This is a genomic window from Micromonospora sp. WMMD975 (genome assembly GCF_029581215.1).
Classification (GTDB): domain Bacteria; phylum Actinomycetota; class Actinomycetes; order Mycobacteriales; family Micromonosporaceae; genus Micromonospora.
Window position 1 is genome coordinate 1,675,515 of sequence record NZ_CP120739.1, and the last position, 57,671, is coordinate 1,733,185.

Annotated in this window: 48 protein-coding genes (2 of these 48 cut by a window edge); 19 read left to right on the top strand and 29 right to left on the bottom strand. The window is 73.2% G+C overall.

Going from position 1 to position 57,671, the window contains the following annotated elements:
• The 13 genes from O7613_RS07345 to O7613_RS07405 form a co-directional block, all read left to right on the top strand.
• On the top strand, positions 1-242 hold the 3' portion of the coding sequence (locus O7613_RS07345; protein WP_281583522.1) for a BMC domain-containing protein. It extends 85 nt beyond the left edge of the window; the window shows 242 of its 327 coding nt (coding positions 86-327); its start codon lies beyond the left edge, outside the window; its stop codon occupies positions 240-242.
• On the top strand, positions 242-508 hold the full coding sequence (locus O7613_RS07350; protein WP_281583521.1) for a EutN/CcmL family microcompartment protein: 267 nt from the start codon (positions 242-244) through the stop codon (positions 506-508). Before O7613_RS07345 ends, O7613_RS07350 begins: the two co-directional genes overlap by 1 nt.
• A gap of 15 nt (positions 509-523) precedes the next feature.
• Positions 524-2,035, top strand: coding sequence for a 2-hydroxymuconic semialdehyde dehydrogenase (locus O7613_RS07355; protein ID WP_281583520.1), 1,512 nt, complete (start codon positions 524-526; stop codon positions 2,033-2,035).
• The gene (locus tag O7613_RS07360; RefSeq protein WP_282292914.1) at positions 2,032-2,826 is read left to right on the top strand and encodes a fumarylacetoacetate hydrolase family protein; all 795 of its coding nucleotides are present in this window, start codon (positions 2,032-2,034) and stop codon (positions 2,824-2,826) included. The genes O7613_RS07355 and O7613_RS07360 overlap by 4 nt, the downstream gene beginning before the upstream one ends.
• Entirely contained in the window at positions 2,823-3,758 is a 936-nt protein-coding gene (locus tag O7613_RS07365; RefSeq protein ID WP_281583518.1) for an acetaldehyde dehydrogenase (acetylating), read from the top strand. The genes O7613_RS07360 and O7613_RS07365 overlap by 4 nt, the downstream gene beginning before the upstream one ends.
• Entirely contained in the window at positions 3,755-4,783 is a 1,029-nt protein-coding gene (gene dmpG, locus O7613_RS07370; RefSeq protein WP_281583517.1) for a 4-hydroxy-2-oxovalerate aldolase, read from the top strand. The genes O7613_RS07365 and dmpG overlap by 4 nt, the downstream gene beginning before the upstream one ends.
• Entirely contained in the window at positions 4,780-5,511 is a 732-nt protein-coding gene (locus O7613_RS07375) for a 4-oxalocrotonate decarboxylase (protein ID WP_282292915.1), read from the top strand. The genes dmpG and O7613_RS07375 overlap by 4 nt, the downstream gene beginning before the upstream one ends.
• Positions 5,508-5,945, top strand: coding sequence for a RidA family protein (locus O7613_RS07380; protein WP_282292916.1), 438 nt, complete (start codon positions 5,508-5,510; stop codon positions 5,943-5,945). The genes O7613_RS07375 and O7613_RS07380 overlap by 4 nt, the downstream gene beginning before the upstream one ends.
• A 118-nt stretch (positions 5,946-6,063) precedes the next feature.
• The gene (locus O7613_RS07385; protein WP_282292917.1) at positions 6,064-7,518 is read left to right on the top strand and encodes a family 43 glycosylhydrolase; all 1,455 of its coding nucleotides are present in this window, start codon (positions 6,064-6,066) and stop codon (positions 7,516-7,518) included.
• A 42-nt stretch (positions 7,519-7,560) separates the two neighbouring features.
• Positions 7,561-9,051: a family 43 glycosylhydrolase gene (locus tag O7613_RS07390; protein WP_282292919.1), complete on the top strand. Its 1,491-nt coding sequence runs from the start codon at positions 7,561-7,563 to the stop codon at positions 9,049-9,051.
• A 127-nt stretch (positions 9,052-9,178) separates the two neighbouring features.
• Positions 9,179-10,678: a phosphoesterase gene (locus O7613_RS07395; protein ID WP_282292921.1), complete on the top strand. Its 1,500-nt coding sequence runs from the start codon at positions 9,179-9,181 to the stop codon at positions 10,676-10,678.
• 145 nt (positions 10,679-10,823) lie between these two features.
• Complete coding sequence (locus O7613_RS07400) at positions 10,824-13,004, top strand: hypothetical protein (protein WP_282292922.1); 2,181 nt, start codon at positions 10,824-10,826, stop codon at positions 13,002-13,004.
• A 144-nt stretch (positions 13,005-13,148) separates the two neighbouring features.
• A complete protein-coding gene (locus tag O7613_RS07405) occupies positions 13,149-13,829 on the top strand; it encodes a hemerythrin domain-containing protein (protein ID WP_282292923.1) in 681 nt (226 codons plus the stop codon).
• Between the two features lie 18 nt (positions 13,830-13,847).
• On the opposite strand, the gene O7613_RS07410 is transcribed toward O7613_RS07405, so the two are convergent.
• Together O7613_RS07410 and O7613_RS07415 are read right to left on the bottom strand one after the other, a co-directional pair.
• The gene (locus O7613_RS07410; protein WP_282292924.1) at positions 13,848-17,153 is read right to left on the bottom strand and encodes a BTAD domain-containing putative transcriptional regulator; all 3,306 of its coding nucleotides are present in this window, start codon (positions 17,151-17,153) and stop codon (positions 13,848-13,850) included.
• 87 nt (positions 17,154-17,240) lie between these two features.
• A complete protein-coding gene (locus O7613_RS07415; protein WP_282292925.1) occupies positions 17,241-18,032 on the bottom strand; it encodes a hypothetical protein in 792 nt (263 codons plus the stop codon).
• Positions 18,033-18,177: 145 nt separating this feature from the next.
• On the opposite strand from O7613_RS07415, the gene O7613_RS07420 reads away from it, so the two are divergent.
• Positions 18,178-18,948: an SDR family NAD(P)-dependent oxidoreductase gene (locus tag O7613_RS07420; protein ID WP_282292926.1), complete on the top strand. Its 771-nt coding sequence runs from the start codon at positions 18,178-18,180 to the stop codon at positions 18,946-18,948.
• A 34-nt stretch (positions 18,949-18,982) separates the two neighbouring features.
• Here the strand turns inward: O7613_RS07420 and O7613_RS07425 are convergent, their stop codons facing one another.
• The 11 genes from O7613_RS07425 to O7613_RS07475 form a co-directional block, all read right to left on the bottom strand.
• Complete coding sequence (locus O7613_RS07425) at positions 18,983-20,182, bottom strand: membrane dipeptidase (RefSeq protein WP_282292927.1); 1,200 nt, start codon at positions 20,180-20,182, stop codon at positions 18,983-18,985.
• Positions 20,167-21,003: an alpha/beta hydrolase gene (locus tag O7613_RS07430; RefSeq protein ID WP_282292928.1), complete on the bottom strand. Its 837-nt coding sequence runs from the start codon at positions 21,001-21,003 to the stop codon at positions 20,167-20,169. The genes O7613_RS07425 and O7613_RS07430 overlap by 16 nt, the downstream gene beginning before the upstream one ends.
• The gene (locus O7613_RS07435) at positions 21,000-22,184 is read right to left on the bottom strand and encodes a M20 family metallopeptidase (protein ID WP_281583504.1); all 1,185 of its coding nucleotides are present in this window, start codon (positions 22,182-22,184) and stop codon (positions 21,000-21,002) included. Before O7613_RS07435 ends, O7613_RS07430 begins: the two co-directional genes overlap by 4 nt.
• On the bottom strand, positions 22,181-22,921 hold the full coding sequence (locus O7613_RS07440) for an SDR family oxidoreductase (protein WP_281583503.1): 741 nt from the start codon (positions 22,919-22,921) through the stop codon (positions 22,181-22,183). The genes O7613_RS07435 and O7613_RS07440 overlap by 4 nt, the downstream gene beginning before the upstream one ends.
• On the bottom strand, positions 22,918-23,595 hold the full coding sequence (locus tag O7613_RS07445) for a cysteine hydrolase (protein ID WP_282292930.1): 678 nt from the start codon (positions 23,593-23,595) through the stop codon (positions 22,918-22,920). The genes O7613_RS07440 and O7613_RS07445 overlap by 4 nt, the downstream gene beginning before the upstream one ends.
• A gap of 12 nt (positions 23,596-23,607) precedes the next feature.
• The gene (locus tag O7613_RS07450; RefSeq protein ID WP_281583501.1) at positions 23,608-24,573 is read right to left on the bottom strand and encodes an amidohydrolase family protein; all 966 of its coding nucleotides are present in this window, start codon (positions 24,571-24,573) and stop codon (positions 23,608-23,610) included.
• Between the two features lie 2 nt (positions 24,574-24,575).
• Positions 24,576-26,306, bottom strand: coding sequence for a CocE/NonD family hydrolase (locus O7613_RS07455; protein WP_282292931.1), 1,731 nt, complete (start codon positions 26,304-26,306; stop codon positions 24,576-24,578).
• Positions 26,307-26,314: 8 nt separating this feature from the next.
• Entirely contained in the window at positions 26,315-27,352 is a 1,038-nt protein-coding gene (locus O7613_RS07460) for an ABC transporter substrate-binding protein (protein WP_282292932.1), read from the bottom strand.
• A gap of 82 nt (positions 27,353-27,434) precedes the next feature.
• On the bottom strand, positions 27,435-28,223 hold the full coding sequence (locus O7613_RS07465; RefSeq protein ID WP_282292933.1) for an ABC transporter ATP-binding protein: 789 nt from the start codon (positions 28,221-28,223) through the stop codon (positions 27,435-27,437).
• The gene (locus O7613_RS07470) at positions 28,220-29,080 is read right to left on the bottom strand and encodes an ABC transporter permease (protein ID WP_282292934.1); all 861 of its coding nucleotides are present in this window, start codon (positions 29,078-29,080) and stop codon (positions 28,220-28,222) included. The genes O7613_RS07465 and O7613_RS07470 overlap by 4 nt, the downstream gene beginning before the upstream one ends.
• Before the next feature lie 308 nt (positions 29,081-29,388).
• Positions 29,389-30,057 carry a GntR family transcriptional regulator gene (locus tag O7613_RS07475; RefSeq protein WP_282292936.1) on the bottom strand — a complete coding sequence of 223 codons (669 nt, stop codon included), beginning with the start codon at positions 30,055-30,057 and terminating at the stop codon, positions 29,389-29,391.
• A gap of 299 nt (positions 30,058-30,356) precedes the next feature.
• Here O7613_RS07475 and O7613_RS07480 point away from each other — a divergent pair, with 299 nt between their 5' ends.
• Positions 30,357-32,312: a TetM/TetW/TetO/TetS family tetracycline resistance ribosomal protection protein gene (locus tag O7613_RS07480; protein WP_282292938.1), complete on the top strand. Its 1,956-nt coding sequence runs from the start codon at positions 30,357-30,359 to the stop codon at positions 32,310-32,312.
• Positions 32,313-32,334: 22 nt separating this feature from the next.
• Here O7613_RS07480 and O7613_RS07485 read toward each other — a convergent pair whose 3' ends face one another.
• The 11 genes from O7613_RS07485 to O7613_RS07535 form a co-directional block, all read right to left on the bottom strand.
• On the bottom strand, positions 32,335-34,017 hold the full coding sequence (locus O7613_RS07485) for an NACHT domain-containing protein (RefSeq protein ID WP_282292940.1): 1,683 nt from the start codon (positions 34,015-34,017) through the stop codon (positions 32,335-32,337).
• Positions 34,014-35,459: a VWA domain-containing protein gene (locus tag O7613_RS07490; RefSeq protein ID WP_282292941.1), complete on the bottom strand. Its 1,446-nt coding sequence runs from the start codon at positions 35,457-35,459 to the stop codon at positions 34,014-34,016. The genes O7613_RS07485 and O7613_RS07490 overlap by 4 nt, the downstream gene beginning before the upstream one ends.
• 37 nt (positions 35,460-35,496) lie before the next feature.
• The gene (locus tag O7613_RS07495; protein ID WP_282292942.1) at positions 35,497-37,647 is read right to left on the bottom strand and encodes a serine/threonine-protein kinase; all 2,151 of its coding nucleotides are present in this window, start codon (positions 37,645-37,647) and stop codon (positions 35,497-35,499) included.
• The gene (locus O7613_RS07500) at positions 37,644-38,504 is read right to left on the bottom strand and encodes a hypothetical protein (RefSeq protein ID WP_281583491.1); all 861 of its coding nucleotides are present in this window, start codon (positions 38,502-38,504) and stop codon (positions 37,644-37,646) included. Before O7613_RS07500 ends, O7613_RS07495 begins: the two co-directional genes overlap by 4 nt.
• 12 nt (positions 38,505-38,516) lie before the next feature.
• Positions 38,517-39,596: a transporter substrate-binding domain-containing protein gene (locus O7613_RS07505; RefSeq protein ID WP_282292943.1), complete on the bottom strand. Its 1,080-nt coding sequence runs from the start codon at positions 39,594-39,596 to the stop codon at positions 38,517-38,519.
• A 20-nt stretch (positions 39,597-39,616) separates the two neighbouring features.
• Positions 39,617-40,936, bottom strand: coding sequence for a hypothetical protein (locus tag O7613_RS07510; protein ID WP_282292945.1), 1,320 nt, complete (start codon positions 40,934-40,936; stop codon positions 39,617-39,619).
• 157 nt (positions 40,937-41,093) lie between these two features.
• A complete protein-coding gene (locus O7613_RS07515) occupies positions 41,094-42,590 on the bottom strand; it encodes a long-chain fatty acid--CoA ligase (protein WP_282294504.1) in 1,497 nt (498 codons plus the stop codon).
• 55 nt (positions 42,591-42,645) lie between these two features.
• Positions 42,646-43,887, bottom strand: a complete 1,242-nt coding sequence (gene hemA, locus O7613_RS07520; RefSeq protein WP_281583488.1) for a 5-aminolevulinate synthase — start codon at positions 43,885-43,887, stop codon at positions 42,646-42,648.
• A 75-nt stretch (positions 43,888-43,962) separates the two neighbouring features.
• A complete protein-coding gene (locus tag O7613_RS07525; RefSeq protein ID WP_282292946.1) occupies positions 43,963-45,543 on the bottom strand; it encodes an AMP-binding protein in 1,581 nt (526 codons plus the stop codon).
• Positions 45,544-45,643: 100 nt separating this feature from the next.
• Positions 45,644-46,174, bottom strand: coding sequence for a hypothetical protein (locus tag O7613_RS07530; RefSeq protein ID WP_281583486.1), 531 nt, complete (start codon positions 46,172-46,174; stop codon positions 45,644-45,646).
• 213 nt (positions 46,175-46,387) lie between these two features.
• Positions 46,388-46,921, bottom strand: coding sequence for a hypothetical protein (locus O7613_RS07535; RefSeq protein ID WP_281583485.1), 534 nt, complete (start codon positions 46,919-46,921; stop codon positions 46,388-46,390).
• A 250-nt stretch (positions 46,922-47,171) separates the two neighbouring features.
• Between O7613_RS07535 and O7613_RS07540 the strand changes: the two genes are divergently transcribed.
• Positions 47,172-47,471 (top strand): hypothetical protein, encoded by a 300-nt coding sequence (locus O7613_RS07540; RefSeq protein WP_282292948.1) that lies wholly within the window; start codon positions 47,172-47,174, stop codon positions 47,469-47,471.
• 38 nt (positions 47,472-47,509) lie between these two features.
• Here O7613_RS07540 and O7613_RS07545 read toward each other — a convergent pair whose 3' ends face one another.
• The 3 genes from O7613_RS07545 to O7613_RS07555 form a co-directional block, all read right to left on the bottom strand.
• Positions 47,510-48,286, bottom strand: a complete 777-nt coding sequence (locus tag O7613_RS07545) for an ABC transporter permease subunit (protein ID WP_282292950.1) — start codon at positions 48,284-48,286, stop codon at positions 47,510-47,512.
• Positions 48,283-49,215, bottom strand: coding sequence for an ATP-binding cassette domain-containing protein (locus tag O7613_RS07550; protein WP_281583482.1), 933 nt, complete (start codon positions 49,213-49,215; stop codon positions 48,283-48,285). Before O7613_RS07550 ends, O7613_RS07545 begins: the two co-directional genes overlap by 4 nt.
• Positions 49,216-49,284: 69 nt before the next feature.
• Positions 49,285-49,941 carry a TetR/AcrR family transcriptional regulator C-terminal domain-containing protein gene (locus O7613_RS07555; protein WP_282292953.1) on the bottom strand — a complete coding sequence of 219 codons (657 nt, stop codon included), beginning with the start codon at positions 49,939-49,941 and terminating at the stop codon, positions 49,285-49,287.
• Positions 49,942-50,187: 246 nt separating this feature from the next.
• On the opposite strand from O7613_RS07555, the gene O7613_RS07560 reads away from it, so the two are divergent.
• The 3 genes from O7613_RS07560 to O7613_RS07570 all read left to right on the top strand — a co-directional run bounded on the left by O7613_RS07560 (position 50,188) and on the right by O7613_RS07570 (position 56,234).
• Complete coding sequence (locus tag O7613_RS07560; protein WP_281583480.1) at positions 50,188-51,699, top strand: MDR family MFS transporter; 1,512 nt, start codon at positions 50,188-50,190, stop codon at positions 51,697-51,699.
• A 162-nt stretch (positions 51,700-51,861) separates the two neighbouring features.
• Complete coding sequence (locus O7613_RS07565; protein WP_282292955.1) at positions 51,862-54,687, top strand: LuxR family transcriptional regulator; 2,826 nt, start codon at positions 51,862-51,864, stop codon at positions 54,685-54,687.
• Positions 54,688-54,818: 131 nt separating this feature from the next.
• Positions 54,819-56,234, top strand: a complete 1,416-nt coding sequence (locus tag O7613_RS07570) for an FAD-dependent monooxygenase (RefSeq protein WP_282292957.1) — start codon at positions 54,819-54,821, stop codon at positions 56,232-56,234.
• 68 nt (positions 56,235-56,302) lie between these two features.
• Here O7613_RS07570 and O7613_RS07575 read toward each other — a convergent pair whose 3' ends face one another.
• Both O7613_RS07575 and O7613_RS07580 read right to left on the bottom strand, forming a co-directional pair.
• Positions 56,303-57,349, bottom strand: coding sequence for an alpha/beta hydrolase (locus O7613_RS07575; protein WP_281583477.1), 1,047 nt, complete (start codon positions 57,347-57,349; stop codon positions 56,303-56,305).
• On the bottom strand, positions 57,342-57,671 hold the 3' portion of the coding sequence (locus O7613_RS07580; protein ID WP_281583476.1) for a 2-oxo acid dehydrogenase subunit E2. 405 nt of this gene lie beyond the right edge of the window; the window shows 330 of its 735 coding nt (coding positions 406-735); the start codon falls outside the window, past its right edge; its stop codon occupies positions 57,342-57,344. Before O7613_RS07580 ends, O7613_RS07575 begins: the two co-directional genes overlap by 8 nt.

Genomic DNA, 57,671 nt, shown 5'->3' on the forward strand with positions numbered 1-57,671 from the left:
CCGACGTCAGGTGTGTCGGCGTCGAACGGGTCACCAGCGGCTACCTCGCCGCCGCCGTACGTGGCACCCTCGCCGCCGTCCGGCAGGCCGTCTCGGCCGGCGAGGCCGCCGTCAAGGCCCACGGCGAGCTGCGCAGCTCGCAGATCTACCCCAAGCCGCACCCGACCACCGCGGCGCTGCTGGACGGCCCGGAGACCGCCCGGATCCGCGAGGTCATGGCCGCCCTGCGCGGAGAAGGCTGATGGTGCTCGGCGAGGTCGTCGGCAAGGTGTGGGCGGACCGCATCCTGACCCCGCTCCAGGGCCGGCGGCTCGTCCTGGTCCGGGTCCGGCCCGACGGCCCCGACCTGGTCGCCGTCGATCCGCTGAACGTCGGTGTCGGCACCACCGTCCTGGTCGTCACCGACGAGGCAGCCGCCGCGGTGGCCGGTGAGACCACTGTCGACGCCGCGGTCGTCGCCCTGATCGCCGACCCCGACGCCACCGACTCCGCGCCCACCACCGCCTGACGAGAGGTGCCCCTGATGACCGACGGGCTCTGGTCCCCGAGCCTGCTCGCCGGCCGGCCGGCCGGCGAGCCGACCGTGCTGCCGAACTTCGTCGACGGCGAGTTCGACACGTCCGGCGCGCGCTTCCCCAAGGTCTCGCCGGTCACCGGCGACACCATCCGCCACGTCGCCGAGGCCGACGAGTCCACCGTGGACGCGGCGGTGGCCGCGGCGCGGTCGGCGGTGCGCGGGCCGTGGGGCCGGATGGGTGAGCGGGACCGCGCCGCGGTCCTGTACCGGGTCGCCGACGAACTGGAGCGCCGGTTCGAGGACCTGGTGGCGGCCGAGGTCGGTGACACCGGCAAGTCGATCTCGCAGGCCCGGACCCTCGACATCCCACGCGGCGCGGCCAACTTCCGGGCCTTCGCCGAGATCGTGGCGACCGCGCCGACGGAGTCGTTCACCACCGCCACGCCGACCGGCGGGCGGGCGCTCAACTACGCGGTGCGCAAGCCGGTCGGGGTGGTCGCGGTGATCGTGCCGTGGAACCTGCCGCTGCTGCTGCTGACGTGGAAGGTCGCGCCGGCGCTCGCCTGCGGCAACGCGGTGGTGGTGAAGCCGTCGGAGGAGACGCCGTCGTCGGCCACGCTACTGGCCGAGGTGATGGCGGCGGCGGGCGTGCCCGACGGTGTCTTCAACGTGGTGCACGGGTTCGGGCCGGGCTCGGCCGGGGAGTTCCTCACCCGGCACCCGGGGGTGGACGCGATCACGTTCACCGGCGAGTCGGCCACCGGCGGGGCGATCATGCGGGCTGCGGCCGACGGGGTGAAGGCCGTGTCGTTCGAGCTGGGGGGCAAGAACGCCGGCCTGGTCTTCGCGGACGCGGACCTCGACGCCGCGGTCGAGGGCTCGGTCCGGTCGTCGTTCACCAACGGCGGTCAGGTCTGCCTGTGCACCGAGCGGCTGTTCGTGCAACGGCAGGTGTTCGACGAGTTCACCGCGCGGTTGGCGAAGCGGGCCGACGAGTTGACGTTCGGCTGGCCGGCCGACGAGGCCACGGTGAACATGCCGCTGATTTCGCACCAGCACCGGGAGAAGGTGCTCGGCTACTACGACCTGGCCCGCGCCGACGGCGCGACGGTGCTCGCCGGTGGCGGCGTACCCCGGTTCGACGACGCCCGCGACGGCGGCGCCTACGTCAAGCCGACGGTGTTGACCGGTCTGGCCCCCACCGCCCGGATCAACCGGGAGGAGGTCTTCGGCCCGGTGTGCCACGTGACGCCGTTCGACGACGAGGACGAGGCGTTCGCCCTGGCCAACGACAGCGAGTACGGGCTGGCCGGCACCGTCTGGACCCGGGACGTGGGCCGGGCGCACCGGGCCGGCGCCCGGCTGGAGGCCGGGATCGTGTGGGTGAACACGTGGTTCCTGCGGGATCTGCGCACCCCGTTCGGCGGGGTGAAGGCGTCAGGTGTCGGCCGGGAGGGCGGCGTCCACTCGCTGAACTTCTACTCCGAACTGACGAACGTCTGCGTGGACCTGTCATGAGCGACGTGGTTCGGGCCGCGGCGCTGCTCCGCGCCGCCCACGAGACCGGGCAGCCGGTCGCGCCGCTGCGCGGCGACCTGCTGCCGGTCGGTGACGTCGACGCGGCGTACCGGGTGCAGCGGGCGCAGGTCGCCGACTGGGAGGCCGCCGGCCGGCGGCGGGTCGGCGCGAAGATCGGCCTGACGTCGCGGGCGGTGCAGGAGGCGTTCGGCGTCCACCAGCCGGACTTCGGGGTGCTGTACGCGGACATGGCGGTCCCGGACGGCGACGAGATCGACCTCGGCCGGCTGGTGCAGCCCCGGGTGGAGGCCGAGGTGGCGTTCGTGCTCGGCGCGGACCTGCCCTTCGAGCAGCCGACCACCGCTGACGTGATCCGGGCGACCGACCACGTCCTGCCGGCGATCGAGGTCGTGGACTCCCGGATCGCGGACTGGGACATCTCGATCGTGGACACGGTCGCCGACAACGCCTCCTCGGGCCTGTTCGTCCTCGGCAACCAGCCGCGCGCGCTGTCGCAGGTCGACCTCCGGCTGGCCGGGATGGTGCTCGAACACGCGGGGGAGCCGGTGTCGGTCGGCGCCGGGGCGGCCTGTCTCGGCCATCCCGTGCACGCGGTCGTGTGGTTGGCCCGGAAGCTGGCCGCCGCGGGCAGTCCGCTCGTCGCCGGTGACGTGGTGCTGTCCGGGGCGCTCGGCCCGATGGTGCCGGTCACCGCCGGCGCGGCGTACGAGGCACGTATCTCCGGTCTGGGTTCGGTCCGGGTCTGTTTCGGTGTGGGGGTGGGGCAGTGAGCACGGGTGTGGCGGTGATCGGGTCGGGGAACATCGGCACCGATCTGATGATCAAGGTGTTGCGGTTGTCGGAGTCGCTGCGGATGGTGGCGATGGTCGGGGTCGACCCCGCTTCCGACGGCCTCGCGCGGGCCCGCCGGCTCGGGGTGGCCACCACCGCCGACGGGATCGACGGGCTGCTGGCGATGCCGGAGTTCGCCGACGTGGCGGTGGTGTTCGACGCGACGTCGGCCGGAGCCCACCGCCGGCACGCCGCGCTGCTGCGCGAGCACGGCCGGCTGGTGGTCGACCTGACCCCGGCCGCGGTCGGCCCGTACGTGGTGCCGCCGGTCAACCTGGACGAGCACCTGGACGAGCCGAACGTGAACATGGTGACCTGCGGCGGCCAGGCGACCGTACCCGTCGTCGCTGCCGTCGGCCGGGTGACACCCGTGCGGTACGCGGAGATCGTCGCATCGATCGCGTCGCGCTCGGCGGGCCCGGGCACCCGGGCGAACATCGACGAGTTCACCGAGACCACGGCGCGGGCGATCGAGGTCGTCGGCGGCGCCCGCGCCGGCAAGGCGATCATCGTGCTGAACCCGGCGGAACCGCCGTTGCTGATGCGGGACACCGTCTACTGCCTGTGCCCCGACCCGGACGTCGACCGGGCGGCCGTCGCGGCGTCGGTCGAGGCGATGGTCGCCGACGTCGCCGGGTACGTGCCCGGCTACCGGCTCAAGCAGCAGGTGCAGTTCGACCCCGTGGACACCTACGTGCCGGCGCTCGGCGGCCGGTTCACCGGGGTGCAGGTGTCGGTGTTCCTGGAGGTGTCCGGGGCCGGGCACTACCTGCCGGCGTACGCCGGCAACCTGGACATCATGACGTCGGCCGCGTTGCGGACGGCGGAGCGGATGGTCGCACGACGCGCCGAGCGGGAGGTACCGGCATGACCGGGCTGTACATCCAGGACGTGACGCTGCGGGACGGCATGCACGCGGTGCGGCACCGGTTCACCGTCGACCAGGTCCGGTCGATCACCGCCGCGCTCGACGCGGCCGGAGTCGCGGCGATCGAGGTCGCGCACGGCGACGGGCTGGCCGGTTCGAGCGTGAACTACGGGCACGGGGCCGCCTCCGACGCGGACTGGATCGCGGCGGCGGCGGAGGCGGTCACCACCGCCCGGCTGACCACGCTCCTGCTGCCCGGCATCGGCACGATCGCCGACCTCAGGGCCGCCCGCGACCTCGGCGTGACGAGCGTGCGGATCGCCACGCACTGCACCGAGGCGGACATCTCCGCGCAGCACATCGGGTGGGCGCGCGACAACGGCATGGACGTGTCCGGGTTCCTGATGATGTCGCACATGAACGAGCCGGCGGCCCTGGCCGAGCAGGCGAAGCTGATGGAGTCCTACGGCGCGCACTGCGTCTACGTCACCGACTCCGGCGGCCGGCTGCTGACCCGGGACGTCGCCGAGCGGGTCGACGCGTACCGTCAGGTCCTCGACCCGGCGACGCAGATCGGCATCCACGCCCACCACAACCTGTCCCTCGGCGTGGCGAACAGCGTGGCGGCGGTCGAACACGGCACCGTCCGGGTCGACGCCAGCCTGGCCGGGCACGGCGCGGGCGCCGGGAACGCGCCCCTGGAGGTGTTCGTCGCCGTCGCCGAACTGCACGGCTGGGAGCACGGCTGCGACGTGTTCGCGTTGATGGACGCGGCCGACGACCTGGTGCGGCCGTTGCAGGACCGGCCGGTCCGGGTGGACCGGGAGACGCTCACCCTCGGCTACGCGGGGGTCTACTCCAGCTTCCTGCGGCACGCCGAATCGGCGTCGGAGCGCTACGGCGTGGACGTCCGCTCGATCCTTGTCGAACTCGGCCGCCGCCGCATGGTCGGCGGGCAGGAGGACATGATCGTCGACGTGGCCCTCGACCTGGCCACCGCCACCGCCCGGACCGGAGGGGACCGATGACCACCGTCGACCAGCTCGCCGCGCGTCTCGACGCGGCGGCGACCAGCCGGGTCGCGGTCCCGCAGCTCGGCGCCGACGTCGGCCTGGACGTGCCCACCGCCTACCGGGTGCAGGAGGCCGTCGTCGCGCGCCGGGTGGCCCGCGGCGAACGCCCGGTCGGGCTGAAGCTGGGGCTGACCAGCCGGGCCAAGATGGCGCAGATGGGCGTCGACGAGGTCATCTGGGGTCGCCTCACCGACGCCATGCGCATCCCCGACGGCGGCACGCTCCGGCTCGCCGACCACCTCCACCCGAAGGCGGAACCGGAGGTCGCCTTCCTCGTCGAGGGCGGCGCGATCACGGCGGTCGCGCCGGCGATCGAGGTCATCGACTCCCGGTACGTCGACTTCCGCTTCACGCTGCCCGAGGTCGTCGCCGACAACACCTCGGCGAGCGGCTTCGTGCTCGGCGCCTGGCAGCCGGTGCCGGCCGGGATCGACAACCTCGGCGTGCTGCTGGAGGTCGACGGACGCGCCGTCCAGGTCGGGTCGACGGCGGCCATCCTCGGCGATCCCCGGCGGGCCCTGCCCGACGCGGTCCGGCTCGCCGGCGCGTACGGCGTGGACCTGGCCGACGGCGCGGTCCTGCTCGCTGGCGCGGCCACCGCCGCCGTCCCGCTGCGCGGCAGCGCGCACGTCCGGGTCACCGTCGAGAAGCTCGGCACGGCGTCCCTGCGGGTCGGGTCGTGACCGGGCGGAGCGGGGCCGACCCGGGCGGGGTGGTGCCCGGCCTGGCCACGCCGCGCGGCCGGTTCCCGCACGTCCGGGTCGCCGGCGACCTGATCTTCGTCTCGGGTACGTCCAGCCGCCGACCGGACAACAGCATCGCCGGCGCCCGGGTGGACCCGATGGGCGTCACCGACCTCGACATCCGCGCGCAGACCCGCGCCGTCCTCGACACCATCCGCGACATCCTGCGCTCCGTCGACGCCGACCTTGCCGATCTGGTCCAGGTCACCACGTATCTGGTCAACATGAACGACTTCGGCGGCTACAACGAGGTGTACGCCGAGTACTTCGACGAGACCGGCCCGACCCGCACCACTGTGGCGGTGCACCAGTTGCCGCACCCGCACCTGCTCATCGAGATCCAGGCGGTGGGGCGCCGCCGCGCGACCCGCTGACGGGGCTGCTCGCCCATACCTTGACAGACGTCGATGTTAACGTGAACATTCGTTTACCGGCGTGTAACGGCCGAAGGCTGTTCGGCCACGCGAGCTGACGAGGTCGCTGGAGGTTTCCATGGCAGGAGCGGATCGGGCGTCGCGGTCGCGGGGTCGGCGGGTCGTGGCGGTGCTGGGCGCCGTGGGCCTCCTGCTGGGCGCGGGGGTGGCGTACGGGGTGCCGTCCGCCTCGGCGGCGACCGTGGACACGTCGGCGTCGTACGTGTTCGTGAACCGGCACAGCGGCAAGGCGATGGATCTCTACGACTGGTCCACGGCGGAGAACGCGCCGGTCAACCAGTGGACACGTAACGACCTCGCGGTGCAGCAGTGGCAGTTCGTCGACGCCGGTGGCGGGTTCTACAAGGTGCGGTCGCGGCACAGCGGGAAGGTGCTGGAGCTGCCGAACGGCAACGACGGCACCCAACTGGTGCAGTCCACCGACAGGTCGTCGGCGACCCAGCAGTTCCGGTTGCAGGACTCCGCCGGTGGGTTCGTGCGGTTCGTGAACCGGCAGTGGAACAAGGTCATCGACGTGTGGGAGTGGTCGACGGCCGACGGCGGCCGGTTGGCCGGCTACTCCGATCTCGACGGCGCCAACCAGCAGTGGCAGCTCATCCGTCTCGGCGGCGGGACGCCGAGCACCCCGCCACCGGCCTACCCGCAGCCGATGACGGTCTCCGGGGACGTCGGCGTCCACGATCCGACGGTGGTGAAACGACCCGACGGCACCTACCTCGTCGCGCACACCGGTGACAACATCGCGTTGAAGACCTCCACCGACCGGGTCACCTACCGCAACGCGGGCACCGTCTTCCCCGGCGGCGCGCCGTGGACCACGACCTATACCGGTGGCGCGCGCAACCTGTGGGCGCCGGACCTGTCCTACCGCAACGGGCGCTACCACCTGTACTACTCGGCGTCGACCTTCGGCTCCAACCGCTCGGCGATCTTCCTGGCCACCAGCGCCACCGGCGCCTCCGGGAGTTGGACCAACGAGGGACTGGTCATCGAATCGCGGACCTCGGACACCTTCAACGCCATCGACCCGAATCTGTTCGTGGACGACCAGGGCCGCTGGTGGCTCACCTTCGGCTCGTTCTGGTCCGGCATCAAGATGATCCAGATCGACCCGTCGACCGGACGCCGGCTCGGCAACGCCATGCACAGCCTCGCCGCCTACGGCCCCGGCATCGAGGCGCCAGTCCTGGTCAAGCGCGGCTCGTGGTACTACCTGTACGTCTCGTTCGACAGGTGCTGCCAGGGCGCCGCCAGCACCTACCGGGTGATGGTCGGTCGTTCGGCGAGCCCGACCGGGCCGTTCGTCGACCGCACCGGCCGGGACATGCTCTCTGGCGGCGGCACCCAGATCCTGGCCTCGCACGGCAGCGTGCACGGACCCGGCCACCAGGCGGTCCTCGCCGACACCGACGGCGACCTTCTCTTCTACCACTACTACGCCGACAACGGCACGTCGCTGCTCGGCGTCAACCGCCTCCGCTACGACGCCGACGCCTGGCCCTACGTCTCCTGATCCGGCTGTCCCGCCCGACGTCCCGTCCCCCTTGGAGGGCCCATGCGGCTCCGACACCTTCTCCAAACGGCGGCGGTCGCCGACGCCCCGGCCCGCCGGCGTTCGCGGCCGATCCTGGCGGCGGTGCTCGCCGTGCTCGCCGTGTCCGCCGGTCTGCCGGTGGGCGGGCCCGCGCAGGCCGCGCCCGCGGTGAACTACACCAACCCGCTCGTCAACCAGCGGGCCGATCCACACATCGTCCGGCACACCGACGGCTACTACTACATGACCGCGACGGTGCCGCAGTACGACCGGATCGTGCTCCGGCGGGCCACCACCCTGCAAGGGCTGGCCACCGCCGCGGAGACGACGATCTGGCAACGCCACACCAGCGGGGAGATGGGCGCCCACATCTGGGCCCCGGAGATCCACTTCATCAACAACAGGTGGTACGTCTACTTCGCCGCCGGGCGGACCGACGACGTGTGGCGGATCCGGATGTACGTGCTGGAGAACGGAAGCGCGAACCCGATGTCCGGCTCGTGGACCGAACGCGGCCGGATCACCACGCCGTGGGACACGTTCAGCCTGGACGCCTCCACGTTCGTGGTCGGCGGGGTGCGGTATCTGACCTGGGCCCAGCAGGAGCCCGGCATCACCACCAACTCCAACGTCTACCTCGCCCGGATGGGCGCCAACCCGTGGCAGATCACCGGCCCGGTCACCCGGCTGGTGGTGCCGACGTACGACTGGGAGACCCGCGGTTACCGGGTGGCCGAGGGCCCGACGGTGATCCAGCACGACGGCCGGGTGTTCCTCACCTACTCGGCCAGCGCCACCGACGCCAACTACTGCCTCGGCCTGCTGAGCGCGTCCGCCGGCGCGAACCTGCTCGACGCCGCCGCCTGGCGCAAGAGCCCGACCCCGGTGTTCGCCAGCAACGCGGCCACCGGCCAGTACGGCCCCGGGCACAACTCCTTCACCGTGTCCGAGGACGGGCAGAGCGACATCCTGGTCTACCACGACCGCAACTACCGGGACATCACCGGTGACCCGCTCAACGACCCGAACCGCCGGACCCGGATCCAGAAGCTCTACTGGAACGCCGACGGCACCCCGAACTTCGGCATCCCGGTGGCCGACGGGGTCACGCCGGTCCGGCTGCGGGCACACGACCTGACCGACAGCTACGTCCGCCACTACGACTATCGCGCCCGGATCGAGCCGAACGTGACGAACCTGGCCGACTCGCAGTTCCGCATCGTCCCCGGTCTCGCCGGCGGCGGGACGGTGTCGTGGGAGTCGACCAACTTCCCCGGCTACTTCCTGCGCCACCGCGGCTTCGCCCTCTACGTCGAACGCGACGACGGGTCGACCCTGTTCGACGGCGACGCGAGTTTCCACCGGCGGAGCGGCCTGGCCGACAGCGCCGGAATCTCCCTGGAGTCGCAGAACTACCCCGGACGGTACGTCCGCCACCGCGACGGCCTGCTCTACGTGGAGACGGTCACCTCGACCGCCGACCGCGCCTCCGCCACCTTCCACCTCGAGTAGTGACCGCGCCGGATCCGCGCTTCTCGGTCCGCTGTTCATCTGTCGCCTGCCGATCATGCAACCGCAGTTCAGACGGCTCCTCAAGGCTCAGCGCAGGACGTGAGAGACGCGCAACCGAGGAGTGCTCGTGACGGACAAAGACATGGACAACGCCGACCGACCGCAGGTGTCCCGCCGGCAGTTGGTCAAGTACGCCGGTGTCGGCGCGACGCTCGCCGCCGCCGGCCCACTCGTCGGCGGCGAGCCGGCGGCGGCCCGGGAGAACAGGAGCGGAGAGGCTGCGCGGGGTGGGCACCAGAAGCGGGCGTGGCGGGCCGGTGACCACCACGTCCACTCCGAGTACAGCGGCGAGTTCGACACCTCGACGAACCCGCCGACGTTCCACAAGGGCGCCGACGCGGTGTACCCGATCGTCACCAACGCGATCATGGCGAAGAACTTCGGCCTGACCTGGGCGATGTGCACCGACCACGGCGGTCCCACCCACTCGAAGGTCAACCTCGAGCAGGCGTACCCCGATCTGCTGCGCTCCCGCCGGCTGGTGCCGGAGGTGTTGCAGTTCTGGGGCATGGAGTTCGACGCGCCGGCGCTGGACCACCACACGCTGATGATCCCGCGCCACGACGACGAGGCGAAGATGCTCTTCGAGCTGGAGAGCCGCTTCGCCAAACGGGACCCGTTCCCGGCCGACCCGGGCAGCGACACCGAGGCCAAGATGATCGAGTTCCTCAAGGTGGCCCGCGGCATGCCGCTCAAGCCGCTGGTGATCGCCCACCACGCCTCCCGGTCGGCCACCGGGCTCGGCGTCTACGGCCAGGACACGCCGCGGGAGTTCCGCAACGGCCACAACGTCGCCCCGGAGGTGTACGTCGGTTTCGAGGGCGCCCCCGGGCACCAGGCCAGCCCGCTCAACGGCGGCAGCCGTGGCGGCTACGGCAACCATCCGACCTACGGCGGCTTCGACCAGATGACCGCCCGCGTCGGTGGGCTGTGGGACTCCCTGCTCGGCGAGGGACGCCGCTGGTGGATCACCGCGACCTCCGACTCGCACGTGCACTGGACCCGCGGCGGCTCGGACTTCTGGCCCGGCGAGTACAGCAAGACCTACGTGCTGGCCCGGCAGGACTACGGCGACATCATGGACGGCCTGCGCAACGGGCGGATCTGGGTCACCACCGGTGACCTGATCACCAGTCTCGACCTCACCGCCAGGTCCCAGGGCCGCACGGCCGAGACCGGACAGACCATCACGGTGAGTCGCCGCCAGCGTCGCGACGTCGAGATCGAGATCCGGTTCCGGCCGCTGCACGGCCGCAACGCCAACGGCGACCGCCCGGAGGTCCGCCGCGTCGACCTGATCGTCGGCCGGATCACCGGCCCGAACCCCGACCCGGACGCCGACACCAATCCCAGCACCAGGGTCGTCGCCCGGTTCGGCCCGCGGGACTGGCGCCGGCAGGGCGCCGACCACGTCATCCGCCACACCCTGCGCGACGTGGACGGCGACCTCTACGCCCGGGTACGCGGCACCAGCACCGACGAGGCCGAGCCGCTCGCCGACGGGCTGGAGAGCCCGTGGGAGGACCTGTGGTTCTACTCGAACCCGGTCTTCGTCCACGTCCGCTGACCGCGCCGGGCGACTCCGTGCGTGGCCTGGCCACGGCGTGACGCTGTTTCCGGCATTTTGCCAGCGGGACAGCGGAGGTCTTTGTGAGGCTGTCATCGTGGTGGTGGCGCGCGGTGACAAGGCGGTTGAGCTGCGTGTTCACGGAGTGTCAGGCGCCTCGGCGGAGGCGATCGTCGACCATCCGATCGTGGTGCGGGTGGCGGGGGACCGGCACGCCGGCTTCTACCGGGTCCGGGAAGGGCTCGGCTCGGCGGGCGGCGCCACCGCCGGGGTCGTGGTGGAGGCGTACCGGTGGGGGGCCCTGACCGCCGGGGTGGCGGTGCGGACGGCGTCGATGCTGCTGTTGTTGCCGTTCATGCTGGGCAACCTCGCGGTCTGGCTCCGTCCCACGCTGGCGGACCGGTTCGGTCTGCTCGGCGGGCTGTGCCGCCTGCTCGCCGGCTCGCTGACCGTGGCGATCACGCTGGCGTTGGTCGGGGTCACGATGAATCTGCCCGGCTGGCAGTGCGTTCCCCACGTGGAGTGTCGGGACGGGCGGCCGTACCTGTCGTGGCTCGTCGCGTTGCCGATGGGGCCGCGCCTGGCGGTGCTCGCGTTGGTGCCGCTGCTGGCGTTGCGTGTGTTCTGGGCCGTCGGGTCGCGATCGGCCCGCGCCTTCGAGGGCTTCGGTACGGAGCCGGCGCGCGAGCGGTTCCTGGAGTCGACCGCGAGCCTCGCCGCGCCCGGCATCTGGCACGACGAGCGGATGACGTCATGGCTGCGGCAGATCCACGTCGGCCTGGGCGCCGGCACGGTCGACGTGGCCCTGGTCGTCGCGGTGTCGCACGGCCGGTGGAACGGCGTCGCCGTCGGACTTCTCGGCCTCGCCGCCGGACTCGTGGCGTTCTGCGCCGCGCTGCTGCTGGCGACGGTCCCCACGGGGTGGGCCGGACCGTTGCGACGCCTGCTGTGGATCCTCGTCGCGGTGGCCACCGTGTCCAGCCTGGGATATGCCGCCTCCCTGCGGGAGGTTGCCGTGGGGGTCGGGCAGATGCCCGGGTACGAGGGGGCCGTCGCCGGCCTGTTCGCGGCGCAGGGGCTGCTGCTGGTCCTGATCGCCGCCGTGACCCTCGTCCGGCAGCGCACCCGGCCGGCCGGCGCGCACGCCCTGCTCCGCGGACTCGGCACACCGCTGGTGGCGGCGATGTCGGTGACCGTCGCGTCCGCTTACACCACCACGCTGGTGTTCCGAACCGCGGACCAACTCGACCGGGGCCGCATTCCTGATCCGATCCGGCCCAGCCCGCCTGCGCTGGGCCCGCTGGAGCCGCCGGTGGCGTACTGGTGGGCCGCGCTCGCCGGGCTCGCCGCGTTGCTTGTCGTCACCGCCGCGGTCGCCGTCACCCTGCCTGCCGCCCGACGCCGACGACGGGCGTACGCGCGGCGCGTGGTCGAGCGGGACTATCCGGACGTGCCCGCCTCGGCGGCCCCTCGGCTGCACGCGGTCCGCGAGACGATCGCCAGCTCCTTCGTCACCGAGGAACTCGGGCCGACGCTCGTCGCGTTCTTCGTGGTGTCCTCGCTCGGCCTCGCCACGGTCGCGCTCGACCTCGTCGGGATCGGACCGACCCAGCTCGCCGCACGCCTCAACCGGCGGCACGACGCCCTCGCCGTGCTCACCGCGTACGTCACCGACATCGGTATCTGGATCATCAGCCTCCTCGTCGTCGGACTGCTGGTCCTGGGCTACCGGGCGTACCGGTCGCCGGAGACCCGCCGGCTCGTCGGTGTGCTGTGGGACCTGGGCACGTTCTGGCCGCGCACGGTGCACCCGTTCGCGCCGCCCTGCTATGCCGCCCGCGCCGTGCCCGAGTTGACCCGACGGGTGTGCGCGCTCGCCGCCCGGGGGCCCGTGGTGATCTCGGGGCACAGCCACGGCTCCGTGCTGGCCGCCGCCACCGTCCTGCAACTGCCGCCCGAGGCTCTGCCCCGGGTCGCGCTGCTGACGCACGGCAGCCCCCTGTATCGCGTGTACGCCCGCCTGTACCCCGCCTTCCTCGGTGAACGGGTGCTGTGCGATCTCGGTGAGCGGATCGACTGGCGGTGGCGCAATCTCTGGCGCGACACCGACCCGATCGGCGCGTCGATCTTCGACCATCCCGACGTCGCGCCCGACGTGCCGCCGGTGGCCGCCACGGTCGACGTGCGCCTGCGCGATCCGCCAAGCGTCACCGTGGCGCCCGCGGACACCGTCCCACCCCCGGTCGAACGCCACTGGCCCTACCACACCCAACCCGAATACCAGGACGCTGTCCGGTTCCTCCTGGACCGGATGAACCGTGGGTGAGATCGGGCGTGACGGCCGTGAGAACGGTGGCGGGGGCGCGACCAAGTCGACGCCAAGTGGGCGCCATGTGTGGGGCCGCAGACTCGGGGCACGACATCGCACCGAGTGGGCCGCCCACCGAGGCGGCCGGAGGAGAACATGAGCATGACCGGATCCGAGACCGGGCCGAACCTCGTCGGCTTCCGGATCAACCACCGCACCATGCGGGCCGACACCCGACGGCTGGCCGAGCTGGCGGACCGCGTGGCCACCGGCCAGATCGGGTACGACCGCCGCCGGGCCGGGGCCCTGCGGACGTACGTCCGGCTGCTCTGTGACGGCATCCACCATCACCACCGGATGGAGGACGAGGTCCTCTGGCCGGTGTTGGAGCGCTCCGCCGCGGACGAGATCGACCTGCGGGAGCTCAGCGACGACCACGCGTCACTGGATCCGGTGCTCGACGAGGCGCGCGCGGCCGTGGACGACCTGGCCGCCGTGTTCGCCTCCGGCGACGCGGGGAGTGCGCGGGTGCGGGTCGCCGCGGGTCGCCTCGCCACGGTCCTGGCCCACCTGCGTGACCTGCTGGACGAGCACATCGAGGAGGAGGAGCGACTGGTCTTCCCGGTGATCCGGCGGTACGTCAGCGTGGCCGACTGGGACTCGGTGGAGCGGGCGGTCCGCAAGGGCGGCGCGCTGCGTTTCGAACTGCCCCGGATCGAGCGGTACGCGCAGCCGGACGAGTTGGCCGAGCTGAAGCGGACGGCGGGACCGGTGCTGCGGCTGACGCTCGCGGCGTTGCGACCGGGCTTCCGTCGCCGGGAGGCGCGGGTCTTCGGCGGGTGAGCGGGCCGGTGGACCGGCTCAGGCCGGCACCGCCACGTAGGCCGAGTCGTCGCGCCACGGCACCGCGTCGACGGCGCGGGCCAGCCGCAGCCCGGCGTCCCGGTGCGCGGCGGCGGTCGCCGGTTCGCCGAGCGCGGCGGCGAGTTCGGCGAGGGTCTGGTCCACCGGGCCGAGCGAGATCGACCCGCACTCCAGCCCGGCGAAGCGCCCGGCCCACGGCGTCAGCTCCCGGTAGCAGCGCCGGGCGGCCGGGCGGTCGCCGAGCCGGGCCGCGACCTGACCGCGCAGGGTCATCCAGTAGAGCCACAGGTAGTCCGGGCGCACCGGCGCGTCCGGCCGCCACACCGCCCGGGCCGCGTCGTGGTCACCGGCGGAGAGCAGCGCGTGGGCCAGCACGTCGTGGGCGTCGTCCGGCACCCGCGCGTGCACCTGCCGGAGCTCGTCGACCACCTCGTGTCCGCGTCCGGCCACGCTCAGCACGGTGAAGCGACCCATCAGCCCCATCGCCGCCGCGTTCGGGCCGCCGACGCGGCTCATCCGGTCGCTCACCTCCGCGTAGCGCCGGGACGCCTCGTCCAGGTCGCCCCGGAACAGGGCGCGCAGGCCGGTGAACCAGCCCATGACGGCGAGGATCAGGCCGAGCTGCCCGGTGGTCGCCTCCGCCACGGCGCGGTCGACGTGGTGGCCGGCCCGGTCGAAGTCGACGTCGGCGAGCGCCGCCTGGTAGAGGATGTGGTGGGCCTGGCAGCGGTACGCGGTCAGCCCCGCCGCGTCGGCCGTCGCGAGCAGCTCCCGGCCCACCGCGGGCAGTTCGGCGCGGTGCGCCGGCGCGACGGTGACGAAGTAGCGGGCGTTGAGCGCGCGGCACAGCACGCCCGCGTCGTCCTGGCGGCGGGCCAGCGTGAGCGCCTCCCGGGTGACCTCGTCGGCGCGCCCCAGGTCGGCGCCCTCGATCTCGAACGCGAGCGTGCTCAGCAGTTGCGAGCGCAGCGTCGGACGGTCCGGGCCGACCCGGGCCAGCTCCCGCTCCAGCAACCGCACCAGCGGCTCGTCGACCACCCGGTCGGGCCGGATGGTCCAGGTGACCGGGGCGTCGATGCAGGTCAGCGCGGCCTGCACGGCCGCCGGGTCGCCGAGGTCGGCGGCCAGCCGCAGCGCCTGCGCCCGGGCGGCGCGGGCGGTCAGCACGTCCCCGGCGAGCGCGCTGGCGGCGGCCAGGTCCCGGTGCAGGTCCAGCCGGGTCCGGACGGCGGTGGCCGGCGCCAGGTCGACGGCGCGCAGCGCGCCGGCCCAGAGCGCGGCGGCCTCCCGTGGCGCGCCGAGGTCACCGGCGCGGCGGGCCGCCGCGGTGAGGTGGACGACCGCCTCCGCGGCGGTGGACCGGGTGAGGGCCGCGAGCGCGTGCCGCCCCAGCGCCGCCACGTCGTCGGCGCGCTGCTCGCGCAGCACGGCGAGGACGCGGCTGTGGATCCGGGTGCGGCGCAGCAGGGGAACGCTGTGGTAGAGCGCGTCGCGCATCAGCGCGTGGGCGAACCGCACCCGCCCCGGTGCGGGTTCGACGAGCAGACCCGCGGTCACGCCGGCTTCCAGCCCGTCGAGGATCGGCTCCTCCGGGCCACCCTCGATGGCGAGCAGGATGTCGACGTCGGCCTCCGTGCCGCAGACCGCCGCGTGCCGCAGCACGGTACGGGCGCCGGCCGGCAGTCGCGCCAACCGGCGGGCCAGCACGTGGCCGAGGCCGGCGGGAACGCCGTCGAGCGCCGCCGCCGGCCCCTCGGCCGCGACCAGTTTGGCCAGCTCGATGGTGAGCAGGGGATTACCGGCCGAGCGTGTCCACACCGTGTGCGGCAGTTCCGGATCGGCGCTGTCCACGCCGTGGCGGCGCAGCAGCTCGGCGACGGCGTCCCGGCCCAGGCCGCCGAGTTCGAGGTCGACCGCGGGCACCCCCGCCAGCGCCGCCCGCGCCCCCACCAGGTCGTCGGTGACCTCGTCCGGCCGGTACGTCGCCACGATCAGGGTGGGCGCCTCGGCGAGGGCGGCGGCGAGGTGCCGGAGGATCCGCAGGGTCTCCCCGTCGGCGCGGTGCACGTCCTCGATCACCAGCAGCAGGGGTGCCCGGGTGGCCAGCCGGGCCAGGTAGGCGGCCAGCGCCAGGCGGAGGTGGAACTCGTCGTACCCGCCGGGGGTGCCGGGCGTGTCGGTGTCCAGCAGCAGCCGCAGGCCGTGCGCCTCCGCGTCGTCCGGGGGAAGGAACCGGCGGGCGGCGGTGACCACCTCGCGCCAGGCCCAGGCCGGCGGTGCGCCTTCCACCTGCGGGCAGTTCCCGACGACCGGCTGCCAGCCGTCGGCGGCGAGGGAGCCGGCGAGCTGCTGTGCCAGCGTCGACTTCCCCGCGCCCGCCTCGGAGCCGATCCAGCAGATGCCGAGACCGGATCCGGCGGCGCGGGTGGCCGCGGCCCGGAGCCGGGCCAGTTCCGACTCGCGACCCAACGGGTGCGTCGGGTGGGTCGTGGCGGTGGCGAGGGGTCGCGACGTGGCCGCCGGCGCGGGGGCGGTGGCCTCCAGACGCGGGCTCTGGCGCAGCAGATCCGTCTCCAGGGTCCGCAGCTCGCGGCTGGGGTCGATGCCCAGTTGCTCGGCCAACGTGGCGCGGACGGCGCGCAGCACGTCGAGCGCGTCGGCCTGCCGCCCGAGTCGGTAGAGCGCGACCGCGAGCAGCATGGCGCCACGTTCCCGCAGCGGGTACTCGCGGACGTGCGGGTCGAGGTCGCGCACGACCTCGACCGGCCGGTCGAGGTCGAGCAGGACCTTCGCCCGCTGCTCCACGGCGCTCAGCCACAGCTGCGCCAGCCGCTCGCCCTCCCGCTCCGCCCACGGCTCCCCGACGAACTCGGCGTACGGGGTGCCCTCCTGCCAGCAGGCCAGCGCCGCGTCCAGGGCACCGATCGCGGCTGCGGGTCGCCGTTCGGTGTCCGGCGTGAGCGCCCGCAGCGCCGCCTCGAACCGCCAGGCGTCCACGGCCGAGGTCGGCAGCCGCAGGGCGTAGCCCGGGGCGGCGGTGACGAGGACCCCGGCCGGGGTGCGCCGCGGGCGGTCCGGCTCCAGCGCCCGCCGCAGGTTCGACACGTACACCTGAAGGGCCGCCTGGGCGCGCGGCGGTGGGTCTCCCGACCAGAGATCCTCGACGAGCCGGTCCACCGACACCGCGTGGCCGCCGCCGGCGACGAGCCGGGCCAGCACCGCCCGCTGCCGGGGCGCGCCGAGGTTGACCGTGGCGCCGCCGCGGGTGGCCCGCACCGGACCGAGCACGCCGATCGTCGTCACGCTGCGACCCTAGTCGGGCGGGCCGGCCCGGCAGATCCCACGTTCGACGGTCCCGGCCGGTCCGCTCGGGTTCCGGCCCGCCGCCGGTCAGCGGGTCGAGACGCCCCCGGTGAGCGCGTCCGACGTCAGGCCGGCCTCGTGCCCGACCACCACCACGTGCACGAAGGCCTGGGGCATGCCGGTGAAGTGCCAGGTACGCCGGCCGGTGTCCGATGTGCCGGGGACGATCGCCCAGGTGGCGCCGACCTCGGTGGTCGGATAGTCCTCGCCCGGTGTGGTCTGCAACCAGCTCAGGTCGATCCGGTAGTTGTCCTCCCGGACCGAGCTGTCGGTGAAGGTGACGTCCAGGGTGCGCTCGCCCGCGTGGTAGCCGGGGGTCAGGGTCAGGTCACCGGGCGGCACCGGCTGGACGGTGTACTGCGGGCAGGACAGCGGGGCGACCTCGGGCACCGGCTGGCTGCCGTCGGGCACGTTGTTCGCGGTGACGCAGAACCGGTGCGTGCCGGCCACCGCCGAACTGGGCACGGTGAAGGAGAAGCCGACGTAGGCGCCCCGCCCGGCGTGCCACAGGTCCGCCGGGCGGGTCACCGCGGGCGGCACGTCGGTCCCCACCGTCACCCGCACCGGGCCGCCGTTGGGGTCGCTGGCCCAGCCGCTGACCCGCACCGCCCCGCCGACGTACTCCCACGACTCCAGCGCGCCCATCGGGTACTTGTCGCTGCCCACCGGCGGCGGCGGTGGCTCCGTCGGGCTGTCGTCGCAGGCGGGCGGTGGGTTGGGTACGTCGCAGTAGGGGCGGGCGAGCGCGGTTCCGGCGGTGACCGCGACCAGGCCGGCGCTGACGGTGAGCGCCAGGCCGGCGGCGAGAAGTTTCTTCATGGGCGCAGCACAGCAGCCGCCACTTGGGTCCGACTTGGTGGGTGGCCGGTGGGCGCGTTAAGCCGCCGCCAAGCTGTGCGGGAGAGCTTTCCCATCGAATTCCACGCGGTGCCGGGGCGGGCCGCGCGACGACGGAGGGAACGACATGGGCAGCATTCTGGTCACCGGCTCGGTGGACGGCATCGGCCGGTGGACCGCGGCGCAACTTCTCGCCCGGGGGCACCGGGTCGTGCTGCACGCCCGGAACGAGGAGCGGGCGGCGGTCGCCAAGGCGGCGCTTCCGGCGGCGGAGGCCATCGTGGTCGGCGACCTGGCTTCGATCGAGGAGACCACCGCGCTCGCCCGGTCGCTGTCCGGGTTCGGCCGGCTGGACGCGGTCGTGCACAACGCCGGGATCGCCCGGCTGGACGCCCCGGCCCGGGAGCTGACCCGGGACGGGCTGGAGTCGACGTTCCAGGTGAACGTGCTCGCGCCGTACCTGTTGACGGCCCTGTCGCCCCGGCCCGGGCGGCTGGTGTTCGTGTCGTCGGCGATGGCCGCCGACGGCGTGCCCGACCTGACCGACCTGCGGTACGACGCGCGTCCGTGGAACGGGGTCGAGGCGTACTCCACCTCGAAGCTGCTGGACCTGGCGCTCGCGTTCGCCGTGGCCCGGCGGTGGCCCGACGTCCTGAGCAACGCGGTCGACCCCGGCTGGGTACGCACCCGGATGGGTGGCGACGCCGCGCCGACGAGCCCCGACGACGCCGCGCGGGCCCAGGTGCGTCTCGCCGTGGGCACCGAGCCCGACGCCCTGGTCAGCGGAGACTACGTGAGTGACCGCGACTGGCGCCCGGAGCGCGGGCGGATCGACCCGGTGGGGGACGAACTGCTCGTCCGGTGCGCGGAGCTCACCGGCGTCGGGTTGCCCGGGTGACGGTCCCCCCGAGGCCCGCGGCGGCTCGGCCGGGTCACCAGGTCTGGTCGAGCACCCGCAGCACGTTGCCGCCGGTGACGGCAGTGATGTCGGCGTCGGCGTAGCCCTCCCGGACCAGCCAGCCGATGATGTTGGCGAGGCCCTCGGTCGGGTTCTCCACCCCGGCCACGTACTCGACCGGCTCGAACGGCGCGACGAGCGGCGGTTCCGTGAACCCGGGCGACCGGGCCAGTTCCCGGTGCAGCGCGACGTGATCGCCGTACAGGGTGTCCGGGCCGAAGGTGACGTGGTCGATGCCCATCAGGTCGACGCAGTAGCGGAAGTGGTCCATCACCGAGTTGATGTCGTGCCGCGGGTGGGCGGCGGAGATCGTGGTGTGCGGCGCGGCCTCGATGCCGATCAACCCGCCCCGTTCGGCGCAGGCCACCAGGACCTCGTCGGGTTTCATCCGGGACGTCGGCCACACCGCGCGGGCGCCGGCGTGGGTGATCAGCACGGGCGCCGAGGACTCGGCGATGGTGTCCAGGCAGGTGCGGTCGCCGGAGTGCGAGACGTCGATGGCGATGCCGAGGCGGTTCATCCGTTCCACCGCGCGCCGGCCGAACGCGGTCAGCCCGCCGTCGCGCCGTTCCTTGAGGCCACCACCGAGCGTGTTTGCCTCCGAGTAGGCGATTCCCATCTGCCGGATGCCCAGCCCGTAGAGGATGTCGATCCGGTCGACCTGGTTCTCGATCGGGGTGGCGGCCTCCAGCGACAGGACGATGCCGACCGTACCGTCCCGGTGGGCCCGTTCGATGTCGCGCAGGTCCTGCACGACGTGGGCGTACGACTGCTTGGCGAGGTCGGCCCGGCGCATGCCGATGTCGTAGACGGTGTCCTCCCAGCTCCAGCCGGTGTGGCTGACGATGCAGCCGGTGCCGTCCATCAGGTTGTCGAACACCGCGGTGAGCCCGGACGCGGCCAGCCCCTCGTAGCTGGTGAACTGGCGGCCGGCCCGGTTGTACTCGCCGAGCCGGCCCATGTCGGCGGGAAAGTTCTGCGGGTGTTCGTGCAGGCTGATCACGATGTTCTCGCGCAGCAGCCGGGCCGCGCGTTCCGCCTGGTCGGGGGTGAGGCCGAGGTCGTACGCGGGGACCCGGCCGAAGGTCGGGGCCAGGTCGATCCGTGGATAGTCCACACCCGGTCGCAGGAAGGAGAACGCCTGGTAGCCGTCGTAGGTCATGGTGACACCCATCGGTGAAGGAAGTCGGCGACGATCGCGGTCACCTGGGCCTCGCGTCCGTTGTAGAAGTGGTCGCAGCCGGGCACCACGACCGACTCGCACGGCCCGGCGGCCAGGTCCCGGAACCGGGTGCCGGGGAACGTCGCCTCGGGTTCCGTGTCCCCGCGGAGGTAGAGCGTCGGGCAGGTGATCGCCGGCGCGTACGCCAGCAGGTCCGGCACGGTGGTGATCCGGTCGAGGAAGCTGCGCGCGGTGATCACGTACCACCAGCCGGGCATCAGCATCAGCTCGTCGCCGCGCCCGGCCGCCACCATCTCCTCGGCCCGGCGGCGCATCTCGGGCAGCCGTGACCCGGCGAGCAACCCGTCCCGCTGGGTCTGCGCCGGGCCGCCGCGCCCGGCGGAGAGCAGCACGAGGGCGGGTGTGTCCGGCCGTTCGGCGACGTGCGGCGCGGCCATCATGCCGCCGTTGCTGTGCCCGATCACCACCGGCGCGGGGTAGCCCCGTCCGGCCAGCCAGTCCGCGGCGGTCGCGTGGTCGGCCAGCGCCTCGGCGGTGGTCTGGAAGGCGCCGCCCTCCATCCGTTCCTTGTCACCGCGGACGCTGAGCACGTCGTGGGCGCGCCGGTTGAAGGCCAGGCAGGCGAACCCCATGGCGATCAGCCGGGGTGGCAGGAACCGGGGCGGCCCGACGTAGAAGTTCATCGTGTTGCCGTGGAAGAAGATCACCGCCCCGGCGTGGGCGCCGCCCTCCGGTTCGTACAGGAGGCCGTCGAGCGGGGTGGTGTCGGTGGGGATGCTCACCAGCTCACCGCGTAGCGTTGCACCGGTCATTGCGCGAACAGACAGATCAGGCCGGCCACCAGCGCGGTCCGGGCGATCGTCGGCTCGACCAGGATGTGCTCGCCGCGCGCGTGCGCGCCGTCGCCGACGGCGCCGATCCCGTCCAGCACGGGCAGGCCGAGCGCGGCCAGGAAGTTGGCGTCGCTGCCGCCGCCGGCCGCGCACTCGTCGAGGTCCTCGCCGTGGCCGGCGGCAAGCGCCCGGGCCAGGTCGTACATCGCCGCGATGCCTGGTGTGCGGGGCATCGGCGGCCGGTTCCAGCCGCCGCTGATCCGGACGGCGAGCTTCTCGTGCGTCGGCCGCAGGGCGGCGACCGCGGTCTCGATGCGGGTCGCCTCCTCGGGTGTGGTCACCCGGACGTCGAGCATCGCGCGGGCCCGCCCGGCGATCACGTTGGTCCGGGAGCCGCCGGTCACGGTGCCGATGTTGACGCTGGTGCCCCGGTCGAGGTCCTCGAGCGCGCGCAGTCGCAGGACGACGCGCGCCATCTCGTCGATGGCGCTGACCCCGCGTTCGGGGTCGAGGCCCGCGTGCGCCTCCACGCCGTCCACCTCGATCCGGAAGATGCCGACGCCCTTGCGGGCGGTCTTCACCGCGCCGTGCACGCCCGGCTCCAGCACCAGGGCGGCGTCGACCCCGTCCGCGGACGCCTCCACCGTCGGGCGGGAGAAGATGCTGCCCAGCTCTTCGTCGCCGTTGAGGACGATCCGCAACGGCGGCCGGGGCAGTCCGACCGCGTCGAGCGCCCGGATCGCCCAGAGGCCCTGGACGAGGCCGGCCTTCATGTCGAAGATGCCCGGCCCGGTGGCGGTCGGCCCGGACCGGGCGTAGGGCCAGTCGGCGAGCGTGCCGGCGCTCCACACGGTGTCGTAGTGGCAGAGCAGCAGCAGCCGTCGCGGTCCGAGACCGGGGAAGTCGGCGACGAGCGTGTCGCCGAGCGCGCCGCCGTCGTGCCGGGTCGACGACTCCGGCGGGCCGAGCGTCGCGGTCACCTGGTCGGTGAGCCACCGCAGGGCCTCGTCCAGGTGCGGTTTGCTGTCGCTCGGCGTCTCCAGCGACACGTACGCCGCCAGGTCGGCCAGCAGGTCGTCGGTGTGTTCCGTCAGCCACCGCCGGACCTTGCCGAGGTCGACGTCGGCCGCGCGTGCGGGGCTTGGCAGATCGGTGTTCACATCTGGCTCCCGCCGTTGATGCCGAGCATCTGACCGGTCATGAAGTCGCCGGCCGCCGACGCCAGGAACACCGCCACCCCGGCCACGTCGGCGGGCGTGCCCAGCCGGCGCAGTGGCAGTTCGGCGGCCTTCGCCCGTTCGGCCGCGGAATCGGGGAAGATGTCCTTGTTCATGTCGGTGACGATGGAGCCGGGGCCGATCGCGTTGACCGTGATGCCGTGCGGTCCGGCCTCCGCGGCCAGGGACTTGGTCCAGCTCAGCAGGAAGCCCTTGGTGCCGGCGTAGACCGCGCCACGGTCCCAGGACTTCAGGGCGAGCTGGGACGAGATGTTGATGATCTTGCCGTGGCCCTGGGCGGTCATCGACGGCAGCAGGGCATGGGTGACGCGCAGCGGCGCCCAGATGTTCAGGCCGATGTCGCTGGCCCACTGCTCCTCGGTGGACTCGGCGAACGCGCCGACCGCCATCACCCCGGCGTTGTTGACCAGGATCTCCACCGAGCCGAGGGCGGCCAGCGCGTCCGCGGCGAGTTGCCGGGTGGCCGCCGGGTCGGTGAGGTCGGCCCGCAGCGCCGAGGCCCGGTCGGGGAACCTGTCGGTCAGGTCCGTCACCGGGGTGCGGTGATGGTGCAGCGCCACGGTGGCGCCCTCGTCGAGGAACGCCTCCGCGATGGCCCGGCCGAAGCCCCGCCCCGCGCCGGTGATCAGCGCGGTCCGGCCGGCGAGCCGGCCGCTCACGACGCCACCGCCACGGTCAGGAGCCCGGCCATTTCATCCACGGTGGACAACCACCCGACCGACGTCTCGATCTGGCGTAACCCCATGCGGTGCAGCTCGTCGCCGTTCATGCTGCCGCAGCAGTCGGCGAGCAGCACCACACCGAAGTCCCGGGCCTGCGCGTCGAAGGAGGTGTGCAGGACGCAGTTGTTGGTGTTCACGCCGGCCACCACGAGGGTGCGGACGCCGAGTTCCCGCAGCACGAGTTCGAGTTCGGTGGCGTAGAAACCGCTGTAGCGGTGCTTGACCACCACCGGCTCGGACGGCAGCGGCTCGGTGGCCGGCATGAACTCGGCGTACGGGCTGCCCTCGACGCACTTGCCGTCCTGCCGCAGGAACGACGCGCCGACGATCGGCTTGCCGTTCTGCCAGGCCATGAACGGATTCCGGTGCTGACGCGGCGCGTCCAGCCCGGCCGCCTTCTTCCAGGTCGCCACGTGCACCACGGGCATGCCGGCGGCCCGGGCGACCGTCAGCGCCTCGCCGGTGCGCGCCGTGACCTCGCGCGCCTTCTCCGGCGGCAGCGTGTGGTAGCCCACGCCGTCCACGTCCAGGTGTCGCCGTTGCATGTCGATGACGAGCAGCGCGGTGTCCCGCACGGTGATGCGGTCGGCCACCTCGGGCGGTAGTGCCACGTGTGGCTCCTCTCAGGTCAAGCCGGGCAGCACCCGGGCAGCGGCGTGCAGGACGGACTCGGTGACGGTGCGGGGCAGGTCCGCCGAGGCGACGAACCCGACCGGGTCCTCGTCGGCCATGTCGAACGGATAGTCGCTGCCGACGACGAGGCGGTCGAAGCCGACGATCTCCCCGACGTGACGCAGCACGGTCGGGTCGAAGACCACCGAGTCGTAGTGGAAACGACGGAGTTGGGCGCGCGGACCGGTCGGCAGGTCGGCGAGTTCGGCGCGGTGCCGGTGGCCGTGTTCGAGCCGACCGACCAGGTGGGGCAGGGCGCCACCACCGTGGGCGAGCACGACCGTCAGTCCGGGGTGCCGGTCGAGCAGCCCACCGAAGAGCAACTGCGCTCCGGTGAGCGCGGTCTCGGTCGGATTGCCGACCAGGTTGCGCAGGTGGAATCGGGACATCCGGGCGGCGCCGGAGACGAAGTGCGGGTGGACGAAGACCGGGACGCCGAGTTCGGCGGCGGCGGCCCAGAACGGCTCCAGTTCCGGCGCGTCGATGGGCTCGCCGCCGACACTCGTCAGCACCTCGACCCCGGACATCCCCCGACCCCGGACGGCCGCGACGAGTTCCGCCGCGGCGGCCTCCCCGCCGGCCTGCAGGGGCACCACCGCGAAACCGATCAGGTGCCGGGGGTACGCCTGGACGGCGGCGGCGATGCCGTCGTTGAGCCGGCGGGACCAGTCCACGCCGGCACGTGGCGCGAGTTCGTACCGGACGGCGAACGGGGGAACGAGCAGGACCCGACGGTCGAGCCCCTGCCGCTGCGCGTCGGTGACCTGCTGCTCCGCGTTCAACAACGCCTGCGGCACCCGGTAGTCGGCACCGTCGAAGCTCAGCACGGTCTGTTCCGTGGCCGGGCCCGCCGACACCGGCGAGCCCGGCCCGACCGCCGACGGCGGGAGGTAGTGGCTGTGCAGGTCGACGATCACGGCTACCGCGGGATGACCGGGAGGAGCAGGTAGGACTCCTGCCCGTCGGCGAAGTGCAGGACGTTGGTCCCGCCGAAGACGTCCGCCGGGCGGTCCCGCTCGTCGTCGTGGCGGAAGGGGCCGATGCCGCGCAACGGGTAGCGGGCGCCGGGGGTGGCCTCGGCCCCGTTGTCGTAGTCGCGTCCCCGGATCAGCAGACCGATCCGGCAGCCGGGCGGGATCACCAGGCAGGTCGGCCAGATCTCGATGTCCAGCTCGACCGGCTCACCGGGGGTCAACGGCTGGACCTCGTCGTGCGTGTGCCACGGCCGGTACGGCAACGAGCGCTGCGGGTCCAGCTTCCGGTGCGAGGCGCGCAGCCAGCCCAGCCCGATCGGCGTACGCGGATCGTTCGAGCCCTGGAAGGTGATCTCGTTGCCGTCCGGGTCGAAGACCTGGAGGCAGGCGAACACGTCGGCGTCGGTGGTGTCCGAGGAGAGGAACAGCTTGGCCGCCACCGGCCCGGTGATCTCGGTCTGCTCGGCCAGCGGCGCGCTCAGGAAGGTGACCCCGTCGCCTGTGGTCCGGTAGCTGACCGCGTCGCCGGGGGTGAAGTCGGCGCCCAAGGTGCGGTCCGCGGCGTTCAGGTAGAACTTCGTCCACCGCGTCCGGGCCAGCGGCCACTCCTGTTCGCCGCGGTCGACGAACACCTCACCCGGGTGGCGCACGCGCAGCGCCACCGGTGGCTGCTTCTCCCATCCGGTGTCGGCGCCCTGGAGGAAGTGTCCGAAGAACCGCTTCTGCAGGGCCACCCCGTAGTCGGTGTAGAAGCCCGACGAGTGCGTGTCGCCGTGCATCTCCAGCCACTTCTGCGTCGAGGCGGCGCCCAGGTAGCCCTCGATGTTGCCGCGCGGGTGCAGGCCCTGTCCGCCCCAGTTGCCGCAGGACAGGAACGGCGTGACGACCTTCGACAGGTCGGCGGTGCGGTCGGTGGAGAACGAGTCGAGCAACGGGTGCTCGACCGCCGTCTCGTACGGGTCGACCCGGTTGCGGGCCAACTCCTCCGGGGTGAGCGTCTCCGGGCCGGCGACCGGCTCGCCGGTCACCCGGCTGACCGGGCCGTTGTCACCGAGGCCGTGCTGCACCTGCTTGATCAGGCCCTGGAACCAGCCGCCGAGGAAGCGGCTGAGGATGCCGCCGTGCCGGCAGAACTCGCGGTAGAAGTCGGCGGCGCCCTCCTGCACGAGCATCGCGGTCAGGTGCGGCGGTTGCAGCGCGGCGACGTGCCACTGGTTCATGGCGTAGTAGGAGATGCCGCTGAGCCCCACCTTGCCGTTCGACCAGGGCTGCACCCCGGCCCACTCGATGCAGTCGTAGTAGTCCCGGGTCTCCCGGGGCGACCACGGATCCAGCACGCCCGCCGAGCGCCCGGCGCCACGGGAGTCCACCCGGACGCAGACGTAGCCGTCCGGCACCCACTTCTCCGGGTCGACGGTCTCCCAGTTGGCGTACGCGTTCGAGGTCCCCTCGGCCACCTCGGGGAAGTCCCGGACCAGCTTGTCCCAGTTGAACTTCCAGCCCTCCTGGAAGGCCAGGCCCTTGGCGTACGGGCCCATGGTCATCAGCACCGGGTAACGGCCCTCGTCCACCGGCGCGAACACGTCGGCGTAGAGCACCAGGCCGTCGTCCATCTCGATGGGCACGTCGAAGCTGATCCGCATGCCGTCCCGCAGGACGGTCTTGTCGGTGTCCATGCCGTCCCTCACTTTCCGGCCGATGCCTGGGCGTACTGGTTGTCGTAGAGCTTGGGCAGCTCGGCCGCGTTGAACCCGGTGAGATCCTTGTTCTTGTCTTCCTGGGCGTTCTCCAGCGTCTGGACGAGGTTCTCCTCGTGGATGGCCCCGGACCGGTCGGCGTCCTTGGTGAAGTCGTTGATCCAGTAGTCCCACACCTTCTCCGCGGCGGCCTGGTCCACCTTCAGCTCCTTGGAGATCACCGCCGTGACCTTGTCCTTGTTGGCGGGGTCGTGCATGAACTCCTGGGTGGCCCGGTAGCCCTTGGCGAACCGGGTCGCCGCGTCCTGGTTGGCGTCCAGCCAGCTCCGCTTGCCGACGATCACGTACGACGCCGCCTTCTGCAGCTTCGGCACGCTGTTGGCCTTGCCGATGACGGTGGCGCCGGTGGCGGTGAGCCGGTCCACGTCCGGCGGGGAGCAGAGCACGACGTCCACGGCGCCGGAGATGAGCGCGCTCACCCGGGCGCTGGTGGCCCCACCGGTGACGAACTTGACCTCGTCCAGACCGATGCCGTTGGCTTCGAGGAACGCGGTCGCCGAGTGGTAGTCCTCGCTGGAACCGGCCGAGTTCACGCTGATGGTGCGGCCCTTGAGGTCGTTCACCGAGGTGATGCCCTTGCCGCCCACGACGCTCAGCGGGCTGCCGTTCATCGGGTTGAGGACCATGACCAGGCTCGGATCCTTCTGGTAGGCGATCATGGTCTGCTGGGCGCTGGCGATGCCGAACTGGGTGGAGTCGCCCAGCACCGACGGCAGCACCTGGGCCGCGCCGCCCTGGAACACCACCGGTTCGAAGTCGATGTCGAACTGGTCGAACAGCTTCTGGTCACGAGCGACCGCGACCCACAGGTGCGAGGCGTTGATGGCGCTCAGCCCGAGCTTGATCTTGACGCGGTCACCGGCGGAGGAGCCGGTGGATGCGGGGTCCTCGCCGCCGCAGGCGCTGAGACCAGTCAGCGCGAGCACGGTCGCGGTCACGGCGGCGATGGTGCGGATGGGTCGCATGTACTGCCCCTTCTTCACAAGGGTTAGGGCGTGCGGGATCCGTCGGCCGGCCGGGGGCCGGTCACGGGCGGGGCGAGACCGGTCAGGTCATCGCCATCGAGGCGCGGACCTCCTCCTCGATGGTCTTCCAGATGCGGTCGTAGATGGTGCTGAACTCGGGCGACCGCTTGAGGTCCAGGTTGCGCGGACGCGCGAAGGGAACATCGATGATCTCTTTGACGCGCCCGGGTCGGGCGGTCATCACGACGATCCGGTCGGCGAGGTAGATGGCCTCGTCGATCTGGTGGGTGACGAACATGACCGTACGGCCGTCGGTCTGCTGCCACATGCGCAGAAGTTCGGTCTGCATCACCTCGCGGGTCTGCGCGTCCAGCGCGGCGAACGGCTCGTCCATGAGCAGGATGTCCGGCCGGATGGTGAACGCCCGGGCCAGGTTGACCCGTTGCCGCATGCCGCCGGAGAGCTCGTGGGGGTAGTACTTCTCGAAACCCTTCAGTCCGACCAGTTCCAGGTATTCGGTGGCCTGCTGCTGTGCCGTCCGGCGGTTGACTCCCTGCAACTCCAGCCCGAAGGTGACGTTGCGCAGCACGGTCCGCCAGGGCAGCAGGTTGTCCTGCTGGAAGACGAAGCCACGATCGGTGCCGGGCGCGTTCTGCGGCCGACCGTCGATCAGGAGCTGGCCCTCACTTGCCGTCTCCAGACCATCGACGATGCGCAACAGCGTGGTCTTGCCGCACCCGCTGGCGCCGAGCAGGGCCACGAACTCGCCGGCCCGGACGGTCAGGTTGATGTCGCTGAGGGCGTTGGTGCGGGTCTCACCCCGGTGGAACGCCTTGAACAGGTGGCGCGCTTCGACCTTCGGCGTCGTCACAGGATCTTGCCTCCGTTCTTGCCGTTCTGCCGCCACGGTGCGATGCGGGTCTCCAGGACGTACATGGCGCGGATGAACACCACGCCGATCGCGGCCAGGACGAAGACGCCCATCCACACCGCCGCGGTGTCGAAGTTCTGCGAGGAGATGAAGACCCGGTGGCCCAGGCCGGAGGTGGAGCCGAAGAACTCGGCGACCACCACGCCCATGAGCCCGCGGCCGACGGCCAACCGCAGACCGGTCACGACGAAGGGAACGGACCAGGGCAGGAGGATCTTGGTGAACCGCTGCATCTTGCTCGCGCCGAAGGCACGCGCCGTCTCGATCAGGTTCGGATCGGTGGTGCGGATGCCGGCCGTCGTGTTCAGCACGATGGGGAAGACCGCGAGGGTGAACACCACCGCCACCCGGGCGGTCATGCCGATGCCGAAGACCAGGATGTAGAGCGGCGCCAGCGCGATGAGCGGAGTGGAGTAGAGCGCCGACATCCACGGGTCGAGGAAGTCGAAGATCACCTTGTTGATCGCCATCAGGACGCCGATCAGGATGCCGACCAGGGCGGCCAGGAGGAAGCCCTGGGCGAAACCGGACAGACTCTCGCGGAAGTCGAGCCAGAGCTCGCCGTTCTGCGCCGAGGTGCGGAACGCCGCGCCGATGTCACCGAGCGGCACGATCACCAGCGCGCTGGTGTTCGCGGCGATCACCTGCCACAGCACACAGCCCAGGACCAGCGTGGTGATGGTGTGCAGCACGGTGGAATGGGACTTGTAGAACCGCCGCAGGGGATTTCCGGACGTCCGACCCGGTGGGTCTTCGGCCCGGGTGTCGTCGGCGGTCCGTTCCGTCGTGGTGGTCACGGGTTCTCCTCGGTCACGTCACCGGGTAGCGCCGGACGGGAAGCCGACGGGCGCTCAAGCCGCGCCCAAGGGCCGCGGCGCGGCGGCCCGACGACAGGCGAAATCGGACCGCACGGGCGGCCCGTCCGCCGCCAGCAGCCGTGTTTGTCCTGTTCAGAGGATTGTTCGCCGCTGGACGTGTACGAATTTTGGATCCAAAAAATCAGGGTGTCAACGGCTGTACCAGAATTTGTTCGCGATCCACCGGCCGGAGAGCGCCCGCTTGGGGGCTCTCTGTCCAGGTTTCGAAGCGGCCGGGCCGGGGCGGCTCAGCGCGGCATGGCCTCCGGCCCGCGCTCGCGGACCGCCTTCTCGAACGCGGCCCGGGACAGCCGGACATGCGACCGAGCGGCGCGTTCCGCCCGGCTCGGATCACCGGAGACGATCGCGTCCATGATCAGCTGGTGTTCCCGCAACGCCCGCAGCATGCCGCCGGCCACCTGCCACTGCCAGGCCAGGCGGCTCTGCCCGCCGAGGTTGTCGGTGACCTGCGCCAGTCGCGCGTTGCCGCACCGATGCCAGATCGCCCGGTGGAAGGCCGTGTCCAGGTCCCGCAGCCCGGCCAGGTCACCGGCCGCCGCGCACTCGTGCTGGCGCTCCAGGATCGGCTGCAACTCGTCCCGCACGAAGTCGGCACCCGCCCCGGCCTCGGTCACCTTGCGCGCCGCGATGCCGTCCAACGCCTCCCGCAACTCGTAGATCTCCCGCATGTCGCGCAGCCCGATCTCCGGCACGTAGAACCCGCGGTGCGGGATGGCGACCAGGAAGCCGTCCCGTTCGAGGGCGGCAAGCGCCGACTTGATCGGGGTGGCGGACAGGTCGAGCCGCTCGGAGAGCATGCGGACGATGAGCTTGCGACCACCCGCCAACTCACCGCTGACGATCATCGCCCGGATCTCGTCGTAGGCACACTGGGCGAGAGTGCGGTCATTGGGCACACGGAATGATGACACGGCCGCGGCTCCGGCGCGGAACGCGAACGGCCGGGCACGCGCGGCGCCGGCCTCGGCGCGGGCGGTCTCCGGGGGCGCGCCCGGTACGTCGGGTGCGACCGGCGCCGCGTGCACGGGCGCCCGAATTCGGTCGCGGCGGTCACCGTGGGCGTGCGAGCCTCAAAGGCGGCACACCGCCGCGCCCCGGTGCAGGGGCACCGACCGGCACGATCACGACGAGGGAGCGACAATGCGAGCGGATTCCACGCTTCGGAACCTGGACCGTCCTACCGTGGAGTTCTGCCGTGGCCCTGTTGAACCTCGGAATCGTCGCCCATGTTGACGCCGGAAAGACCAGCCTGACCGAACGCCTGCTCTACGAGGCGGGCGCCGTGTCCCGGCTCGGCAGCGTCGACGCCGGCACGACCCGCACCGACTCGATGGAGTTGGAGCGTCGCCGCGGCATCACCATCCGGGCGGCCGTCACGTCGATCACGATCGGCGATCTGCGCATCAACCTGCTGGACACCCCCGGCCACCCCGACTTCATCGCGGAGGTCGAGCGGTCGCTCGCCGTGCTGGACGCCGCCGTGCTCGTGGTGTCGAGCGTGGAGGGGGTGCAGCCGCAGACCGTCGCCATCTGGCGGGCGCTGCGGCGCACCGGCGTACCGGCGATGGTCTTCCTCAACAAGGTGGACCGGCGCGGCGCCGACGTCGACCGGGCGGTGGCCCAGATCCGCCGGCGGCTCGGCGCGCGACCGGTCATCCTCACCACCGTCGCCGGCCAGGGCGGGCGCGACGCCCGGGTGCGGGCCGTGGGCCTCGACGCCGGACCGGTGGTGGAGGCCGTGGCGGACGTCGACGACGCGGTGGCCGCGCGGTGGCTGACCGACGAGCCGGTACGCGTGCGCGACGTCCGGCGCGCGATCCGGCACGCGGTACGCCGCGACGCGCTCACCCCGGTGGCGTGCGGCTCGGCGATCACCGGCGCCGGGGTGCGGCAACTGTGCCACCTCCTGGCCGACCTGCTGCCCCGGGGCGAGCAGGTCGACGGTCCGCCGGTCGGCACCGTCTTCGCCGTCGACCGGGACGGGCACGGCCGGCGGGCCTGGCTGCGGCTGTGGTCCGGGCGGCTGCACGTCCGGGACCGGGTGCGGTTCGCCGGCGCCCGCCCCGAGACGGTCACCCAGATCGCCGTCATCGAGCCCGCCGGCGTCCTGGTGCGTCCCTCGGTGGCCGCCGGGCAGATCGCCGCCGTGCGCGGCCTGTCGGCCCGGATCGGCCAACACATCGGGGAGCCGCCGCGGCGGCACGCCTACCGGTTCCCGCCGCCGACCCGGCAGGCGGTCGTCGAGCCGGTCGAACCGGACCAGCGCCTGGCGATGTTCGCCGGCCTGGCCGAGCTGGCCGACGAGGATCCGCTCGTCGACCTGCGGCTCGACGAACACCAGGCGGAGGCGGTGATCCGCCTGCACGGTGAGGTCCAGAAAGAGGTGCTGGCCGCGCTCATGGCGGACCGGTACGGCGTGCGGGTGCGGTTCTCCGGCACGCTGACGGCCTGCATCGAACGGGTCGCCGGCACCGGGATCGCCGAGGAGCGGGTACGCGAGCACGGCAACCCGTACCTGGCCGGGCTGGGACTGCGCATCGAGGCCGCCCCGGTCGGGCACGGCATCGAGTTCCGCCCCGGCGTCGAACCCGGCCGGCTCCCGCCGGCGTTCGTCGCCGCCACGGAGGAGGGCGTGCGGGCCGCGCTCCGGCACGGCCGGCACGGCTGGCCGGTCACCGACTGCGTGGTCACCATGACGGCGTCGCAGTACTGGCCCCGGCAGAGCCGGCCGCACCAGAAGTTCGACAAGTCCATCTCGACCGTCGCGGCGGACTTCCGCAACCTCGCCCCGGTCGTGGTCGCCGCGACACTCCGCCAGGCCGGCACCCGGGTGTGCCAACCGATCGAGCGGTTCGACGTCAACCTTCCGCAACACGCGGTGGAGACGGTGATGGCGCTGCTCGGCCGGCTCGGAGCGGCCGTGCACGACGTCGCCGGCGCCGACGGATATCTCGAGGTGCACGGCACCCTGCCGTCGGCGCGGGTCCCGCACGTGGTCGCCGCGCTTCCCGACCTCACCGGTGGCGAGGCCGTGCTGACCACCACCTTCGACCACTACGCGCCGCTCACCGGCGAGGAGCCGGACACGTTGCCCCGGCGCGGACCCGACCCGGACGATCGGGAGGCATGGTTCCGGGCCGTGCCGCGGTAGGCCGCCGCGCCACCGTACGCCGTCACAGGTGCCGGGCGACCGAGGGCGCGTCGCGGTCGGCGCGGAAGAAGCGCGTGACGGCCAGCCGGGTCGCCCGGGGTCGGCTGCCGTCCGCGCCGATCTCAATCAGCAGGTCCCGATCGGCGCGGTCCGCGGCAAGCGTGCTCAGCAGCGACCGGCAGGTCCGGCCGGTGTCGCCGGTCGGGTCGGCCGCCCAGTGCGCCAGCAGCGCCGCCAGCACGTCGGCCCGCAGCCCCGGATCATCGGTGCTCCACAGCGTCCCCGTGGTGACCAGCAGCTGCCCGGCGGCGACGGCCCAGCCCGGCTCCACCAGCCGGCTCCGCAGCAACGCGGGTGGCACCCCGGCCCGCTGGAACACGTGCGCCCCGACGAACGGAGATCTGGTGGTGTTCATCAGGGACATCCAGCCGTCGGGACTCAACTGCCGGGTCAGCGGTCCCGCCGCCAGGTGGTCGACCAGGCTGGGCCAGACCGGGACCAGGGCGTGCCGGTCGGCGCGGAACAGGTCGGTGGCGAGCAGCAGGTCACGGATCCGCTGCGGCCAGTCGGCGAGCTGCCGTGCCGGCGGGTGGGGCGCGTGCGTCGCCGTCCACTCCGCCACCGCGGCGACCGGATCGGTGCCCGCCACGGCCGCGGTCGCGGCGACCTCGACCAGCTCGGTGTGCCGCCCGGCCAGCCAGTCGGCGACCGCCGGGCCCTCCGGCGGATGGTCGCGCAGCGCCGCGCAGGTGGCGTCCAGGTGGCCCCGGCCGCCGCGCAGCAGGGCCCGCACGAAGTTGTCGAGCAGCGCCGCCGGGCCGGGCGGGCCGACCGGGTCGTCGCGCCGGTCGCGCCACACCAGCGCGGCGACGGTGGCGATCAGCGGGTTGCGCACCGGGTTGGTGATCCGCTGGGTGTGCGTCCAGGCGAGGAAGCCCTGGGCCTCGTCGTGGTCCGGGAACCACCTGCGGGCCAGCGCGGTGACGTCGGCGCGGGTGAACGGCGCGAGCTGGTAGGCGGGATAGTCCGCCCCGAGCGTGGCCAGCTCGTTGGCGTCCAACGGCCGGGTGGTGACCAGGATCCGGTACGGCGGCGCGGGGGAGCGGCCCGCCGCGGCGAGCCGGTTGAGCACGTCGCTGCGCTCGTCCGGGTCGGCCACGGCGTCCACCCCGTCCACGCAGACCAGCCAGCGTACGCCGGGCGGCGTCCGGCGGAAGTCCGGCGGCTCGCCGTACGTGGCGGCCAGGGCGTCGGGCAGCGCGTGGCGGACCAGCGCGGCGGCCGGCAGGCGTACCAGCACCGGGCCGCGGGGCCGGCGCCACCGGTGGCCCCGGGAGCGGAGCCAGCGCTCGGCCGACCGGGCGCTCTCGTACGCGACAAGCGTGGTCTTGCCGCTGCCCGGCTCCCCGACGAGCAGCACGTGCCCGGCGCCGCTGAACAGCTGTCCGGCGTCAACCGTCTCCTCGGGGCGACCCAGCCGAGGCGCCACCCGGCGGGGCACGTACACGTCGGAGAGCGGGCGCACCTGCTCGCCGAAGCGGTGCGGGTGGACGACCCCGGCGTCGGCCTCCCGCTCCCACAGCCCGGTGAGCGTCGCCGCCCAGCCCGGTCGGCGCAGGTGCCGGTGGACGGCGACGGCGGCGCCGGCCACCGCCAGACTGCTGCTCACCACGCTGGCGACCTTGGCCCAGAGATCCAGGGTCATCGGCGCTCCGACGCCGGTCCGTCGGCGCCGTGCGCGGCCCCGCAGTCCTGGCAGTACGCCCCGGTCTGCCGCTCGCCGCAGTGCGACCAGGGCGCGACCGGAGACGACGGCGTGGGCGGGCGGCGCTCGTCGCCGTCCGCGCCCCACCGGGTGGTGGTGTGCGCCGCCACCCGGGACGGCTCGGCCCGCCGCCAGTCGACGTCCACCTTGAGCCGGACCAGGCCGGCGGCGGCGTCGTGCACGTCCACGATCCGGGCGATCCGCCGCACGTCGGCGTCCTTGCCGGCGTCGTGCGCGAGCGCCACCGCCCGCCCGAGCCGCTCCTCGGCCTCGCCGATCCGGCCCGCGCGGGCCGCCGCGAGACCACTGTGGAACGCCGCGGCGTAGTCCTGCTGCCCGGTGTAGAAGGCGACGCTCGGGTGGATCTCCGAGTTGCGCAGCGTGTCGTCGGTCCACTCCACCGTCAGCGGCACCTCCACCGTGGCCGCGCCGGCGTCGGTGTCCGTGCTGAGCCAGCCGATCCGCCGCCGGGTGCCGGCGGCGAGCGGGTCCACCTCCAGGCCCAGGTGGTAGTCCCGGTGGTCGTGCGGGCTCCAGGCGCCGATCGGGTACGCGGTGGCCAACTCGCCGTCCGGCACGCCCCGCCCGGTGAGGTCGGCGATCGTCGGGTGCACCTGCTTGAGGAACCGGACCCGGGCGAGCTCGGTGGTGCGGACCCGCAGCCGCGCGTTCGCCACCCGCCGGGCCAGCGCGCGGGTCAGGACCGCCCGGAACTCGTCGCCCAGGCCGGTGAGATCCTCCACCGGGACCACCGGGTTCGCGCCCAACGCCTCGGCGATGCCGAGCAGTTCGGCCGCGTCCCAGTCGTGCACGCCGTCGGCCGAGCCGATCGCCCGGCAGTCGACGGTGAGCTGCCCCTCGCACTCGCCGACGGCGGCCCGCAGGTCCTCGGGACGCTCGGTCTCGTTGCGGCCGTCGGTGAGCAGGATGGCGTGCCCGATCGCGTCCGGCCGGGTCGCCAGCAGCCGCCGGGCCAGCCGCAGCCAGGTGCCGATGGCGGTGCCGCCGTGCGGGGAGAGGGACTGCAACGCGCGGCGGGCGGCGGCCCGGGTGCGTTCGTCGGCGACCGCCAGCCGCTCCTCGCCGGGGAAGACCATGGTGGCGGCGCCGGTGCCGGCGACCACCGCGAAAGCGACCCCGTCGGGCAGCGCGTCGATCGCGGCGACGCCCGCCTGCCGGGCGGCCCGCATCTTGGCCTGCGGTGCGCCCATCGACCCCGACGTGTCCAGCAGGATGACCTCGGCCAGGCCGTCGTGGCGTACGTCCCCGGCCGGTTCCGGGCCGCGCACGGTGGCGATCACGTCGAGCACCGCGCCGTCCGCCGGCAGATATTCCGCGTGGTGCGCGGTGACCGCGAGCGGTCGGCCGTCGGCGTGTTCCATGGGAGCCGTCCTTCGTCTCAGGGCCGTCGGGCCGCGGTCACCACCACGTCACCGGCCGGTACGCGTTGGCCAGGTCCACAAGTTCGATCCGGTCCCGCCGGTCGGCGGTGCGCCGGGCGCGGGAGCGGCACCGGCGCTCGAAGGCGCGGCGCAGGCTGGTGTCGTCGAGCGGTTCCCCGAACAACCGCCGGCCGGCGTGCGACGGGTCGGTGAGGTCGCAGTCGAGCGCGATCCGCAGGATGTCCGACTCGACGGTCTCCCGCTCGGCGAACGGCGGCAGCTTGTCCACGATCGTGGCCGCCTCCAGCGCGGTGGCCAGCCGGCGCCCGTCGTCCGGCGCGTCGCGCAGGATCCGCACCGCGCAGGCGACCGCGTCGGTGCCGGCGCGGGACGACTCCGGCACGCTCAGCAGCGCGTCGGCGGCGCCTCGGGGGTCGTCCGTGGCGAGCCGGCACCGGGCCAGCCCGAAGGCCGCCGCCAGCACGCCCCGGTCGGTGTCCCACACGCCCCGGTAGTGGTCGGCGGCCTCGTCGGGGACGTCGGCGAGTTCGCAGGCGACCGCGTACGCCAGCCGGGTGGAGACCTCGCCGGGCAGCCAGCCGTACACCTGCTCGAACCAGCGCCGGGCGGCGTCGGTGTCCCGACCGACCAGGGCGACCAGGCCGCGGTGCCACCACAGCGCCCAGTCGCGCCGGTCCTCGGGGAAGTCGGCGAGTAGCGTGCCCGCCTCGGCCACCCGGCCGGCGGTGAGGTGGGCCCGCACCGCCCGGTAGACCACCTGCGCGGTCCGTTCGGGGGCGGTGGCCAGCAGCTCGATGAGTTCGTCGGGGTCGGCGGGGCCGAGCGAGGCGAGGAAGCCGGCGGCCGGGTCGGCGCCGTCGACGAGCGGCGCCGGCAGGCCGAGCAGCACCTCCACCGGGTCCACCGGCCCGTCGGTGTGCAGGGCGAACGCGCAGGCCGAGGGGCTGAACAGGGTGGACCGGCTGGGTCGGGGCTCCCCGTCGGCGGCCGAGGCGGCCTGCCGGCGTACCCCCCGGACCTGTTCGCGCATCTGCGCGGCGGACCCGAACCGGTCGGCCGGGTCGGCCGCGGTGGCCCGGGCGAGCAGGCGCATGAACGGGTCGAGCCGGGCCGGTGTGGGCAGCCGCCGCACGGCCGGGCCGGCGGGGATCCGGGACACGTCCACCGACCGGGTGACCAGGGTCAGCGCGGCGAGGGTACGCCCGACGGCGTAGATGTCGGAGCGGATGCTCGGCCCGGCGGCGCCGAGCCGCTTGACCTCGGGGGCGGTGTATCCCTCGGTGCCCCAGGCGGGGCTCACCCGATTGTCGATCTTCCGGGCGGCGCCGAAGTCGACCAGCTTGATCACGTCGGCGCCGACGCCGCCGACCCGCATGACGTTCTCCGGCTTGAGGTCGCAGTAGAGCCAGCCCTGGTCGTGCAGGTAGCCGAACGCGTCGAGGATCTGCGTGCCGTAGTCGAGGGCCTGGGCCACGTCGAGCGCGGCGGGTCGCCCACCCGGGCCCGCCGTGGCGCGCGACTCCTCCAGGGTGCCGCCGTTGACGAACTCCATCACCAGGTAGCCGGTGTCGTGGTGCGCCTCCGGCCGCAGCGCGTGGGTGATGGTGACGATGCGCGGGTGGTTCAGCGCGATGAGCGCCTGTCGTTCCGCGACGAACGCCGCGACGGCCTCCCGGTCCTCCGGGTTGCGCTGCCCCTTGAGCACCCGCCAGGCGCCGTCCATGTCCTGGTCGCGGGCGAGGAACACCCAACCCACACCGCCGTTGCCCAGGCACCCGGCGATCTCGTAGCGGGAGGCGCGCACGTCGCCGACGGCGAGCGGCGGGGTGAACGAGTAGCGGGTGCCGCAGTCCGGGCAGTGGCCGCTGAGCCGGGTCAGCCGGGTGCGGCAGGTGGTGCTGGCGCAGATCCGGGCGGGTTCCGGCACCACCGGCTCGGCGAGCACGGCGGTCAGCGGGTCCCGGGGCCGGGCCGCCGGGAGCAGCGTCGCGACCTCCCAGGGCTGGGACGACACGGGCTGGGACGACACCGGGACCGGGCGGGGCACGACAGGTGTCGGAGCCGCGCCGGCGCCGGCGCACTCGTGCCCCCACAGCCGGCAGAACCCGTCCGCGTCCACTTCGCCGGGGCAGTGGCGTTCCGCGCATCCCTGACGCGTCCCGGTCATCGGGCTCCTCCGTTCACGGCCTGCTGGTAGGCACGGACCGCCCGGCTCGCGGCGGCCACGCCGAACGTCGCGGGGCGCAGCCCGGCCACCGCGTCCCGGTAGGACCGCTCCAGGTCGGGGTGTTCGGCCCGGCCCTCGTCGGCGGCCCGCTGCCGGTATGCCTCGAGCCGCCCGCTCAGCTCCCGGTGGCACCGGACGCGCAGGCTGCGCCGGACCGCGTCGACCCGCTCCAGGTCCCGGTCGAGGGCCGCGCCGAGGGCCTCGGCGTCGGTGTCGGGCCGGTGACCCGGGTCGGCGGCGGCGAGCCGGTCGAGCAGCCCGTCGGCGGTGAGCGGGGCGAGTGGGTCGGCGACGTCGCCGAGCCCTTCGGCGGCGGCCTCCGCGGCGAGGCGGCGCAGCCGGTGCAGCGACGACCGGAGTCGGCGTCCCCGCTCCGCCAGCCGGTGCGGGTCCGGCGTCGGCTCCTCCGGGGCCGGGGCCGCGACCAGCCGGCGGATCCCTTCGGCCTGGTCGGCGGCGTCCTGGACGATCCGGGCGACCCGCAGCTGCTCGACCCGGACCTGGTCACCGGTGGCGGCGGTGAACCGGACCGGGCAGGGCGCGGCGAGCAGCCGGGCCAACGTCGCCTCGTCCGCCGGTTGCGCCGGGTCGAGCCCGGCCAGGTCCTCCTGGCGCCGGACGAGCGCCAACGCCAGGCAGTGCAGCCGCAGCAGGTGCTCCTCGGCCGCTCGCCCGGCCGGCCCGGGGTCGGCCGGCGGAAACCGGCCGGCCACCGCGCGCTCCATCTCCTCCAGCAGGTCGCAGACGCGCGCGTGGGCGACCTGGAAGGCGTGCAGTCGCTCCCGGACGGTCGGCATCGGTCGGCCCCCTCAGTCCGTCGGGGCGGGGGCCGGGCGCGGCGGCGGCCAGGTGGTGACGGGTTCGCCGGGCGAGGGCATCATCGGCGTCCGCGCGCCGGTGACCGGGTCCCGTACCGCGTCCGGATGGTCGGCGAGCCAGTCGCCGTGTGCCCGCAGCCACTCCCGCCGGGTCTCGGGCAGGGCGAGGGCGTAGTTGACGAAGGCGGCCAGCTCCTCGTCGTCGAGCCGGAACGCGAAGGCGTGCGGCTCGTCGGTGAACCAGTCGCACTCGTCGCTGAGGTTGTGGTCGCAGTATCGCTGGTCCCGGCGGGGTGGCTTGGTGACGAGCGCGGTGTCGGGGGCCATCTGGGCGAAGCCGCGCAGGATGTTCTCGTCGGTGCTGACGCCGTCGACCTGGCCCTGGCGGAGCATCACCAGGCAGTCGACGGAGTGCTCCGCCGCCACCGGCACCAGCCGATCGCCGCCGGCCGTCCGGTAGCGGCGGATGGCGTCCAGCGAGGTGGTGTTCCGGGCGGCGCAGACCCGCCGCCCGCCCATCGCCTCCACGCCGGCGAACTCCGGCCCGCCGTCGCGGGCCCGGACCAGCACCGACTGCCCGGAGTCGAGGTAGTCGTTGGAGAAGATCACCTGCTCGGCGCGTTCGCAGGACGCGGTGAGCGACGTGGCCACCAGATCGATCTGGTTCTTGTCGAGCATCTGGAAGGCGCCCTGGCCGGGCGGCACGACCACGAACTCGACCCGGTCGCGGGGGTCGTCCTTCGGCCAGAGCGCCTTGACCACCCGCAGCAGCAGGTCGATGTTGAATCCCTCGAACTGCTGGTTGGCCGAGTTCCAGTGGCTCATGGTCGCGTCGGACGGGTCGACGCCCGCGATCAGCCGCTGCGGCTCCCGCTCGATGATCCGCCTCGGCCGGGTGGCGCTGGCCGGCAGGCTGCGCCGGACCGAACAGATCGGGGTCGCCTCGCCGGCGGGGGCGAGGGTCTGCGCGCCGGGGGGACGGGCCGCCGGCGCGGGGGTGGTCGCCGCCGGCGCGCTGCACCCGGCCAGGGTCGCCAGCAGCGTGCCGGCGAGCAACGCCCGGACCGCCACCGGACCTCCTCCGTGGGTGTTCACTGGTATTCCAGGTAGCGCTGGCGCAGGCCGGCGACCACGCCGCCGCCGGCGAGCAGGACGACCCAGGCCGCCGCGCCGCCGAGCGGGCGGGGCGCCGCGGGCAGTCGTTCCCGCGCGGCGTCCGCGCGGGCGGCGTCCGCGCGCAGGGCGTCTTCCAGGTCGATCTTCGCCGCCTCGAATGACCGGCCGACCGGCCCGTCGCGCAGCACCGTGTCGACGGCGTCCCGGAACGCGTCGGGGGTCCTGCTCTGCCGGGCGGACCAGACGTCCTCCAGGGCCGCGCAGTCGATCGGCGCGGCCCGGCCCGAGGTGGGGGAGCAGAGCTTGCGGGCGTCGAAGTCGGCCCGGTGCCCCGCCGGGTCGACACTGGCGCCGAGGCCCAGATAGAGGTCGGCGCGCCCGGCGAGCAGGTCACCGAGGCGCTGCTGGCTGGTGCTCTGCGCCGCGATGGCCGATTCCAGGTCGTCGAACCGGCCGTCGGCGGCCGGCCAGTGCCACCACGACGCGACGAGCATGGCCAGCGCGGCCACGGCCGCGCCGGAAGCGAGCAGCAGCCCGGCGTTCAACCGCCGCCGGGTTCGGCGACGCAACCAGAGCTGGGTGGCGACGAGCGCACCGAGCAGCGCCAGTGGCGTCAGCACCGAGGCGGCCACCCAGGGCCGGGCGTCGGCGCGGGCGTGCAGCAGCCGGCGCGTGTCGTCGTCCCAGAGCCGCTGGGCCTCGGTGAGCAACTCGGTGGACATGTAGTGGGACGCCTCGCGGGCGTACGCCGAGGCGAGCACCGCGCGGGCGGCGGCCGACCGGGCCGCTCCGGCCGGACCGGGACCGCCGGCCGTCGCCGGCGTCGCCGGGCAGGCCGCCGAGGTGTCCGGGCCCGCGCCGCCGGTGGCGTCCCCGCCGGCGGTGGCCAGGGCCGCGCAGACCACGCCCCGGTACACGGTCAGCCGGGAGCCGATCGCGGCCAGCCGGTTCAGCCGGTCCGGATCGTTGACCGCCTCGCCCGTGGCGTCGGTGAGTTGCCGTTCGACGCGGCGGACCGCGGTGTCGTAGTCGGTGCGCAGCGCGCTGCGCCGGGTCTCGTCCGGCGGGAGCAGGAAGACGGCGCTGGCGGCCACGTCGGCGTCGGCCAACCCTTGGTAGATCTCGCGGGCGGTGGTGCTGGTGGCCATGGCGACGCCGACCGCGCGTTCCCCGAGATTGCCGGCCGGGGCGCTGGACCGCACGGCGACCACGGCGGTGACGAGCAGCGCCAAGCCCAGCCCGACGCCGTGCAGCACGATCAGCGCCGGGGTGCTCCGCACCGTCCTGTTCGGCATCCGCGGTCCCTTCCGGCCAGGCTTCCGCACCTCCACTGTAGAACTCCCTGCGTCACCGGGCTAACACGTGAGCAACCGATGTCGGCGAGTGATCAGCCTCGCAGGGTAGGTCAACAATGCGCAGCGCCATGTCCGGTATCCGACCGGCCGGGCGGCGTCAGGCCAGGTGCACCGCCAGCTCGCGCTTCAGCACCTTGCCGCCCCCGCCGAGCGGGAAGGACGGCAGGAACTCGACCCGCCGGGGACACTTGTACCCGGCGAGGCGGTCCCGCGCCAGCGCGACCAGCTCCGCCGCCAGTTCCGGTCCGGCCGAGAAACCGTCGCGGACGACCACCGCGGCGCACACCTCCTCGCCGAGCCGGTCGTCCGGCAACCCGACCACGGCGACCTGCCGGACCGCGGAGTGCCGGCTGAGGACCTCCTCGATCTCGCGCGGGTAGACGTTGTGGCCGCCCCGCAGGATCACGTCCTTCTTCCGGTCGACGATCGTGAGATAGCCGTCCTCGTCGAACCGACCGAGGTCTCCGGTGCGCAGCCAGCCGTCGACGACGGTCCCGGCCGTCGCCTCCGGCAGATTGAGATAGCCGGCCATGATGTTGTGCCCGCGCACCACGATCTCGCCCACCTCGCCGTCGGGCACGAACGCGACGGTGTCGGCGCGGTCGGCGTCGGCCACCCGCACGTCCACGCCCCAGATCGGGCGGCCCACCGTGCCCGGCTTCGTCGGCCACCATTTCTGGTTGTAGGCGACGCAGGGCGACGCCTCGGTGAGCCCGTAGCCCTCGTACACCTCGCAGCCGAAGGCGGCACGGATGGCCTCGAGCGTGGCGACGTGCAGCGGCGCGCCGCCGCTGAACACGCGGTCCAGCCGATACCGGCCGGCGTCACCGGGCGCCATGGCGGCCAGCATCGTGGTGAACATCGTCGGCACGCCCATGAACAGCGTGCACCCGTGCTTCTCGATCAGGTCCAGCGCCCGCGCCGCGTCGAACCGTCGCATCAGCACGACCGACGCGCCGGCCAGCAGGCAGGTGCCCAGACCGCAGATGAGGCCGAACGAGTGGTAGAGCGGCAGGGCCCCGAGCAGGACGTCGTCCGCCGTCACGTCGAACGGGGACACCCGGGTGACCATGATGTTCATCGTCACGTTGAGGTGGGTGAGCATCGCGCCCTTGGGCCGCCCGGTGGTCCCCGACGTGTAGAGGATGATGGCGATGTCGTCCGGCCGGCGCGGCTCGTACGTGTTCAGCGGCGGCGCCGTGCCGACCAGCTCCACCTCGGTGAGCGCTGGCACCCGCGCCGCACGTGCCGCCTGCCCCGCCTCGGCGATCAACGCCGCCGCGCAGATCAGCAGCACCGAGCCGGAGTCGGTCAACGTGTACTCGACCTCCGCCGGCCGGGCCGACGTGGCGACGGGCACCACAGTCGCTCCGGCGGCCCAGATCGCGAAGCACGCCACCGGCAGGTCCGGGGTGTTCTCCAGCATCACCGTGACCGCGTCGCCCGGGCGGACCCCCCGCGCTTTCAGCGTCCCGGCGGCCCGGAGCGCCCGCTGCCAGAGGTCGCCGTAGGAGACCTCCTCGTCCTCGGTCACGAGCGCGGTGCGCCGGGGGCCGCGGGCGGCGGACTCGGCGAGGATCGCGGCCACCGACATCGTCAGCACGGCCGGTGGCCCCGCACGACCCGGGCGGCGGAACCCTCGTCCGTCGTCACTCCGTCGCCTCCGCCACCAGATGTCCCGCGTTGGCGCGGGGCAGCCCCAGCTCGTTCCAGATGTCGTCCAGGGCGTCGGCGAAGCGGAGGATCTCCGCCTCGTGGTGCGTCGCCGACGGCGTGGCCCGCAACACGGCCTGACCCGGCCGGACACTCGGCGCGTCGATCGGCTGCACGTAGATGCCGTGGCGGTGCAGCAGGATGCTGGAGGCCGTCCGGCAGTTGGCCTCGTCACCGACGAACACCGAGACGATGTGCGACATGGCCGACACGTAGGGGATGCGGCGCTCGTCCAAAAGCCGGTGCGTGACCGCGGCGTTGTGGTGCAGGATCTCCCGCTCCGTCTCCGACGTGGTCAGGTGACGCACCGCCGCCAGGGCGCCGGCCGCCATGGCCGGCGGCAGCGACGTGGTGAAGATGAAGTACGGCGAGAACATGCGCACCGCCTCGATCAACGGTTCCGGTCCGGCGACGTAGCCGCCGACCGTGCCGAATCCCTTGGCGAGCGTGCCCATGATGACGTCGAACTGGTCCTGGATGCCCTCCTGCGCGGCGATCCCGGCGCCGCGCGGGCCGTACATGCCGACCGCGTGGACCTCGTCGAGGTAGGTCAGGGCGTGGTGCCGACGGGCGAGGTCGGCGATGTCGGCGAGTGGCGCGACGTCACCGTCCATCGAGTAGATCGACTCCATGACGATCATCTTCGGCCGGTCCGGATCCACCGAGGCGAGGAGTTCGGCCAGGTGGTCGACGTCGTTGTGTCGGAAGATCCGCTTCTCGGCGCGGCTCTGCCGGATGCCGTCGATGATCGACGCGTGGTTCTTCTCGTCCGAGAAGACGACGGTGCCGGGAACGCGGCCGGCCAGGATCGCCAGGGCCCCGGTGTTGGCCGTGTAGCCGGTGCTGAACAGCAGGGCCCCGTCCTTGCGGTGCAGCGCGGCGAGTTCGGCCTCCAACTGGATGTGGTACCCGTTCGTGCCGCTGATGTTGCGCGAACCCCCGGAGCCCGCCCCGTTCTCGTCCACGGCGCTCTTCACCGCGTCGAGCACGATCGGCGCCTGACCCATGCCCAGGTAGTCGTTGCTGCACCAGACGCTCACCTCGGCGCTGTCGGCGGGCAGCATGGGCGCGTTGGCCCGGGGGAACCTGCCCGCGATCCTCGATATCTCGAGGAATTCGCGACGGCCGTGCGACAGCGCGTCCATCTCGGTGGAGATGAGCTCAAGGAGATGTGTCATGGGTATCGGGCTCCCTTACTCGGCCTCGGTGGGTAGGTATGACCAGGTGGCGACGACAGCCGCTGTGCCGGATGATCACGCGCCGCGCATCTGGCGCAGGGCTTGCGCATCCGCCTTGCCGAACTGCGTCGTCGCGAGATCCGACACCAGTTCGATGACCGCCGGAACGTGCAGGGGAGACATCTTCTCGGCCACGAACTCGGCCAGCTCCTCGGACGTGAGGTCGCCGTGTGCGGCGCGTGGCTGCACGTACGCGCAGATGGAGTCACGCAGGTCGGCGTCGCGGACCTTGATGACGCTCGCCCGGGTGACGGCGGGGTGCAGCAACAGCACGCGCTCGATCTCCGCCGGGTAGATCTTGATGCCGTCGGTCTTGACGACGTGGTACAGGCGGTCGACGAGGTACAGGTAGCCGGCGTCGTCGAAGTATCCGATGTCGCCGGTGTGGAACCAGCCGTCGCGCAGCGCCTTCTCCGTCCGCACCGGGTCGAGGAAGTACTCCGTCATCATCCCGGGGGTACGCACGCACACCTCGCCGGGGACGTTCGCGTCCAGGTCGGCGCCCGTCTCCGGATCGCGGATGACCACCTGGACGGTGGGGATCGGGCGTCCGGCGCTGGCGAGGAGGTTCTTGTCCCGGTGGTCGGCGGGGGTCAGCGCGGAGATCCGGCGGCTCTCCGTCGTGCCGTAGTACTGGACGAAGATGAGACCGAACCTCTCGACGGCCCGCTCGATGCGGGCCGGCGAGATCGGGGTGCCGCCGTACATGACGAGGCGCAGGCTCGACGTGTCGACGTCGTTCAGGCGCGGGTGGTCGAGGATCTGGTACAGGTGCTGGGTGGCCCAGAACGTGCCGCCCACGCGCTCGCGCTCGATGGTCTCGAGCACCCGGCCGGCGTCGAACTGCTCGTGCAGGAGCACGACCCCTTCGTGCGCCAGCACCGAGTCCACCGAGATGCCGGCGTTGCTGAGCGGGATCGTGACGAGGTAGCCCGACGGCCCCAGGTTCATGCTCTTCACCTGGTTCATCGCGCCGACGGTCTCCCGGTGCCACGAGCCGTAGCTGCGGCAGATGCCCTTCGGCTTTCCGGTGGTGCCACTGGTGTAGATGATGGTGGCGGTGTCGCCCTCGACGATCGGCCGGGGCTCCGGCAGGCCGTCGTCGTTCGTGTCGCCGGCGGACAGGTCGGCGTCGACCGGCGCGCCGTCGGAGCCGTAGGTGGCGAGCTTGAGTGGACCCTTGACGGCGTCCCGCAGCCGGCGGGCGACATCGAGACTCTCGACGTCCACGGCGAGCAGCGTCGCGCTCACCTCGTTCAGGATGTCGACCTGCTGGCTCTCGGCCAGCGACTCGGCCGCCGAGTTCGCGTTCACCGAGAGGATGTGCACCAGGCGCGCACCGAGGAGGTGGGCCGCGTAGCGGGTGTAGATGATGGTCGGGCTGTTCGATGCCGACAGGGCGGCGACCGTGTGGGTGCGGTCGATGCCCAACTCCTGCATCCGGCGGGTCGCGGCCACCGTCGAGCGCACGAACTCGCCGGCGGTGATGCTCTGGTCCCGCCACTTCACGACGACCTCGTCCGGGCGGCTGGCCAGCGAGTCGAGGATCCGCATCACGTAGTTCGGGCAGGCCGACTCGGCGGCGGTTCGGTCCATGGGTACCTTCCCTGTTCTTGTCGTCAGCGTCGCCCGATCGGTGTGGGCACCAGGTATCCACGGAGGGCGGTGGGTGGAGGCGGTGCGGTGCGTGCGCGGGTCACCCGCAGATGGTCAGCGTCACGTCGAAGATGGAGAGGTTCACGTTGGTGTAGCCGCGCAGGCTGAACTTCCAGGAACCGGTCTTGCCGAGCATGTCGCCGGCGGTGCCGATCAGCGGAATGGTCTGCGGCTTCCCGGCGACCGCGTCCGCGATCGAGATCGGCACGGTGCCGAAGAGCGTGCCGCCGCTGGGCATCTGCACGGTCACCGCGAGCCACTCCCAGAGCGTGCCGTCGACGGGGTTGGTGTAGACCAGCGCGGTGCCCTCGCCGGTGACGACCAGCTCGCCCGCCGCGTTGTAGACGTCGTCGTGGTAGACGACGGTGTCGCCGTCGGTGGTGCCCGGCGCGCGGCCGTCGTGCTTGGTCAGGTGGGACTGGTCGGTGAGGTCGGCGGTCACCGCGCACGGGCGGAGGTGTGCGGCCGGGACCGCGGACGCCACGGAGCCGCCCAGGACGGCGGTGGTGGCGCCGCCGAGAACGATCGCGGACAGCAGGGCGGTGAGCCGCTTCGGCCTTGGCTTGCGCATGAGCGTCAGTCTCCTTCGCATGGTGGCCGGCCTCCCGGGCATCTGCCCACCGGTGCGGCCAGCCTCGGTGACGACGCTTGCCCCGGCCTTGCAGCCGCCTAAAGCGCGCCCAAGGCGGCCCGGCCGCGCGACGGGCGGAGCCCCGCACGCGCCTGGCGGGGCACCTCAAGGTGCCCCGCCAGGGAGGACGTGCCCGTGCCGCCGCCGTGGCGGTCAGCCGCAGAAGGTCGCCGTCACGTCGAAGATGGACAGGTTCGGGCCCTCGTAGCCGACCAGGCTCCACTTCACCGCGCCGACCTTGCCGACCGTGTCGCCGGCCGTGCCGACCACCGGGATGGTCTGCGGATTACCGGCGACCGCGTCCTCGATCGCGAACGTCGTGGTGCCGAAGTACGTGCCGCCGCTGGGCATCTGGATGGTGATGGCGAGAAACTCCCAGAGCGCGCCGCTCCTGGGGTTGGTGTAGACCAGCACGGTGCCCTCGCCGGTGAAGACGACGTCACCGGCCTTGTTGTAGACGTCGTCGTGGTAGACGACGCTGTCGCCGTCGGTGGTGCCCGGGGCGCGGCCGTCGTGCTTGGTCAACTGGGAACGGTCGGTGAGGCCGGAGGTCACCGAGCATCGCTTCTTGCCGTGCCGGGCCGGGACCGCGGACGCCACGGAGCCGCCCAGGACGACGGTGGTGGCGCCGCCGAGAACGATCGCGGACAGCAGGGCGGTGAGCCGCTTCGGCCGTGGCTTGCGCATGAGCGTCAGTCTCCTTAGCAGGGTTGGCCGGCCCTGCGTGAGACGGAGCCGGCTCGGAGGCGGTACGGCACCCGCCGTACCGATGCCGATCGTGTGTGGCGGCGCTTAAGCGCCGCTAACCCGGCCGGGTCCGGACGCCGGAGCGCCGACGTGGCATAGGGGACGGACGACTTAGGGGCGGGCTAGGGGTGCTGGCCGGCGAGGGGCGTCCCTACGGTGAGCGTGTCCTTACCCGAATGATGGAGGTCTGATGAGCGTCGCGGGAACCTGGCAGCTGATCATCGACAGCCCGATGGGCAAGCAGGAGGGCGAGGTCGTCCTGCACGTCGACGGCGATGACGTCACCGGCACCCTGACCAACAAGACGATGAACCAGCAGTCCGAGATCTTCGACGGCCACGCCGACGGCGACACGGCCACCTGGAAGATGGAGATGGCCCTGGTCAAGGTCACGCTGACGTTCAACGTGACGGTGGACGGCGACACCATGACCGGGAAGGTCACCGCCGGCCTCATCGGCGGGTTCAACCTTGAGGGCAAGCGGGTCTGACACCTGACGCGCCGCCTGCCACGCGGGTGGGCGGCGCGTCAGACGTCGCGCCGCCCGAAGACGACGAAGGCGGCGGCCAGCGCGGCGGACACCAGCGCTGCCAGCAGACCGAGACCGGCCCAGCCGTCGAGCGCGCCGGCGTCCGGCACCACCTTGGTCAGCTGGGCCGCCGCCGTGGTCGGCCAGTAGCGACCGAGCACTGACGACAGCGGCTCGGGCAGCGCCGGGATGAACGACGGCACCAGCACCGTCAGCACCGCGACCGTGATCAGCCCGGCCGCGGTGCTGCGGGTCAGCACGCCGAGCGCGACGCCGAGCACCCCGACCGCGGTCATCACCAGCCCCGCCCCGACCACCGCGAGCAACACCCCGGGCGCGCCGAGCGTCGTCGACGGAGCGCCCTGCGCGGCCATCACCGGTTGCCCCACCAGGAACGCCAGGAGCGCGACGAGCTGGCCCAGGACAAGCGCGCCGGCGGTGAAGACGGCCACCTTCGCGGCGAGCAGGCGGCTCCGGCGCGGAACGGCGCCGAGGCTGGCCCGGATCGTGCCGCTCGCGTACTCACTGGTGATGGTCAGCACGCCCAGGATGCCGAGGACCAACTGGATCGACAGGTAGACGCGCAGGCTGGACGCGGCCGGGTCGAAGGACGCCCGGGCCTCCGCCGACGAGCGGGCGTAGTCGCGGCCGGCCGCATAGCTGGTGAGCATCCCGAAACCGGCGCCCATGGCCAGCGCCAGCAGCGCGCCGTAGGCCATCGAGCGCAGGCTGCGCACCTTGGTCCACTCCCCGGCGAGGACTCCGGTCAGGCTCATCGGGCTCCGTCCTCGATCATGGCGGATGGCGGGGCGGCGTACTCCACGCTGTCCCGGGTGAGGTCGATGAAGGCGTTCTCCAGCGAGGGCTGGACCGGGGTCAGCTCGGTGACCACCACCCGGTGCCGGGCGGCCAGGCGGCCGACCCCCGTGCCGTCCAGACCGTGGACCCGGAGCGCGCCGTCCGGCTCGACGTCGACCGAGGCGCCCGCGCCGCGCAACAGCTCGGCGAAGGCGTCCGCGCCTTCGGCCCGCACGAGCATCGAAGCGGGTACGCGGTCGCGCAGGAGGGTGGTGGTCGGGGAGTCGGCGATCAGCCGTCCCCTGCCGATCACCACGAGGTGGTCGGCGATCAGCGCCATCTCGCTCATGAGATGGCTGGAGAGCAGCACCACCCGGCCTTCGTCGGCCAGCCGGCGCAGCAGCCCACGAAGCCAGACGATGCCCTCCGGGTCGAGCCCGTTGAGCGGTTCGTCGAGCATCACTCCGGCCGGGTCCCCGAGCAGGGCGGCGGCGATGCCGAGACGCTGTTTCATGCCGAGCGACCAGCCGCCTGTCGGTCGGTGGGCCACCTCGGCCAGGCCGACCAGGTCGAGCGTCTCGCGGACCCGGCGTGCGCCGATCCCGTTGCTCTGGGCCAGCGCGAGCAGGTGGTGGAAGCCGTCCCGACGCGGGTTGACCGCCTGCGCGTCCAGCAGGGTGCCGAGCGTGGTCAGTGGGCGCGGCAGTTCGGCGTAGGCGCGACCGTCGACGGTCGCGGTGCCGGCGGTGGGCCGACCCAGCCCGAGGATCAGCCGCATGGTGGTGGTCTTGCCGGCGCCGTTGGGGCCGAGGAAACCGGTGACCAGGCCGGGACCGACGCGGAAGGTGAGATCCGAGATCGCGGTGGTGCGCCGGTAGCGCTTCGTCAGGTGCAGCACTTCGATCACGGAGCCATTCAACCGTGCCTCCTCGCGCCGGAACCAGCCCGGAATGTCGGTTGCGCCCCCTAAGAAAAGTCAGGGGTTCGTGGGCGTCGAACCTAGGGGGTGTGCCTCGCCGGCCGTCGCGCCGAGGCTGGCGGCGAACCCGGACAGCAACCAGTTCAGGCTGGCGGTGAAGGCGTCGTCGGCGGGCCGCTCGGCGAGCTGCGCCAGGTATGGCGCGCGGCCGGCCCGGGACAGGCCGTTCAGGTACGCACCGGTCGAGTCGGCCCACTCGGACTCGGAGAGGCCGTCGCGTTGCCGCATGGAGTGGCCGGCCAGTTCGAGGCCGCCGAAGCCCATGGTGAACGCGTCGATGGCGATCAGGAGGGTGTGTGCCTGCTCGCGCTCGAGGCCGAGCCCCGCGATGGCCGTCATCGACTGGTCGGCGTGCCGCACCGCGTTGGGCCCCAGTGCCGGACGCTGCATGATCGCGGCGATCAGCCACGGGTGCCGGTGGCCGACCGCCCGGGTCTGCGCGGCGATGGCGTGCAGCGCCGCCAGCCAGTCCTCCGGGAGCTGGTCGAGGACCATCTCGCCGAGGATCTCGTCGACCATGAGCTCGATCAGGTCGTCCTTGCGGTCCATGAACGAATAGAGGCTCATCGGTCGGGCGTTGAGCTCGGCGGCGACCCGGCGGATCGTGATGGCGTCGAGCCCGTGCGCGTCGGCCAGGTCGATGGCCGTGCGCACGATCGTCTCCAGGGACAGTCGCCGCCGCGCGGGCCGTGGTGGGCGCGTCCAGACCGAGCCGCTCACCGGCGCGGCGTCGGCGCGGCGAGCGGCGGGCGGATCGGCGGGCTGTTGGTCAACCCCAGAATCGGACGGCTTCGGTGACATGCGGTCAGCATACAGCCTATCGGCTTCTGATACGGTGTATCGCATGGCGATGCGCCGTACCGGTTTCCGTTGCCGGTCCGCTATCAATCGGAGTCGCAGATGACTGTTCCGGCACGATCCGACATTTCCGCGTCCGACGGCGCGGCCACCGATTCCGGCGACGGCGCCCGCATCACACCGGAGCTGCTCAAGCTCGCCGGTGTGATCATGCTCGGCGCGATCATGGTGCAGCTCGACTCGACCATGGTGAACGTCGCGATCGACCGGCTGAGCGAGCGCTTCGACGCCACGGTCAGCACGATCCAGTGGGTGAGCACCGGCTACCTGCTGGCGATGGCCATCGTCATTCCGCTCACCGGCTGGGCGGTCGACCGGTTCGGCGCGCGGGCCACCTGGGCGTTCTCGCTCTCCTCGTTCCTCGTCGGCTCCGTCCTCTGCGGCGTCGCGTGGTCGGCCGAGAGCCTCATCGTCTTCCGGGTGATCCAGGGCCTCGGCGGTGGGATGATCCTCCCGTTGGCGCAGGCGATTCTCGCCGCCGCCGCCGGGCCGCAGCGGCTCGGCCGCATGATGAGCGCGATCGGGGTGCCGGCGATGCTCGGCCCGGTCCTCGGCCCGGTCCTCGGCGGCGTGCTCGTCGACCACCTCTCCTGGCGCTGGATCTTCTACGTGAACGTGCCGATCTGCCTGGCCGCGCTGGCGCTGTCCTGGCGGCTGATGCCGGCGGGCAGCACCGCCTCGGCCGAGCGTAAGGGGCTCGACAAGCTCGGGCTGCTGCTGCTCTCGCCGGGCTGCGCGGCGCTCGTCTACGGCCTGTCCGAGGCCGGCCAGCACGGCAGCTTCACCGCGCGGGAGGTCCTCGTCCCGCTGATCGCCGGCGTCCTGCTGCTGGCCGCCTTCGCGTGGCACTCGCTGTGGACCGCGGGGGAGCCGATCATCGACCTGCGGCTGCTCCGGTCGCGCAACTTCGCCGCCTCGTCGGGTGTGCTGCTGGTCTTCGGCATGGCCATGTTCGGGGCGATCTTCCTGCTGTCGCTGCTCTACCAGCAGGTCCACGGCGACAGCGCGGTCCGGGCCGGCCTGCTGCTCGCGCCGCAGGGTCTCGGTCTCGCCGTCGCGCTCCTGCTCGCCGGGCCGCTCACCGACAAGATCGGCCCGCGCTGGATCGCGGTGACGGGGCTGGTGCTCGCCGCCGTGGGCACGATCCCGTTCGCCCTGGCCAAGGGGGAGGTCAACCAGCTTGTGCTGGGCGCCGCCCTGGTCGTACGTGGCGCCGGGCTGGGCGCGATCCTGGTGCCCTGCATGGCCGCCGCCTACAGCGGGCTGGCACACCACGCCTTCACCCGGGCGAGCAGCGCCCTGCGCATCTTCCAGCAGCTCGGCGGCTCCTTCGGCGTGGCCATCGTCGCCGTGATCCTCCAGCGCCGGGTCACCGACGCCTACACCGGAGCCGGTGGGCACCCGACGCTCGACCAGGTCGCCGGCGCGTACGGCTACACGTTCTGGTGGACCGTGGCGTTCACCGTGGCCGCCCTCGTTCCGGCGCTGCTGCTGCCACGCGTCCTGCGCACCGACGAGGAGGATCCGGCCTCGCGGCCCGCGACGATGGCTTGATGCCACGTCCGGCGCCCGGCCTCCCGGTCGGGCGCCGGACGTGCGGAACGTCGATCACATATTGATAATCTTGCATGTTGACCCGAGGTTCGGCCGGGCGGGTGTCCCGGATGGCGCCGCGCCTGCGCGCCGAGCCACGGGTCGGCGCTACGGGAGGCATCAATGCATCGGCCGGCCGGAGATCTGATCGAGCGTGAGGACCAGTTGCGCACGCTGCGCGGGTTGTTGTCCGGCGCCGTGGCGGGCAGCGGACGGACGGTCGTGCTCGGCGGCGCGTCCGGTAACGGCAAGAGCGTCCTGCTGGACCGGGTGCGCCAGCTGGCCGGCGAGGCGGGCGCCGACGTGGCGACCGCGATCGCGGCCCGCGCCGAGCAGTCGTTGCCGCTCGGCGTCGTCGGGCAACTCGCCGAAGCCGCCGGCCTGGGCCGGAGCGACGCACCGGGACCGAGCGTCGGCGGGCTGCTCGACGCGGCGATGTCGACGGAATGGGAGCCCTCGGCGCACGGCGCCTCGTGCCCGCAGGCCCCGGCGCGCATGCTGCACGGCCTGTGCATGGCGTTTCTGCGCCGCGCCGAGCAACGGCCGATCGTGCTGTGCGTCGACGACGTCCACCACGCCGACGCGTACTCCATGCAGTTCCTGTCCTACCTGAGCCGACGGGTCCGGACCACGCCCCTGCTCATGGTGCTGACCGAGCTTCCGCAGCTGTCACCCGTCCACCCGGCGCAGTACGTGGAGCTGCTGCACGGCTCGATGCCGATCGCGTTGCCCCCGCTGACCCGGGCCGGCGTGGCCCGCCTGGCGCAGCGGCTGCCGGCGACGGTCGAGCCCGGCCTGGACGGACACCTGCACGCCTTCACCGGTGGCAACCCGCGGCTGGCCGCGGCCCTGGTCGAGGACATGACGCGGCGTGCAGAAGGGCCGTATCCGGTCGCTCGCCCGGCCATCGGCGAGGCGTTCATCGAGGCCGTCCGCGCCTGCCTGTTCCGCAGCCCGCCGCCGGCCCGGCCGATCGCCCACGCTCTCGCCGTCACCGGCGGCCCGGCCGACGCGCCGGTGCTGGCCCGGCTGCTGGACCTCAGCGAGGAGATGGTCAACTGGGGACTGCTGGCGCTGCGCCGGGTCGGCCTGTTGACCGGCGACACCTTCCGCGACCCCCGGATCCGGATGTCCGTCCTCGCCGGCGCACCGGCTCAGGAACGGGTCGAACTGCACCGCCGGCTCGCCGTTCTCGGGCACGCGACCGGCGAGTCGCCGGTCGTCGTCGCGCGGCACCTGCTCGGCGCGGACGGAGTCGAGGGCGCCTGGGTCGCGCCGACCCTGCGCGACGCCGCGAGCCAGGCGCTGGCCGAGGGGCGGGTGAAGGAGGCGGTGTCGTTCCTCGACTCGGCCGGCGCGTCGGAGCCCGACGCGCGGCGGCGTGCCGAGGCGACGCTCGCGCTCACCCGCGCCGAGTGGCAGTTCAACCCGGCCGACGCGGCCCGGCGCCTGCCGGAGCTGCTCGCCGCGGTCCGCCACGGGCAGTTGGTCCGGCGCCAGGCCGCGGCCCTGGTCCCGTACCTGCTCTGGCACGGCCTGATCGATGACGCGGTCGCGGTGGTCAACGCGTTGACCTCGGCCGGGCCGCTCGACGACGAGAGCGCGGCGGCTCTGGGCGCACCGCTGCTGCTGCTGACCTACCTGTTCCCCGGCCACGCGCAGCGCGTCGACCGGCCCCGGCGGGAGCTCGCCGCGCGCGGAATTCTGCCGGCGTCCGGTGGCCCGCTGCCCGCCGCCGCCGCGCTTACCGCGCTCGCCGCCCGCAGCACGCACGCCGAGGTCGTGGCCGCCACCGAACAGGTCGTCCGGAACACCCGGCTGGACCACGAGGCGCTGGGACCGATCTCGGTCGTGATGCTCGCGAGCGTCCTGACCGACCGGCTCGGTGACCCGGGCACGAACGACTACCCGCCGCTGCATCCGGGCACCGGGCGGCGCCCACCGACGGCACAGGCCCTCCTGTCGGCCATGGCCGCCGAGGGCGCGCTGCGCCGCGGTGACCTGGCCGCCACGGTCGGGCACGCCGGCCGGGGTCTCGATCTGCTCCCCGCCGCCGGCTGGGGCATCGCCGTGGGCGGCCCGCTGTCCAACCTGGTCCTGGCGGCCACCGCGGGCGAGCGTGACGACGAGGCCACGGCACACCTGGCCGTGGCAGTGCCCGCGGCCATGTTCGACACCCCGTTCGGCCTGAAGTACCTGCACGCCCGGGGCCGTCACCACCTCCGTACCGGATGTGTCCGCGCGGCCCTCGTCGACCTGCAGGCGTGCGGCCGGTTGACGGCCGCCTGGGACATCGACCAGCCCGAGCTGGTGCCGTGGCGTACCGAGTTGGCCCGGGCGCAGCTCGCCCTCGGCCGGCCGGAACGGTGCCGTGAACTGGCCCTGGAGCAGCTGGACCGGTTGCCGGAGCACAACGCCCGGGAGCGCGGCGCCGCGCTGTGGGCGCTGGCCACGGCGAGCGAACCGGCCGACCGCCTGCCGCTGCTGCGGCAGGCGGTCGCCCTGCTGCGCTCCGGGGCAGACGTGTCGACCGGCGGGCACGCCGCCGCCACCGCTGCCGGCTCGCACGGTGTGGGCGGCCCGCACGCGGCCCGACCGCGGTGGCCGGAGTCGGCGGGCGCGCCGGACCGGCGTGACGCCACGCCCCGGCCACGTTGCGGCCCGGCCGACGAGCAGCCGCCCGCGGCCGACGCGGCCGAGCCCGGGCCGGACGTCGCCACCATGCTGGAAGGGCTCACCGAGGCCGAGCGCCGGGTGGCCACGTTGGCCGCCGACGGGCACACCAACCGCGCGATCGCCGCGCGGCTGTTCGTCACGGTCAGCACCGTGGAGCAGCACCTGACCCGGGTCTACCGCAAGCTCCGGGTGAACAGCCGCGGCGACCTGCTCCTCCGGCTCGGCCGGGAGGCGACCCGGGGGCGCAAGCGCGGCCAGGTTAGCGCGGCTTAAGCGGCGCCCCGGACGATCGACACCGGTACGGCAGGTGTCGTGCCGCCTCCGAGCCGGCGCGGTCGCGTGTTCCGGCGGCCCCGCCGGCGCGCCACGACCCGACCCGATCCCGACCTCCGGAGGAGAAAACCATGGACGCTGCCGTCGTCATCGCCGGCGCCGGTCCGACCGGCCTGCTGCTCGCCGCCGAGCTCGCGCAGGCCGGCGTGCCGGTGGTGGTGCTGGAGCGCGACCCGGAGCCCCGGCTGGCCGCGATGGGCATGGCCATCAACGCCGGCGTGGTGGACCTGCTCGCGGAGCGCGGCCTGATGGAGCGGATCGGCGCCGACGGCCTGCCCTGGCCGCGCGCCCACTTCGCCCAGTTGTGGCTGGATCCCGGCCGGCTGCCCGGCCGGCAGACGTACACCTATCTGCTGCCGCAGGCCAAGCTGGAGGAACACCTGCTCGCGCACGCCGAGAAGCTCGGCGTGGAGATCCGGCGCGGGGTGACGGTACGCGGTGTGCGGCAGGACGCCGACGGCGTGGCCGTGGACACCTCCGCCGGTGTGGTCACCGCCGCCTACCTGGTCGGGTGCGACGGCGCCGACAGCGTCGTCCGGGGCGCCGCCGGGATCACGTTCGAGGGCTCCGAGGTGGCGTTCGACGGCATCGCCGGCGACGTCGAGGTGCCCAACGGCCATCCGTTGTACCAGCAGTTGGGCGCCAACGAGTTCAACAGCGGGCTGTTCTCCGTCGCGCCCAGCGGCGTGGGCCTGCTGCGGGTGGCGACAGGTGAGTTCGGTCGCCGGCCGGCGGACCCGTCCGCGCCTCCGGACGCCGGTGAGCTGCGCGCCGCCGTGTCCCGGCTGATCGGGCAGGACATCGACGTCGGCACGCCGCGCTGGCTGGGCCGGTGGAACTGCGAGACCCGGCAGGCCGACCGGTACCGCGTCGGGCGTGTCCTCGTCGCCGGCGAGGCCGCCCACGTCCACTTCCCGCTCGGTGGCCAGGCGCTGAGCACCAACCTGGAGGACGCCGTCAACCTGGGCTGGAAGCTGGCCGCGGAGTTGGCCGGCTGGGCCCCGGGCGGACTGCTCGACAGCTACCACGATGAGCGGCACCCGGCCGGGGCGCGGACCTGCCTCACCACCGCCGCGCAACTGGCGTTGCTCTACCCGGCCGACCGGGTGGCGCCGCTGCGGGCGGTGATGAACGAGCTGATCGAGTTCGACGCGGTGAACGAGTACCTGGTGCGGACGGCCGGCGGCCTCAACGTGCGCCATCCCGCCACCGGGTGCGACCACCCGCTCGTCGGACTCCGGGTGCCGGGCGTGCCGCTGCCGGCCGGGCGCGGCCTGGCCCTGCGGTTCGACCCGTCCGTCCGGCTCGACGTCGACGGTTGGGCCGACCGGGTCGACCTGGTCACCGCGGAGCCGTCCGCCGACATCGCGGCGGTGGCGCTGCTGGCCCGCCCGGACGGCCGGATCGCCTGGGCCACCGACGGGACCGACCCGGACGGCCTCGCCGCCGCGCTCGCCACCTGGTTCGGCGCGCCCACCAGCTCCTGACCCCGCACAGCGGAGACGCGGGGCGCCGGCCGGCGCCCCGCGTCTCCGCGTATCGGACGGTCCCGCCGTCAGCGGGCGGCGCGCAGCCGGGCCGCGCGGACCAGGAGGCGCAGGGGCAGCGTGGGGCGCCCGCGCATGCGCTGGATGGACAGGGCCGTCCACGCCATGCTCTCCAGCGTGTGCTTCGGCGCGCCGTGCACGTCGTCGTGGGTGAGCACCCGGAAGTCGCGGACGTTGTCCCGCAGCATCAGCAGGTCGTCGCGCGGGATGATTTCGTCGCGGGTGCTGGCGACGGCGGCGACCGGGATGCGGAGCGCGGCCAGTTGATCCGCGCTGATGGCCCAGTCGCCCAGCCGGTCGAGGGTGGTGCCGGTGAGGTGGCTCAGGGTGTCGGTGGTGACCCGGGGCAGCCGGGCCTGCCACGCCGGGTCGGTGAAGAACGCCCGGATCGGCGCGCCCGCGGTGACGATGCCCCGCAACCGCGGCTCCCGCAGGGCGCAACGCAGCGCGAGATGGCCGCTGAAGCTGAGCGTGATCGCGTACGTCTGCCGCACGTCGGCGCGGTCGCCCACCGCGTCCAGGAGGCTGGACAGGAAGAGGTGGGCGTCGGCGTCGTAGGGCACGGTGTTGCCGCCGATGCCCGGGATGTCGGCGACCACGGCGGCCAGGCCGAGCCGGCGGAAGACGCCCAGGCGAGGCGCCCACTGCTCCTTGACGGTCAGGTGGCCACCCATGATCACGACGAGCGGGCGCGGCCGGGTCGGGGACAGGCCGGACTGCCAGCACCGCACCGGGTGGCCCCGGTGGGTGAAGTCGAGCGGGTGCAGGTCGCGCCCGGCCCGCCACCGTTCGAAGGTGGCCGTCGCCCGCTCCGCCGCACGTCTCCGGCCGGGCCGGTCGGGATACGGGAAACGGGCCATGATGTGGTGGCGGCTCGCCGGCAGCCACTCGCCGCGCCGTTCGAGGTCCGCCGCCGCGGTCGACCACTGCGCGACCCACGAGCCCGGGCCGTCGCCGTCGTCCTCGATGGCGGCGAGCTTCTCGGCGAGCCGGTCGATGCCCTGCCCGCGCGCGTGGGCGACGATGTACCGCTTGAGTTCGTCCAGGTCATTCATGGTCGGCTGGAAACTCCTCCAGGGACTGCTTGAGGTCGGCCAGGATGTCGGCCGCCTCGGCGCCGTCGATGGCCCGGTGGTCGAAGGTCAGGGACAGCCGCATGACGGGCGCGACGACGATCTCGCCGTGGCGTACCACCGGGCGGTCGACGCTGCGGCCCAGGCCGATGGTCAGGGTGGCGCCGCCGACCGAGTAGAAGCCGTCGACCGGACGGTGCCCCAGCGAGGTCACCGCGAACGTGCCCATGCGACCGGGGCGTTGCCGCAGCGGCCGGACGGCCAGCCGGTAGAGCAGGGCGCCGAGCGGCATCGGGACCCGGTG

Coding starts and splice junctions, on each gene's coding strand:
- O7613_RS07355 (WP_281583520.1), top strand. CDS start 524: ATGACCGACGGGCTCTGGTCCCCGAGCCTGCTCGCCGGCCGGCCGGCC.
- O7613_RS07530 (WP_281583486.1), bottom strand. CDS start 46,174: ATGCGCAAGCCAAGGCCGAAGCGGCTCACCGCCCTGCTGTCCGCGATC.
- O7613_RS07405 (WP_282292923.1), top strand. CDS start 13,149: ATGACCGGATCCGAGACCGGGCCGAACCTCGTCGGCTTCCGGATCAAC.
- O7613_RS07350 (WP_281583521.1), top strand. CDS start 242: ATGGTGCTCGGCGAGGTCGTCGGCAAGGTGTGGGCGGACCGCATCCTG.
- O7613_RS07500 (WP_281583491.1), bottom strand. CDS start 38,504: ATGCCGACCGTCCGGGAGCGACTGCACGCCTTCCAGGTCGCCCACGCG.
- O7613_RS07515 (WP_282294504.1), bottom strand. CDS start 42,590: ATGTCGGTGGCCGCGATCCTCGCCGAGTCCGCCGCCCGCGGCCCCCGG.
- O7613_RS07425 (WP_282292927.1), bottom strand. CDS start 20,182: ATGGGTGTCACCATGACCTACGACGGCTACCAGGCGTTCTCCTTCCTG.
- O7613_RS07420 (WP_282292926.1), top strand. CDS start 18,178: ATGGGCAGCATTCTGGTCACCGGCTCGGTGGACGGCATCGGCCGGTGG.
- O7613_RS07360 (WP_282292914.1), top strand. CDS start 2,032: ATGAGCGACGTGGTTCGGGCCGCGGCGCTGCTCCGCGCCGCCCACGAG.
- O7613_RS07525 (WP_282292946.1), bottom strand. CDS start 45,543: ATGGACCGAACCGCCGCCGAGTCGGCCTGCCCGAACTACGTGATGCGG.
- O7613_RS07570 (WP_282292957.1), top strand. CDS start 54,819: ATGGACGCTGCCGTCGTCATCGCCGGCGCCGGTCCGACCGGCCTGCTG.
- O7613_RS07455 (WP_282292931.1), bottom strand. CDS start 26,306: ATGGACACCGACAAGACCGTCCTGCGGGACGGCATGCGGATCAGCTTC.
- O7613_RS07485 (WP_282292940.1), bottom strand. CDS start 34,017: ATGACCCTGGATCTCTGGGCCAAGGTCGCCAGCGTGGTGAGCAGCAGT.
- O7613_RS07575 (WP_281583477.1), bottom strand. CDS start 57,349: ATGAATGACCTGGACGAACTCAAGCGGTACATCGTCGCCCACGCGCGC.
- O7613_RS07385 (WP_282292917.1), top strand. CDS start 6,064: ATGGCAGGAGCGGATCGGGCGTCGCGGTCGCGGGGTCGGCGGGTCGTG.
- O7613_RS07510 (WP_282292945.1), bottom strand. CDS start 40,936: ATGCCGAACAGGACGGTGCGGAGCACCCCGGCGCTGATCGTGCTGCAC.
- hemA (WP_281583488.1), bottom strand. CDS start 43,887: ATGACACATCTCCTTGAGCTCATCTCCACCGAGATGGACGCGCTGTCG.
- O7613_RS07540 (WP_282292948.1), top strand. CDS start 47,172: ATGAGCGTCGCGGGAACCTGGCAGCTGATCATCGACAGCCCGATGGGC.
- O7613_RS07390 (WP_282292919.1), top strand. CDS start 7,561: ATGCGGCTCCGACACCTTCTCCAAACGGCGGCGGTCGCCGACGCCCCG.
- O7613_RS07560 (WP_281583480.1), top strand. CDS start 50,188: ATGACTGTTCCGGCACGATCCGACATTTCCGCGTCCGACGGCGCGGCC.
- O7613_RS07460 (WP_282292932.1), bottom strand. CDS start 27,352: ATGCGACCCATCCGCACCATCGCCGCCGTGACCGCGACCGTGCTCGCG.
- O7613_RS07430 (WP_282292928.1), bottom strand. CDS start 21,003: ATGACCGGTGCAACGCTACGCGGTGAGCTGGTGAGCATCCCCACCGAC.
- O7613_RS07565 (WP_282292955.1), top strand. CDS start 51,862: ATGCATCGGCCGGCCGGAGATCTGATCGAGCGTGAGGACCAGTTGCGC.
- O7613_RS07415 (WP_282292925.1), bottom strand. CDS start 18,032: ATGAAGAAACTTCTCGCCGCCGGCCTGGCGCTCACCGTCAGCGCCGGC.
- O7613_RS07495 (WP_282292942.1), bottom strand. CDS start 37,647: ATGACCGGGACGCGTCAGGGATGCGCGGAACGCCACTGCCCCGGCGAA.
- O7613_RS07490 (WP_282292941.1), bottom strand. CDS start 35,459: ATGGAACACGCCGACGGCCGACCGCTCGCGGTCACCGCGCACCACGCG.
- O7613_RS07375 (WP_282292915.1), top strand. CDS start 4,780: ATGACCACCGTCGACCAGCTCGCCGCGCGTCTCGACGCGGCGGCGACC.
- O7613_RS07545 (WP_282292950.1), bottom strand. CDS start 48,286: ATGAGCCTGACCGGAGTCCTCGCCGGGGAGTGGACCAAGGTGCGCAGC.
- dmpG (WP_281583517.1), top strand. CDS start 3,755: ATGACCGGGCTGTACATCCAGGACGTGACGCTGCGGGACGGCATGCAC.
- O7613_RS07535 (WP_281583485.1), bottom strand. CDS start 46,921: ATGCGCAAGCCACGGCCGAAGCGGCTCACCGCCCTGCTGTCCGCGATC.